Source organism: Thermochromatium tepidum ATCC 43061 (assembly GCF_009664085.1).
In the GTDB taxonomy this organism is placed as follows: Bacteria; Pseudomonadota; Gammaproteobacteria; order Chromatiales; family Chromatiaceae; genus Thermochromatium; species Thermochromatium tepidum.
In genome coordinates, this window is sequence record NZ_CP039268.1 from 2,728,632 (window position 1) to 2,786,302 (window position 57,671).

Here is a 57,671-nt window from a genome sequence, read left to right on the forward strand (position 1 = left end):
CGCCGGTCGTTTCGATGCCATCTTTTTCTAGTCTAAAGCCTCTTTACATGCTCCGAGGCCCGAAATCGCTCAAGCGCGATAGGGTTCAAAGAGAAACACCCAGGTGAGCCCGAGCAGGCCGACGAGGGTTACCCACAGGGCAAGCCTGTGGGTCAGGCGCCAGCCGGCATTGGCCTTGCGCACGATCTGGAAGTCCTCGACATGGATGGTCTCACAGGCGCCGTTCCCCCGGTCGTCGCGGGTGATGCTGGTGTCGCGCCGAAAGCCGCCAGCGTGTGAATAAGCGGCCAACTGACCACGCAGATAGATCTGGTCGCCGACCTCGGCCGATTTGATCGCCTTTTGCACGAGGCCGACATGACTGAGCAAATGATTGTTGGAGAGTTGATTCCAAGCAAAATCCCGCGCCGCTTGCGGATCCTCGGTCGAGACCCAACAGGTCCAGGTGCTGTTTTTGTAGTGCATGGCGCGAAAGACACCGCGGGCGACATTCTCGCCCCAGACCACGCACAGGTCGCGGATGTTGATGAAGTCCTGCCAGTCCTTGGTGTGGTAGATGTCCCAGAAGACGTCGCTGTCGTGCAGACTGACCACCACGCCGTCGAGTTCGTAGTCGAACTGCGGCTCGATGCGATAACGAATGCCCTCGGCCTCGATCTCGAACGGCTCGGTGAGGGTGCGCGTCTGACGCGGCTCGACCAGCCGTTCGAGGGCATAGAACGCAGGCGGCGGGAATTGATCCTTTTTCCAATGGCTCCAGATCGCCAGACCCAGACTGGCCAGGAAGAACAGCAGAAAGAACTGCTTGATCAGCCGCCAGGGAGGCCCTGGTTCATCGAGCGAGACCGAACGCATCGAGATACCCCCGTGCACTGACATCGAGCCGATAGTCGCTCACCGCCTCACGCAAGATCTCCGGTGCCAGGGGCTCGCGCAGGGTCTGCACCATGGCCCGCGCCAGCGCCTCGACGTCGCCGACCGGAACCAATGGACCATAGCGCCCGCCCTGGAGGATCTCGCGCGGACCGCTGCGACAGTCGGTCGCGACCACGGGCACGCCGAGTGCCAGTGCCTCGGTCAGGGCGTTGGGCGAGCCTTCCCAGCGCGAGGACAGCACGAACAGCCCCGCACGCCCCAGGAAGCGATACGGATTGGGATCGAACCCATGCAGATCGACCCCCCCGCTGACACCCAATTCTTTCGCCAGCCGCTCAAGCCGCGCACGCTGGCGTCCCTGGCCGAGGATGAGCAGCCGGCATGGACGTTGCCGCTGCACCAGGGCGAAGGCACGGATGAGCGTCGTGAAATCCTTCTGGAGCCTTAGCCCCCCGATCCCCATGATCACCGGCGGCTCACCGGGCGCGAACCAGGGATGATCGAGCGGCGCGCGTGCGCTCTGCTCCAGCTCCGGGGTGATGTTGGGATTGCGCACGACCCGGATGCGATCGAGCGGCAGACCGGTGATCGCGGCGATATCCTCGGCCACGCCGCGCGAAACGGCGATGACGCCGTCGGCACGCTGGTAGAGCGCACTCAACTGACGCCGCTCCCACCAGCGCTTGAGCGGATTGCGCCTGCGCGCGTTCCAGCGCTCGGACTGGGTGGTGCCCGGACGCAGGAAATAGCGCGTGTCGCCGGACTGAGCGGCCTTGACGGCGAGCGCGACCCGATCGTCGTCGGTCTTGGCCGTGAGCACGATCGCCGGGCGCTCACGTTCGACATAGTCGTGCAGGAAACGACGACGCGCGCGCCGGTCGCGCTCGGTCAGAGGATGCAGACGCACGCTCGCCGGCAGCGTATCCAGATAGGGCGCGTCGGGCGGACCGACCACGAAGTCGACCGCAAAACCCTGTTCGGCGAGGCCGCGGGCGATGTTGGCCATCATGCGTTCCACGCCGCCATCGCCAAAGCTCGGCAGAAACAGACAGATGGGACGTGAACGCCCAAACACGGCGGCGGGCGCGGATTCGGCTGACACGGCGACGGATCTCCATCCACAGGCGGCGCGGGCCGCGTTGAGCCTGAAGGGCTGACGGCCTGGCGTCCACAAACCAGGCGAGGCGCACTATTATAGCGGCTCCAGCGCCCTCCCCATCCGCCATCCCGCGAGAATCCCTGCATGTCATCGACACTCGACCGCTCGCTTCCGTTCGCGACCCAAGATGGCGTGGAGCGTCTCGGTCTGTTCGGACTCTATCTATTCGCGGCCTTCGCCTGGCTTGGGACCACACCCGCCACGCTTGGCCTGGCGCTCCTGACCCTGGCCTTCGTCCTGAATCGTCCGGATTGGCCTGTGCTTGGACGCGATCCAGTCGTGCGGCTGAGCCTGATCCTGATCGTCTTTCTGGTCGTCCACAGCCTCGCTCTGGCCTGGATGGCGCCCAGTGCGGAACGGGCAGCGACCATCCTCGACGGCGGCGGAAACTGGCTCAAGCTGATGCTCTTCATCCCGCTCGCCCACTGGTGCACCGGACAGCCCGAGCGGGTGCGCGGACTGCTGCTGCTCGCCGCGCTGGGGTTTACGCTCGCGGTGCTGCGCAAGATCGACTGGGCGAACTTCGGCCCCGCGTTCTTCTCGACCCGGTTCGAATCCTATCTGCCGGCGATCGCCTTCGGCATGTTCACCGGGCTTGGCGCGCTCGGACTCATCGTCCTGCGTCAGGCGTTCTGGAGACGCTTCGCGTCGGGCTGGGCGCGTTGGCTGGGCGTGATACTCTGGTCATTGTGGCTGCTATTCATGCTGGAGGGGCTGTTGCTATCGCAGTCGCGCGGCTCCTGGTTCGCCTTTCTTGGCGCCCTGACGCTGTTGGTCATCCTCGAATGGCGCGGGTACGCGCACCCTGCGGGCGATACCATGCGCGCGCGACGACGTCGCTATGGGCCGGCAGCCTTGGTCATTGTCATTGGACTGGCGCTGATCAGCGGACTGCTGGTGCAGACCGAGACCCTTCACAAGCGCCTCAGCGAACACAGGGGCACACTGATCGACATCGCGCGCGGCGAGACATCTGCCCTGGAGTCCGATCCCGTGGGACTGCGCTTCAAGGCCCTGCTGTTTGCGCGCGAGACCTGGAGCGCGCGACCCTGGTTCGGCTGGGGCGCGGGCACCAGTCGCGAGCTGATCGCCGCCAGCGGACGTCCCGAGGCGCTGTTCGACCACGACCACTGGCTGCCACATCTGCACAACACCTATGCCGAGATCCTGGTCCAGTTCGGCCTCGTCGGTCTGATCCTGATCGCGGCCCTGATCTGGGGGCTCGCGCGCTCTGGTCTCAGGTCTGGTCGTGCCGGACACCTGCCCGCTGATCTCGGACGCTTCTATCTGGTCGCCTTTGTCTTCATGCTGATCTGGTGTCTGTTCAACTATCGTGTCGTGCACACCGACTGGATCTTCTTTTGGATCCTGGTCGCCGGTACCCTGCATGGACTCAGTCGCGGCACAGGCACGTCTCGCTCTGGTGCTCAGGCCCAGGCCGGCAATCCCATGGCCTCGAGATAGGCGCTGGTCGCAGACTCGATCTCGAAACGCCGCGCCGCCTGCTGGAGTTCCTCACGCGGCAGCGGGGCATCAAGGGTGGCAGCCATGGCCTCGGCCAGCGCCGCATCGTCGCCGACCGGCACCAGGCGGCCATAGCGCCCGTCATCGAGGATCTCGCGCGGACCGCTCGGACAGTCGGTCGAGACCACGGGTGTCCCGACCGCCAGCGCCTCGACTGGGGCGAAGGGCAGCCCTTCCCAGCGCGAGGAGAAGGCAAAGAGCGCAGCATGGGCCATATAGGCATAGGGTTGGGGCACGAAACCGGGCAGCGCGAAATCTTCTCCGACCCCAAGGCTCGCCGCTAAAGCGAGCAGAGGTGCGCGATGGCGCCCCTCGCCAAGGATCATCAGTCGGGCCGGGCGGCGGGCGCGCAGCCGGGCGAAGGCGCGCAGGAGCGTGGCGAAGTCCTTGCGCGCGCAAAGTTCACCGACGCTCAGGATCAGCGGCGGCTGTCCGGGCGCAAACCAGGGATGATCCGGTACCGGCAGCTGTCCCTCGAACAGATGCGCTGGCACCACCGGCGAGGGCACGACCTGGATGAAGACAGGCGGAAGCCCGGTATAGTCTGTCATGTCGGCGGCGGCACCGAGACTGGGTACCAGCACCCGATCGGCGTAGCGATAGAGCCAGCCCATCGATCGGCGCTGGATCCAGCGGTCGAGCACGCCGCGCGCGGCCAGATCCACCGAGATGGTGATCCCGGAACGCAGGATCAGCCGTGTCGGCGTCCCGGCCAGGGCGCGTGCCGCCAGTGCCAACCGATTGACGCGATCCTTGTCCGAGAGCATGACGGCTGGGCGCTCAAGGCGTAGATAGCGCACCAGGGCCGGCAGGGTCAGCAGGGTATGCGCCGTCCCGAGATCGACGATGCGCGGCGCCGGGTCAGAGTGTTCGAGATGCGGTCCATGCTCGCGGACCTTGAGCAGATCGACCCGGTAACCGCGCCGAACCAGTGTCGGCAATAGATGGCGCGCAAGCCGATCGACACCGCTATGACCGGAAGTTGAGAAAAAACAGGCGATGCGAGTGGGATAAGACATGTGGCAGCGATTTTATTGGCTCGGACATTCAGTGACCCGGTGCGCACCACACCACGCCATTCAGGACCGGGAGGGTGTCAACTCGACGCCGGCCCGGGCCAGGCTCAGCGGCGCCCAAATCTGTTTGGAGCGGTCAATAGTATGCCGTTAAGGTCGCAGTCGCTGTCGGACTGGCCGACCGGTTTCATGTTGATTCAGGGCAACCGGCTCGAAGATCTGTGCGCGCTCCTGGTTGCCTGGCTGCGCCGTCACCCACTGGCGCCGCTCGAGCCCGAAACCATCCTGGTCCAGAGCAACGGGATGGCGCAGTGGCTCAAACTCGCCCTGGCCGCAACGCCCACAGACGACGCGACCGCGGGCGGGCTTGGCATCGCCGCTGCGCTCGATCTGATCCTGCCGGCCCGTTTCGTCTGGCGCGTCTACCGCGCCATACTCGGCGAGCTGCCCGAGACCTCCCCCTTCGACAAGGCGCCCCTGACCTGGCGGCTGTATCGCCTGCTCGAACGCCTTCTGGAGTCGATACCGCACCAGACGAGCGAGGATGCCCTCGAGGCGCTTGCCCCGCTGCGCAGTTTTCTGGCGGTCGATGAAGCGGAGATGCCACGCCGGCGCTATCAACTCGCCGAACGGCTCGCCGATCTCTTCGATCAGTATCAGGTCTATCGTGCCGATTGGCTGGAGGACTGGGGTCAGGGTCGCGATCATCTGACCGGTCCCAGGGGCGAGCGCCACCCGATCCCAGCCGGTCAGTCCTGGCAGCCGGTCCTGTGGCGTGCCGTGCAGGCGGACGTCCGCGATGCGTATGGCCTGAACGCGCCGCCGCTTTCATATGCCAGCCGGGCCGAGATCCACCGATCCTTTCTGAAACGGATCGATCAGGGCAAAGACCTCAGCCCGGAGCGCCTCACCGAGCGGCGATCGGCTGGACTGCCGCGGCGGGTGATCGTCTTCGGTGTATCCTCGCTGCCGTGCCAGATGCTGGAGGTCCTGGAGGCGATCGCCCCCCTGTGTCAGGTGATGGTGTTTGCGCTCAACCCCTGCCGACACTATTGGGGCGATCTCATCGAGGGTCGCGACCTGTTTCGCCGTCCCTATCGGCGCCAGACGGCGCGCAAGGTGCCGGATCTGCCCGACGAACGCGAGCTCCATCTCTATGGTCACCCACTGCTCGCGGCCTGGGGCAAACAGGGGCGCGACTATCTCCGGCTGCTCGATGAGTACGACGATCGCCACCGTTACGAACCCTATTTTCAGTCGCACAGTCTCAAGATCGACCTCTTCGCCTCGCCCGGCAGCGACTCCTTGCTGCATCAGTTGCAGGACGACATCCTGGAGCTGCGTCCGCTCCACGAGCGTCAGCAAAGAGAAACCATCATCGACCCCGAGCGCGACCGCAGTTTGGAGTTCATCGTCGCCCATAGTCCACAGCGCGAGATCGAGATCCTGCACGATCGTCTGCTCGACGCCTTCGAACGTTCGGCGGGCACCGATCGCCCACTTCAGCCACGCGAGGTCTTGGTGATGGTGCCCGACATCGCCGTCCATGCCCCGCACATCCAGGCCGTCTTCGGGCGTTTCGATCCGGACGACCGGCGCTACATCCCGTACCAAATCGCCGATCAGGGCCAGCGTCATCGCCATCCACTGGTGATCGGGTTGGAACATCTGCTGAATCTACCCCAGAGGCGTTTCCTGGTCAGCGAGCTGCTCGATCTGCTCGACATCCCGGCACTCCAGGCGCGATTCGGGCTTGCTGAGACCGATCTGCCACAGCTGCGCGCCTGGATCCTGGGGGCCAATATACGTTGGGGTCTGAATGGCGAACAGCGCGCCAGCCTCGGACTGCCGGAAGGGTTGGAGCACAATACCTGGCGCTTCGGACTGCATCGGCTGCTGCTCGGGTTCGCCAGTGGTGGGGCCGGCCCCTGGCGCGGGGTCGAGCCACACGACGAGGTCGGGGGTCTGGAGGCGGTGTTGCTGGGCCCCTTGGTGCAGCTGCTCGATCGTCTGGAGAAGACCTGGCGAGCTCTCACCCAACCGCGTTCGCCATCTGACTGGGTCGCCCTGGTCGGTGGGCTGATGGACGACTTCTTCGCCGAGTCGAACGAATCCGATGGCTCCACACTCACCCGCATCCTGCACGCGCTCGCTGACTGGGAGGCAGACTGTCTTCAGGGGGGGCTGGCTGAAGAGCCCATCGCGCTCGAGGTCTTCCGCGATGCCTTCCTCGCCCGGCTCGATCAGACGAGCCTCAGTCAGCGCTTCCTGGGTGGGGCGGTCAGTTTCGCCACCCTGATGCCGATGCGGGCCATTCCGTTTCGTCAGATCTGGTTGTTGGGGATGAATGAGCCCGATTATCCGCGCCGGCGCGTGCCGTTCGATTTCGATCTCATGGCGAACGACTATCGTCCCGGTGATCGCTCGCGGCGCGAGGACGATCGCTATCTGTTTCTGGAGGCATTGCTCTCGGCGCGCGAGAAGCTGGTCATCGGCTGGGTTGGGCGTAGTATCCGCGACAACAGCGAGCGCCCGCCCTCGGTGTTGGTTGGACAGTTGCGCGACCATCTGGCCGCTGGCTGGCGCTCGCCCAGCGGCGACGGTAGCCAGTTGGTCGCGGATTTGACGAGCGTGCATCCGCTCCAACCGTTCGGGCGCCGCTATTTCGAGCCCGATCGCCCGCCACTGCTCTTTACCTATGCGCGCGAGTGGCGTGCGGTGCACGATCCCGTGGGAATGAGCGAGGTCGGCGCTGAACGGCTCGCGCCCTGGTGCCCCGAGACGTCGCTGGATCTCGATCAGCTCCAGCGCTTTCTGCGCGATCCGGTCACGGCCTTGTTCGAGCAGCGGCTGCGGATCAAGGCGCCGGACGAGGTCGTGGCCCCGCCCGAGGTCGAGACCTTCAGTCTCAAGGGTCTCGATGACTGGCGGATCAAGGATGCCCTGATCGAGCGCACCTTCGAGCCTGGGCTGGATGTGTCGACGCTCAAACAGCGTCTGCACGCCGGCATCGCGCGCCTCCAGGCCCAGGGACGCTTGCCGGGCGGAAGCCTGGGCGAACACCTGGGGCAGAGGGTCAGCGCCGATCTACCCACACTGTACACCGCCTGGGATGAGGCCCTGGCCGAATGGCCCCAACCGCTTGCTCGTCCGGTCCCGATCGCCGTGGAGGTCATCACAGCTTCCGGGCGGCTGGGACTGGAAGACATGTTGGACGGGCTGCGCGCGGGTGATGGCGGTCGCGGTCAGATCATCTTGCAGGCCAGCGGTCTGACCAAGGACAACCACTATCAGTGGCGCAATACAGTGCGCGCCTGGGTCTGGCATCTCGCCGCCCAGCTCGGCGGCGAGCCGGTCACGACCCGGCTGCTGACACCCACGGGCAAGGCACGTCTGGATCCCGTGCCTGCCGATGAGGCGCGCGCTCGGCTTGAGGACCTTCTCCTCGCCTGGTGGGAGGGGATGCAGCGACCGCTGCCGGTTGCGCTCAACGCCGGCATGGCCTGGCTCGACCAGGGCGGACCCGAGACACTCGAGGATGACGCGCGGCCTGAGTCACTCAGGGCCTGGAGCGCGTCCGCCCAAGCCCTCAAACAGGACCTCGAATACAACGCCTATCTCGGTCGCTGGTACGACGGCTTCGCGGCGCTCTGGTCTGGGGGCGAGTTTGCGCGCTGGGCACATCGGCTCTATGCCGACCTGCACACGGCCTTTTCCGCATCGGGAGGAAAAGACGCGTAAACAACCCTCGACTGAAGTCGAAGGCTTTATTGTAAGACGCAGCAAACATGGTTGACCACATCCCCAACATTTCCTCCCGCGACTCAAGTCGCGGGTTTCCTTGTGGAGGGTCTATGAAGGCCGCCATCCAGTCACTCAACCCGCTCGAAGTCCCCCTGTACGGCTCGCGTCTGATCGAGGCCAGTGCCGGTACCGGCAAGACCTTCACCCTGGCCATGCTCTATCTGCGTCTGGTCCTAGGACACGGCGGCGAGACGGCCTTCCCGCGTCCGCTCATGCCGCCTGAGATCCTGGTCGTGACCTTCACCAATGCCGCAACCGAAGAGCTGCGCGAGCGTATCCGGCGCCGGTTGGTGGAGGCGTCCGCCGTCTTTCGCGCTCAGACACCGCGCGATCCAAACGATCCATGGCTGCTCGGCCTGCGGGATCAATTGGCCGACAGCGATCTCGCCGACCACGCCCGCCGCCTGGAACTGGCCGCCGACTGGATGGACGAGGCGGCCATCTCGACCATCCATGCCTGGTGCTACCGGATGCTGCGCGAACATGCCTTCGACGCGGCCTCTGCCTTCGAGCAGACCCTGGAGAACGACGACGCCGAACGTCTGCAACGGGCGGCTGAGGACTACTGGCGAACCTTCGTTCTGGGGTTAAGCGCACTGCATCTGGAGCCGGTTCTGGAGCAGTGGTCGCAGCCATCGGATCTGGCCAAGGCGGTCTGCGGTCTGCTGCCCCTGGCCGAATCTCTGCCGCCGGTCGCCGACCCGCCGGACGAGAGCGTCGGACGCTGTCTCAAGACCCGCCGAGACAGGATCGCGACGCTCAAGACCGACTGGCGCACCCAGGATCATATCGGCGCCCTGGAGCGACTCTTCGAGCAGGCCGTCAAGGACAAGGCCTTCAAGCAAACCGCGCTCAACAAAAACCACCGCGCCAAGGTGCTGGATGGATTGCGGGCCTGGCTGGGGACGCCGGATCAGACCGAACTCGACATCTTCGGCGGCCAGTCCTGGAAGCGGATGTCCTCGCTGGCCATCGGCGAGATCTGGAACGATCCGGACAAGGCCCCGGTCGACCATCCAGCCTGCCGCGCGCTGGCCGAGCTGCATGAAACATTCATCAGCCTGCCCGATCCCACCGAGGATCTGCTGACTCACGCCGTCCACTGGATCAAAAGCCGCGTCGAGCGCGAAAAGCATCAGGGCGCGATCCTGACCCAGAACGACCTGCTGATCCGGTTCGATCAGGCACTCCAGGGCGAGGGCCGCGAACGCCTGGCCGCCGCCATCCGCCGACAGTTCCCGGTCGCCCTGGTCGACGAGTTCCAAGACACCGACCCGCTCCAGTACCGCATCTTTTCATCCATCTACGAGATCCAGGCCAATCAGGCCGCGACCGGATTCTTCATGATTGGCGACCCCAAGCAGGCGATCTATGCCTTTCGTGGCGCCGACATCCACACCTATCTGATCGCGCGTGCCGCCACCCAGGGCCGTCACTACACCCTGGATGTCAACTATCGCGCCTCGACCGACCTGATCGCGGCGATCAACGCACTCTTCGAGCACGGCGAGCGCACCACCACGCACGGCGCCTTCCTGTTTCGCGAACCGAACGGTCAGGGCAACCCGGTCCCCTTCCATCCGGCCCAAGCCCGCCCACAGTCCGAACGGACCCTGACCATCGACGGCCGTCCCTGTCCGCCGCTTCAGGCCTGGATCATCCCGCCCGGCCCCAGCGGCACCCTGAACAAAGAGGCCTATCGCGCAGGCACCGCCAAGGCCGCCGCCCGCACCATCGCCGAGCTGTTGCGGCTCGGACAGGAGGGACGCGCCCTGTTGCCGCTGGATCCGGATGGCGAACGTCCACTCCAACCCAGCGATCTGGCCGTCCTGGTCAACAATCGCACCGAGGCCGAGGCCATCCGCGCCGAACTGCGCCGGCTCGGCGTGGCCAGCGTCTATCTCTCCGAGCGCGGCAATGTCTTCGACACCCAGATCGCGCGTGATCTGGCGGTGTTGCTGCGCGCCATCGCCGATCCCTTCGACGACCGGCTGATGCGTCAGGCATTGGCCACCCGCCTGCTCGCCCAGGGCCTGACGGATCTGGACCGGCTCAACAACGACGATCTGTATTGGGAGACACTGGGCGAGCGCCTGAGCGCCCTCAATGGGCGCTGGCGTCGTCAGGGATTCCTCCCCATGCTCTACCGTCTGATCGGCGAGTTCCAGATTGCCGAGCGTCTGCTCGCCACCACGGACGGCGAGCGCACAATGACTGATCTATTGCATCTAGGCGAACTGCTCCAGCGCGCCAGCGAGGCGCTCGACGGTGAACAGGCCCTGGTGCGTTTTCTGGAAGAGGCCATCGCCGACAGCCGCATGGCCACGGGAGAGGCCCCGGAGGCGCGCCAACTGAGACTCGAAAGCGACGCGCGCCTGGTGCGGGTCGTCACCATCCACAAATCCAAGGGGCTCGAATATCCCTTGGTGTTCCTGCCATTCATCGCCGACTGTCGGCGCGTCAGCGACAAGGATCGTCCACTCACGACCCACGACGCCGAGCATCGGCTCCAGGTGCATCTGAGTGCAGACCCGGCGCGCGTCGCCCAGGCCGACCGCGAGCGTCTGGGCGAGGACCTGCGCAAGCTCTACGTGGGGCTGACGCGCGCACGCTATGCCAATTGGTTGGGGTTGGGGGCGATCTCAGACCTCAGGCACTCGGCGCTCGGCTATCTGCTCGGCCTCAACGACCTGGGTGAGAGGCCGGCAGGTGGGTCTGTCGCGACCGCTCGCGACGATCTCGCCGAGCGACTGCGGCCACTGACCTGGCTGACCTTGATCGAGCTGCCCTCCGGCGATCCACCCCGTCTGCGGGCCGAGATGCCGCTTAAACTCGAGGGCGCTCGCCCCGCACCCGAGTGGTACCCGCGCCCCTGGTGGATCAGTAGTTACTCGGCGCTGAGTCGGGGCGCGCGGTTGGCCGAGACGCTCGACCCATCCGAGACCCTAGGATCTGAACGGCTCGAAGACAGGGTGGAAACGGCAAGCGACGAGACAGCGCTCGAGGAGGCATCGCACCCAGACAACCCACTGGAGAGGCACTCGCCCGCAGGTAGCCTGCATGCCTTCCCGAGTGGCGCGCGCTACGGCACCTTTCTACATGGACTGCTGGAATGGGCCGGACGTGCGAGCAGTCAGGCTCGACACGGCTTTGACTGCGCCCTCGCCATGACCGGGTCAAGGCGCCAGATGCTCGAAAGGAGCTGCACACGGCGCGGACTGGGCGATTGGATCGAACCGCTCGACACCTGGCTGACCACACTGATTGACCGCACCTGGCACCTCGATGCGCTCGCCCTGCCCGATGGCAGGATTCCACAGCTGCGACTGGCTGACCTGGATCCAGACAGCTATCAGGTCGAGCTTGAATTTTGGATCGAGTGCTGCACGATCGATCTGGGTCGACTCGACCAGCTCATCACCCAGCACACGCTCGCCGGTCGCAAACGGCCCAGGCTCGTCGCCTCCAGACTCAACGGGATGCTCAAGGGCTTCATCGATCTGGTGTTCGAGCACGAAGGGCGCTATTACGTGCTGGACTGGAAATCAAACCAGCTCGGCCAGGACGACAGCGCCTATACCCAGGAGGCCATGTGCGCGGCCATCACCGAACGGCGCTATGATCTGCAATACGTCCTTTATCTGCTGGCACTGCACCGTCAGCTCCGGGCGCGTCTGCCGGACTACGACTATGACCGCCATCTCGGCGGGGCCATCTATGTCTTTCTGCGCGGCACTAGCTCGGCAAGCCAGGGCCTGTTCATGGAGCGCCCGCCGCGCGCTTTGATCGAGTCGCTCGATCGACTCTTTGCTGGAGCTTTTATTAACCAGGCCCTTAAATAGACTGGTGATGGTTAGGGTATCCGGGCAGCCTGAGCAGGCCCGTCTCCCGCCCGCGGGAGCATAGGTATCTACACAATTTCATCTTCCCTTTGGCGCGCACCAGCCACAACTGGCCGTCGCGCGTCCAGCGGCGCAGATGGCCGACCGAATCCGCTTCGCGATCAATCACATGTACCAACCGGGGGCCGAATTTCTGCTGCTCCAGCCAACTCAGCCGCTCGCTCAATTCGTCCAGAGGCGAAGACACCTTGGGGCTGATCGTGTCGGCACACGAGCTCCAGACGCCTTGGGCCGTCACCAGATCCTGCACCGGCACCCCCAAGGGCGCGCCATCCTCGGCACTGACCAGGAGGCTGCTTTGCAGTTCGTCGCCCACATCCGTGGCATGGGTCATTTGCAGGCGATCCCGTTTCGAGGCGTGCCCTCCATCGTTCACTCTCGACCAGTCCGCCACCGCCAACACATACTCACCGCCATTTTGTACCTTATCTTCCCCGCGAGAAATCCCCCGAATAGAGCCGGGTTTGTGTAGATACCCATGCCGCGGGAGAGGGGGACATAGGCGAGCGTGTTGCCGCCCCAGACACCGAATGGATTTAAGGGCCTATTTAATAAAAGACTTGATTTAAGCGCCAAGTTCGATATTATCGAGCGCGGCTGACACGGCCACTCTGACCCCGAAATCTGTTGTATTTTTGGTCAAAACTTGACCTAACTTTTTTGCCGACTCTCTGTGTATGCTTGAGCTTGTCTATCAGATTGATTTTTCAAGCAAAAGTTATCCACAAGGGGTTCGCATCGAGACCCGCTTTTGAGGGGATTAAGACTCCGACCGGGCCAGCGCGATTCCGTATTAGTTAGGTTCGCATCGAGACCCGCTTTTGAGGGGATTAAGACTCGTCTGTTTCGCGGCAGACGACAAATTTGTTTAGTTCGCATCGAGACCCGCTTTTGAGGGGATTAAGACGCCATAGGCGCTCTGACACAAGGGCCGCGCGGAGTTCGCATCGAGACCCGCTTTTGAGGGGATTAAGACCCCAGTTTCGAGGCGCGGATGACATCGAAACGGCGTTCGCATCGAGACCCGCTTTTGAGGGGATTAAGACCACAGGCCGAACGCATACTTGAAAAACATTTTGTAGTTCGCATCGAGACCCGCTTTTGAGGGGATTAAGACCGCTCAAGATCTAAAGCTTCCGCCCGCTCTTGCGTTCGCATCGAGACCCGCTTTTGAGGGGATTAAGACCGCTCAAGATCTAAAGCTTCCGCCCGCTCTTGCGTTCGCATCGAGACCCGCTTTTGAGGGGATTAAGACTTGCCCCCCTGTCGTCCCCCCGCACGCGGGGGGACGAACTATCTGTAACTGAACTTGTCGACCGTCACGCTGTCGTCCCCCCGCACGCGGGGGACGTTCGCATTGAGAACCGTTTCTGAGGGGATTATTAACCCAGCCGCAAATAAAGACGTGGATCACTCCTGAAGACCTCCCCCGCCAACGCCTCCGGTAGGAGCGGCTTTAGCCGCGATTTTGGCGGTTGAGGCGGGAGAGGCGCATGAATCGCACCTTACGGCGCTCCTCCATCGTGCTTTGATCAAGGTGCCTTTTGAGCCTTCTTCCCAAAGATATTTATGGGCCACCTTAATAAGGTGACCGATCAAGACCCTCGGGCCAAAAGGCTAAAACACGCCGTAGGAGCGCCGTAAGGCGCGATCCACATCTAATGGCTCAGGCCACAAGGCTTAAACCAGCGTCGGGTCGAGCGCATCACGTAACAGCTCGGGGTCCATGCGAATCGACATCGGTATGTTGGTAGGCAACATGATCGCGCACGACGGGGAGGGACAAAGGGCCTTGCAGCTAGAGGACTGGGATAGGCTTGGCGCCCTACGCCCGCTCGATCTGGCCCTGACCCGATTCATCCGGGCGCATGGACCGGAAACGGATCCCTGGGTCCTGTTGGCGATCGCCCTGACCAGCGCGCGCACCGGTCAGGGTCACATCTGTCTAGACCTGAAGGCCGCGCTCGAATCGCCGCACACCCTATTGACCGCAGGCGACGCGGATCTGCCCGCGTCGCCAGGACCTGGTGCCGAGCTGGCTGCATGGCTCGCGACCCTGACGCTGGACGACTGGGTGGCGCGTCTGACGCAGTCCAGCGTGATCGAGAAGGCCTGGGCGTCGCGCCCGCCATCCGACACCACTGCGGCCAAGATAGCCGCGCCCCAGTCCGAGCCGGCGCCCCTGGTCCTCGGCGGGACGCCTGAACGCCCGTTGCTCTATCTACGCCGCTACTGGACCTATGAGCAACGCATCCAGGCAGGCCTCTCAGCGCGTCTTCACCGGACGCTCGACCAGCCTGAGGACAGGATGCGCGCCTTGCTCGAGGTGCTCTTTGAGGCCGAGGAGTCCGGCACACTCCCCTGGCAACGCATCGCCTGTGCGCTGGCCGCGTGCCGTGCCTTCGCCATCATCACCGGCGGTCCGGGCACAGGCAAGACCACCACGGTCGTGCGTCTGCTCGCCTTGCTGCAAAGCCTTGCGCTGGAGGCCGGCGCATCGCCGCTGCGTATCCGGCTTGCTGCCCCGACCGGAAAGGCGGCGGCACGGCTCAACGAATCCATTGCCGGACAGGTTGAACGCCTGCCTTTCGACCGACTCCCCGACATTCGCCCAGCGATCCCGATCCAGGCCGTCACCCTGCATCGTCTGCTCGGTCCGCTCCCAGACAGCCGCGGCTTCCGCTATCGCGCCGGGCATCCGCTGCCGGCTGATCTGGTGGTCGTCGATGAGGCCTCGATGCTTGATGTCGAGCTGATGGCGGCGCTCCTCGATGCGCTGCGACCCGAGGCGCGCCTGATCCTACTCGGCGACCAGGATCAACTCGCCTCGGTCGAGGCCGGTGCCGTGCTGGGCGACCTGTGTCGGCGCGCCCGCGCGGCGCATTACACCCCCAAGACGCGCGACTGGTTGGAGCGGGTGACAGGCGCGCGCTTGCCTGAAGCGCTGATCGATCCGGCGGGCCGACCGCTGGATCAAGCCATCGTCATGCTGCGTCACAGCTATCGCTTTCGCGCCGAGGGCGGGATCGGCGCCCTGGCCGAGCTGGTCAACACCGGGCGGCTGGACGGCGCACCGGTCAGCGCACCCTGCACCGCCTTGGATACCCTCTTTGCTCGCCGCTCCGACCCAAGTCTCGGACAGATCCGGCGGATTCGTCTGAGCGACGAACGCGACCCCCGCTTCGACCAACTGGTGTTCACGGCCTACTGGGGACGCTCGGGCTATCTCGCACTGCTGCACGAACAGCGCCCACCGGACGATGCCCCTCCCGAAGCCTTCGACGCCTGGGCGCGCGCCGTGCTCAGGGCCCAGGCGGGATTCCAGCTGCTCACCGCCTTGCGCCAAGGACCCTGGGGGGCCGAGGGACTGAATCGGCGCATCCAGCATCGATTGAGCCAGGGCCCAGATGCATCCAGCCTCGGCGCAAGGACATCAACTCAGATCCAGATCCAAGGCGGCCAACCTTGGTTCGAGGGACGCCCGGTGCTCGTGACCTGCAACGACTATCGTCTGGGCCTGATGAACGGCGATATCGGGATCACCCTGCGCGTGCCGGTCAAATCCACTCCCCCCCAAAGGTGGGAGAGAGGACAGGGTGAGGGGGCGCAGCCATCCAGCGTGCTGCGCGTCGCCTTCCCGTCCGGTGATGGCAGCGACGCCATTCGCTGGATCCTGCCCAGCCGCTTGCAGAACGTCGAGACCGTGTTTGCCATGACGGTGCACAAGTCGCAGGGTTCAGAGTTCGACCATACCGCCCTGATCCTGCCCCCAGTCTCCAGTCCGGTTCTGACACGCGAGCTGCTCTATACCGCGATTACCCGCGCTAAGTCGGTCTTCACCCTGATCGACACCCAAGAGGAGGTGCTTTGCGGGGCGCTCGGGCGGCGGGTGGAGCGCGCGAGCGGACTGGCGCTGGCGCTCGACTCGGACCAGGACGCCTCTTTGAACGAGGATCAGCCGTCCGCCCGGGGCGGGGCGAGCGACTCATAGAGCGCCGAATAGTCCGCCTCGGCAAAGCCCCTGGCCTCGGCCTCGCGACAGCCGGACTCGATGGCCGCGATCAGCCGGACATCCAATCCAGAGGCTTCGGCCACGCGCCTGAACAGCACGACATCCTTGTGCAGATGTTTGAGCGGAAAGTTGGCCATTCCGTAGTCGTGCGCCAGATACCTGGCGAGCTTCTTGTCGAAGGTCTGGGCATACAGCGCGCTTGCACGCAGGAGTTCCATGAAGGTCTCGACTGCGATCCCCTCGCGCCGCACCAATCCGAGGCTCAGGGCAAAGGTCGCCGTCAGACCGGCGATCAGCTGATTCATGGCCAGCTTCAGGACCGCGCCCTGCCCCACGGGGCCGATCAGGTGCGGATCCCGGCTCAGGGCGCGGAAGACGGGCAGACAGCGCGCATAGAGATCCGGGTCGCCACCCGCCATGAGGATGAGCCTCCCATCGCGCGCCTCGGGCAGACTACCGAGCACCGGGGCCTCCAGATAGGCGCCACCCGCGGTAGACACCCGCTCGGCGATCTCCTGGCTCTCGTCTGGGGCGATGGTCCCCATCTGAATCAGGATGCGCCCGGCCAACGACTGGGTCTCGCCCGGTTTGAACAGGGTCGTATGGATGGCCTGGGCATCGCTCAAGAGGAGCAGGGTCAGATCCGCGGCCTCGATCGCCTCCCAGACATTGCTGGCTAGATTGAGCCCGCGCCGGCGCGCCGACTCGGCCCGCTCGGCACCGCGATTCCAGCCGATGACCTCATAGCCCTGATGCTTGAGCCGTAGCGCGACCTCGGCGCCAAGTAGACCCATCCCCAATACCGCGACCTTCATGGCTGAGACTCCAGGTGACGGAGTGAGGCGATGACGGGCGCGGTGTCCGGACGCACCCCGCGCCAGAGAAAAAACGACTCGGCCGCCTGCTCGACCAACATCCCCAGGCCATCGAGCGCCTGGGCCGCGCCCTGTTCGGCACCCCAGCGACAGAAGGGGGTTGGTTGATCACCGTAGAGCATGTCATAGACCCAAGCACCGGGCGCCAGACAGTCGTTCGGGATCGCCGGCACGGCAGCGTCCAATCCTGCCGAGGTGGCGTTGATGATGAGGTCGAAACGCTCGCCCGCCAACGCGCCGAACCCGCAGCCGGTGACCGGACCCAAAAGTCTGGCGCGACGAGCGAGATCCAGCGCCCTGGACTCGGTGCGATTGGCGATGACCAGGTGTGCGAGCCCGGTTGCAAGCAGCGACTCGAGCACACCGCGCGCCGCCCCACCGGCACCGACCAACAGGACCCGCGCTCCCTGGAAGTCAAAGCCGTGATTGCAAGCCAGATCGCGCACCAACCCCACTCCATCGGTGTTGTCGCCCCTTAGCCGACCGTCCTTGAGCCGGATCAGGGTATTGACCGCACCGGCAAGTTCAGCACGCTCGCTGCGCTCTTCGGCCAGGGCAAAGGCCTGCTCTTTGAACGGCAGGGTCACGTTCAGACCCCGCCCACCCGCAGCCAGGAAGCGACTTACGTCGCCGGCGAAGTCGTCGAGCGCACCGAGCAGCCGCCCATACTCCAGATCCTGACCGGTCTGGCGTGCAAAGGCCGCATGGATCAGGGGCGACTTGCTGTGGGCGATCGGATTGCCGATGACGGCATAGCGGTCGGTCATGATTGTCACCTATCGGGCCCGGGAAACTCGACAAACGGCAGGTGGCGGCTGGTGATAAGACAACAAAAGGAAAGACACTTAAGGATCATATCAGACTTGGCGCCAAGCGGTTCACCGCCCTGCCTTCACTGTCCATCGCGTCTGCGCAACCCTCGAGGGAGGATAGCCAAGGCCACTGCAACCGCTCGGTCAGACTGACTCAATCCGGCTCAACCAGCGGCCTGCGGCGCGCGCAGGCGGATGACGCTCGCGGTAGCGCATTCACCCTCTCGTCCATTCGGAGCAGGATTGACATCCGCTGTCGAGCCGGTGAAAACCTTCAAAAGGTCACAGCAACTAGATAAACACGCAGGAACGAGCAGGTGTCTAAAGAGACTGTTCAAGCCCTGACTGATTCGTCGATAGACGGCCTGGATCGGGCAGCCATATGGCGGGTCGCGGTAGAGGCGCCACTGGCCGACACCCTCGACTATCTGCCACCGCTCGATCCGCCGCCTGCTGGGTCGCGTCCGGGACTGCGTCTGCTGGTACCCTTTGGACGCGGCGCTCGGGTGGGAATCTTGATCGAGGTCGTCGACCAAAGCGCGCATCCAGCCGACAAGCTCAGGCGGGTCGAGCGGGTGCTGGATCCCGAGCCGCTGTTCGACGTCCTGGACCTGAGACTGCTGGCCTGGGCGGCGGCCTACTATCAGCAACCGCTCGGCGCGGCGCTGTTCGCCGCGCTCCCGGCGCGTCTGCGCACTCCCGAGCCACTGTCGGTGGAAACCGCGCCTGGACTCCGGGCGACCGAGTCTGGCCGGGCGGTCGATCTGGAGACACTCAGCCGCGCGCCCAAACAACGCGCGCTCCTCGATGCCCTGCGTTCCGAACCTGAAGGACTGACGCTCGGCGAGCTAACGGCGCGACTCGGCGACAGCCAGAGCGCCATTCGCACGCTCAGGTCCAAGGGATGGATCACCGACGTTCAGCTCGCGCGTGCGCCCGATCCCGTCACCGAAACGCCGCCGCTCGCCGGCCCTGAACTCCATGCCGAACAGCAGGCCGCCGTCGAGGCCGTTCAAGCCGCTTTCGGCGCCTTTGGCGCCTTTCTGCTCGACGGCGTGACCGGCAGCGGCAAGACCGAGGTCTATATCCGGCTGATCGAGTCTGTCATCGCCCAGGGGCGACAGGCACTCGTCGTCGTGCCTGAAATCGGCCTAACGCCCCAGTTGCGTGAGCGCTTCCGCACCCGACTGCCCGGCCCCATTGCCGTGCTGCATTCGGCACTCAAGGCCAGCGAGCGCGAGCGCAACTGGCTGCGCGCGGCGCGCGGTGAGGCCAATCTGATCCTCGGCACCCGCTCGGCGGTGCTGGCGCCGATCCCGCGTCTGGGACTGATCGTGGTCGACGAGGAGCACGATGACTCATTCAAGCAACAGGATGGACTGCGCTACTCGGGACGCGATCTGGCGGTACGCCGTGCCCAGCTCGCTGGCTGTCCGGTGGTGCTGGGTTCGGCCACGCCCTCGCTGGAGACACTGCGCAATGCCAAGCTCGGACGCTACGGTTGGCTGCGTCTGACTAAGCGCGCCGGCGGTGCGCGTGCGCCGACGATCTCGATCCTCGATATCCGTAATCAGCCACTGCGCGCCGGACTCTCGCCAGTGTTGCGCGCGCACATGCACGCCGAGCTCGCGGCGGGCAACCAGATCCTGCTCTTTCTCAACCGACGGGGCTATGCGCCCGTACTCACCTGTCATGCCTGCGGCTGGGTCGGCGAGTGTCCGCACTGCGACGCGCGTCTGACCCTGCATCTGAGCGAGCGCCGGCTGTGGTGTCACCATTGCGGCTGGTCCTGTCCCCAACCTGATCTCTGTCCCGCGTGCCGGCGTCCGGAGTTGCAGATGCTCGGACGCGGCACCGAACGGCTGGAGGAGGAACTGGTCGCGCTCTTCCCCGAGACGCGCATCGCCCGGCTCGATCGCGACAGCACGCGCCGCCGGGGCGAACTCGGGCGGGTGCTGGACGCGGTCCACAGAGGCGAGATCCAGATCCTGCTCGGTACCCAGATGCTGGCCAAGGGCCATGACTTTCCGGGTGTGACCCTGGTCGGCGTCCTGGAGCTCGACCAGGCGCTCTATGCCAGTGATTTCCGCGCCGCCGAGCGCATCGCCCAGCTCATCGTCCAGGTCGCCGGACGGGCCGGGCGCGCCGAGCGTCCAGGGCGGGTCGTGCTTCAGACCCGTCATCCCGAGCATCCGTTGTTGCAATCACTGTTGCGCGAGGGCTATTCGGGCTTCGCGGAGGCCGCGTTGCGCGAGCGCGCCGAGGCCGAGCTACCGCCCTACAGTCATCTGGCGCTGGCACGCGCCGAGTCACCCAACCCCGAGGATGCCCTGGCCTTTTTGCGCCAGGCGCACGAACTGGGCGAACGGCTCGCCGCTGACTCGGGCGCGATCCAGCTGCTGGGGCCGATCCCGGCACCGATGGAGCGACGCGCTGGACGCCATCGCGCCCAGCTCCTGATCCAGTGTGCCGAGCGTCCGCGCCTGCAAGGCTTCCTCACCCGCTGGGTGAACGAGGTCCGCACCCTGCCAAGACGCAAGGGACTGCGCTGGTCGCTCGATGTCGATCCACGCGATCTGCTGTAAATCCCTTGTGCCGCCGATTCAGGTATGCTTAGCGCCTCGGATCAGCCCCGCCCAGGGCCCTCTCTTCTCGCGAGAGAGGGGTGGGAGAGAGGGGCAACCGCCCGATCATGTCATTCACCCCAGCAGACCGCCTCGCCCGACGCCTGGCATCCGCTCGAGCCGTCCCGGCGCGCGGTGGTCGAGCCCTTATCCACAATGAAGTCAGACATCAAAGCCCTGCTCTCCGCTGCGCTCGACACCCTGATCGGTGAGGGCCGACTCCCTCTCGCCGAACCACCCGAGATCCAGGTCGAGCGCGCCAAGGACAGCGCGCACGGTGATTTTGCCTCTAACCTGGCCTTGCTGCTGGCCCCATCACTCGGCACCAGACCGCGCGACCTTGCACACCAGCTCGTCGCCGCCCTGCCCGACTCGCCGCTGGTGGCACGGGTCGAGATCGCCGGCCCCGGATTCATCAATTTCTTCCTGGCCGAGGACGCCTATCTGGCCCTGGTGCCGCGCATCCTCGCGTCCGGTCACGACTATGGTCGGAGTCGTCTCGGTGCCGGGCGGCGGGTCCAGGTCGAGTTCGTCTCGGCCAATCCGACCGGGCCGCTTCATGTCGGCCACGGTCGGGGGGCGGCCTATGGCGCCGTGGTCGCCGATCTGCTCGAGGCCGTCGGTTTCGAGGTGCACCGCGAATACTATGTCAACGACGCCGGGCGCCAGATGGACATCCTGGCCACCTCGGTCTGGTTGCGCTATCTGGAACTGTGCGGCGAGGAGCTACGCTTCCCGAGCAATGGCTACCGCGGCGACTATGTCTGGGACATCGCCGCCACCCTCCATCGCGAGCACGGCGACGCCTATCGGGTCGAGGCCGAGCAGGTCTTCGCTGGGCTCCCCGCCGATGCCCCGGTCGAGGGCGAACCGCAGGATCAGCCGGGCGACAAGGAGGCCCATATCGACGGACTGATCGCGGCGGCCAAGCGGTTGTTGGGCGATAACCGCTATCGCTATGTCTTTGAGCTGGGCTTAAACACCATCCTCGACGACATCCGCGAGGATCTGGCGCAGTTTGGCGTGACCTATCAAGAATGGTATTCGGAGCGCTCGCTGGCCGAGCGCGGCGCGGTCAATCGCGCCATCGAGCGGTTGCGCGAATCCGGGCACATCTATGAGCAAAACGGCGCGCTTTGGTTTCGCTCGACCGCCTTCGGCGACGAAAAGGACCGGGTGGTGGTGCGCGAGAACGGACAGACGACCTATTTCGCCTCCGATATCGCCTATCACCTAGACAAGCTCGAACGCGGTTTCGACCGGGTCATCGACATCTGGGGGGCCGACCATCACGGCTACATCCCGCGCGTCAAGGCGGCACTCCAGGCGCTCGGCGAGGACCCCGACCGGCTCGAGGTGCGGCTGGTGCAGTTTGCCATCCTCTATCGCGGCGGCGAGAAGGTACAGATGTCGACCCGCTCGGGCGAGTTCGTCACCCTGCGCGAGCTGCGCCGGGAGGTCGGACGTGACGCCGCGCGCTTTTTCTATGTGATGCGCCGTTGCGAGCAACACCTGGATTTCGACCTGGATCTGGCCAAGTCCGAGTCCTCCGACAACCCGGTCTATTATGTGCAGTATGCCCATGCGCGCCTCTGTGCCGTATTGCGTCAGGCCGCCGAGCGCGGACTGGTGATCGAACCGAGCCCAGGGATGCACAACCTGGAGCGCCTCACCGAGCCCCAAGAACAGGCCCTGCTGCGCACCCTGAGCCGCTATCCCGAGGTCGTCGAGCAGGCCGCGCTCAAGGCCGAACCGCATCAGCTCACCCACTATCTGCGCGAGCTGGCCAACGATCTGCACACTTATTACAACGCCCATCCATTCCTGGTCGAGGACCCAGATCTGCGCGACGCCCGGATCAAGCTGATCCTGGCCACCCGCCAGGTGCTGCGCAATGGACTAGGACTGATCGGTGTCTCGGCACCGGAGACGATGTGACATGCCCAAGGACTACTATCGCGGCAAACCCCCACCACCTTCCCCGCCCTCCACCCCACCCATCCGGCGCAAGCCAAACCGCTCCTGTATCGGCTGGCTGGTCGGAGGGATGGCGCTGGGCGTGGTCAGCTCCAATGTCCTCGCACCCAAGGCCAAATTGCCTGCGGACACACTGAGCGCGGCACGGGCCGGTCAGTCTGTGTCCAAACCGACCTTTACCTACGAGAAGATCCTGAGAGAGGCCGAGGTGGACATCAGTAAGGGACCGCCGCCGCCACCACCAGCCCCGCGACCCCAGCCACAACCGCCACAAGCCAGTATCGGGTCCCTGGACACATCCGAGCCGATTTCGCCAGTGGCGTCGGAGGATCAGCTCCCGCCACCGACAACACCGAGCCCCGGGACCTATGTGGTACAGGTGGCCTCCTTCAGTCGTCAGGCCGACGCCGAACGGCTCAGGGAACGACTAGCTCAACTCGGTCTGGCGACCAGTATCCAAACGGCCACGCTCGAGAATGGCAAGATGGCCTATCGGGTACGGACCGGCGGCTATGCCGACCGGGCGCAGGCCGAGCAGGTACGTGCCCTGCTCAAGCGCCATGGGCAGGACGGCATGACGATCCCGATCAAGTGAGGTTGGAGCGCCGCGCCAGACGATAGGCCAACCAGCCGACCCCGACGGTCGCGGCGCCAACAACGACCACCAACGGGCGCTCCTGGATGGCATGGAGCACCATCCAGACCATGAGTGTGATGAAGGCAAGTGAGGTGACCGGATGTCCCCAAGTGCGATAGGGCCGGATCAGTTCCGGCTCGCGCACTCGCAAGACGAAGACGCCCGCGACCGTGAGCGCCGCAAACACCGAGAGCGTGAAACCAGCATAGCTGATCAGGGCCTCGAAGCTTGCTGTGATCAGCATCAGCTGCGCCAAACCCGTTTGAAACCAAATCGCAATCAGCGGTCCACCACCCTTGACACGGCGCGCAAGCAGCCGCATCGCCGGATAATCGCGCCCCATGGCTTCATAGATGCGTGGCCCGGTCATGACCAGGGCGCCCACGGTCGAGATCAGTCCTAGGGCGATCAGACTGCTCAACAGACGTCCGCCCGACGCGCCGAAGACATGGCTGGCCGCCACATGGCCGACACGCTCGTTGGCTGCCGCCAGCTCCTCGGTGGGTACGGCACCGAGGAAGACTGCATTCACGCCTAGATAGAGCAACGTGACTGTCAGGGTCCCCAGGATCAGCGCGATCGGCAGCCGGCGCCCCGGGTCTCGTACCTCGCCTGCCACATAGGCAGCGGCATTCCAACCCGCATAGGCATAAGAGATATAGATCAAGCCGACCGCGAAGGCCGGCGAGAACAGGGCGTCAAGCACGGGCGGTCCCTCGTCGCCGAGCAGATGCTCGGGGATGACGACAAAGATGCCGCCCAGGATGAAGATCAGGATCAGGAGCGCCTTGAGCAGGGTGAACAGATCCTGAACGCGGCTGCCGGTACTGAGTCGGATCGAGTGCAGCGCCGAGGCCCCGATCACCAGCGCCGTCGCGGAGACGAGCGGCGGGATGCGTTCCGAGCCGAGCGCTAGATTCAGATACTCGCCGAAGGCGATCGCGCTTGCGGCGATCGGCGCGGCAAAGCCCACCACCAGTGACACAAACCCGGCGATGAAGCCCAGCGCCGGGTGATAGATCCGTCCAAGCAGCTGATATTCCCCGCCATTGTGCGGCAGGGCCGCGACCAGCTCGGCATAGGCCAGCGAGCCGCAGGCCGCCGCCAGCCCGCCCAGCAGCCAGGCCATCAGCACTGCCGGTTGAGATCCCAGGTCGCGCAGCAGAAAGCCCGTGGTCGTAAAGACCCCGGTGCCGATCATGGTCGCGATCACGAGCAGGGTCGCGGTGCGCAGGCCGAAAGGCGGATGGGGGTCGCTGGGCATGGAAGGCGCGTCGAGGGAAGGGTCGAGTCGATGATTTGAACCCTAAAGGCGTTCCGGATGCAAAGGGTTTCACCGATTTGGTTCAGCGCACGATGGGCCAAGTCTGCGCAACAGATCAGGTTCAGGTTATGCTTCAGCTTCTCATTCAATTCAATGCCGTGCCCGATGGTTCCGAGCCGTACCGAGCTATGTCCCAGACCTCAGATCCGCTTCGCCTCACCGATCTTCCGGACGACACCCCGGCGCGACTCGCCGAGGTCCGGGGCGGACATCAGCTCAGGCGCCGGCTGCTGGCGCTGGGGTTACGTCAGGGCAGCCCGCTTCGCATCCTCCAGCGACGCGGCAGGGGATTGGTGCTGGCCAGCGGTGAACTGCGCATCGCCATCGGTGCCGGGATCGCCGAAAAACTCTGGGTGACGCCGGAGAGCGATCAGGCCATGTTCGCGATGCAAGGGCAGTCTGGAGACGAGATGGCGTGAACGGAACCGATCGTACCGCCGCCGAGGTCGTCAAGCTACGCCCACCGCTGACGATCGCGCTAGCCGGCAATCCCAACTGTGGTAAGTCGGCCCTTTTCAACGCCCTGACCGGCATTCGCCAGACCACAGGCAACTGGCCGGGTGTGACGGTCGAACGCAAGGAGGGCTCACTGGAACTGGACGGACGCCGGGTGCGGGTGATCGACCTGCCCGGGATCTACTCGCTCGACGCCAGCTCGCTCGACGAGAGGGTCACGCGCGACTATCTGCTCAGTCACGAGGCCGATCTCATCGTCAACGTGATCGATGCCAGCAACCTGGAGCGTCATCTTTATCTGACGGTACAGCTCTTAGAGATGGGCGTGCCGGTCCTGATCGCGCTCAACATGATGGACATCGCGCGCAAACGCGGTATCCGGATCGACACCGGGGGGCTGGCCGAGGCGCTTGGCTGTCCAGTGGTGCCCCTGGTGGCGGTCAGCAAAGAGGGTCTGACCGAGTTGCAGGCGCGACTGCTGGCCGTGGCTGAGGGACGCGAGCCGTCCGGCAGGGCGCTCACGCATGGCGAATGCGTCGAGGCGGCGGTGCTGGAGTTACTGCCCCGGCTTGACTTGATCGGTGGCGCCGACGTTGGACGCGCCAACGCGCGCTGGCTGGCGCTCAAGCTCCTGGAGTCAGACCCCATCGCCGAGCACGCCGTCGGTCCTGAGACACTGAAGCTCGCCGAGTCACTGCGCCGGCGGATCGCCGAGCGCACCGGTGAAGACACAGATCTACACATCGCTGACACCCGCTTCGGTCATGCCCATGCACTCGCCCGGCGCGTGCTGCGCGAGGAGCGGCGGGTCGAGCGCACGGTCTCGGACCGCATCGATCAGGTGGTGCTCAGCCGGGTGTTCGGCATCCCGCTGTTTCTGCTGATGATCTATCTGATGTTCATGTTTACCATGAACATCGGCGGGGCCTTCATCGACTTCTTCGATCAGGTCGGACAGGCGCTGTTCGTCGACGGGCTCGGCGAGCTGCTGGGGCGTCTTGGCGCGCCCGACTGGCTGACCCTGGTGTTGGCCACGGGCATCGGCGGCGGTCTCCAGGTGGTCGGGACCTTCATCCCCATCATCGCCAGTCTCTACATCGTGCTCGCGATCCTGGAAGACTCGGGTTACATGGCGCGCGCGGCCTTCGTCATGGACCGTTTCATGCGCTCCATCGGGCTACCGGGCAAGGCGTTCGTGCCCCTGATCGTGGGTTTCGGCTGCAATGTGCCAGCGGTGATGGCCACGCGTACCCTGGAGAGCGAGCGCGAGCGCAAACTGACCATCCTGATGAACCCCTTCATGTCCTGTGGGGCGCGGCTTCCGGTCTATGCGCTATTTGCCGCCGCCTTCTTTCCGCATTCGGGTCAGAATCTAGTGTTCGTGCTCTATCTGACCGGGATCGCGGTGGCCATCCTCTCGGGGCTGGTGATGAACCATACCCTACTCAAGGGCGAGAGCTCAGGTCTGCTGATGGAACTGCCGCCCTATCACCTGCCGACCGTCAAGGGCGTACTGCTGCGTACCTGGGACCGGGTCAAGCTGTTTCTGCGCGAGGCCGGTCGGGTGATCGTGCTCATGGTCCTGGCGATCAACCTGTTGGCGACCATCGGCAGTGACGGGAGTCTGGGCAATACCGACAGCGAGCGCTCGCTTCTGGCCGAGATCAGCCGGGGCGCTACACCACTCTTTGCGCCCATGGGGATCCGCGAGGACAACTGGCCGGCGGTGCTCGGGATCTTTTCCGGCGTGCTGGCCAAGGAGGTGATCGTTGGGACGCTCGACTCGCTCTATGGCCGGTTGGCGGTCGAGTCACACCCGATCGAGGAACCAGAACCCTTCGATCTGTGGTATGCGCTGGGCGCGGCAGCCGGCTCGATCGGCGAGAATCTCGGACAGCTCGGCGAACGCCTGCTCGATCCGCTCGGGCTCGACATCGGTGAGGCGAGCGACCGTGAGACGGCCGCCGCCGAGCAGGGCGTCCAGACTGACACCTTCGGTACCATGGCCGAACGTTTCGACGGACAGGCCGGGGCCTTTGCCTATCTGCTGTTCGTGCTGCTCTATTTCCCCTGTGTGGCCACCATCGGCGCCATCGTGCGCGAGGCGGGTGCTGTCTGGGCGACCTTCGTCGGCGTCTGGACCACGGGTATCGCCTTCCTGACGGCGACCCTCTTTTATCAAATCGCCTCCTTCGAACGCGACCCGCTCACATCCGGACTCTGGATCGGCGGCGGATTGGGATCCTTTTTCGTGGTGCTGATCGGCCTGCGGCTATGGGCGGCACGCACGCCCTGACTCTAGGCCGACAGCCGCGCGTTGTCCTTGGCCCTCGACTCCTCCATGAACACACGCTTACCTCCGACAGGGCACACGGGCGTCGCGCTGAGGGTATCGGCCCGTTTCAGGCGGTCGTGGAACGAGGGATTGGCCGGCGGCAGCCGTTGGCTTGTGAGCAACTGGTCATTCATTGGGCACAGCGTTCCTAATATGAGGAAAGTCAGAGGAACAGCGATGGGAACGCGGCTTTAACGGATGACTGCAGAACAGGTAAGCCATCCTCGAAACAAAAAGCCCGCATTTAAGCGGGCTTACGGGGTTTTTGTGGAAGACTTCGGACGACGCAGGAAGGCTTATTATTTTCCGATACAGAAGCTGGAAAAGATCCGATTCAATAGATCCTCTGAGGTGAACTCGCCCGTGATCTCGCCGAGCGCGCGTTGCGCCAGATGCAGTTCCTCGGCAACCAGCTCGGCACCGAGTCTAAGCTCTAGGTTGGCTGCCGCCGCTTGCAAGGTACTGCGCGCGCGTTCGAGCGCTTCGAGATGACGGCGCCGCGCGATGAAGGCACCCTCGGGATGGGCACTCAGACCGGCGTGTGCCTTGATCTGTCCCCTGAGCAGCTCCAGGCCTGCGCCGGTCACCGCCGAGAGCGCGATCTCAACCTCGCCGTCCCGCTCGACGAGACGCGCCGGCTCGCCGACTAGATCGATCTTATTGCGGATCAGGATAACGGGACAGTCGGTAGGGAAACTCGAACGGATCGATGCATCTGGTTCCTGATCGACCGACCGGACCCAGAGCACCAGGTCGGCGTCGTTCAGGGCCGCCTGGGCGCGCCGCACGCCCTCCCGCTCGACCGGATCCTGGCTGTGGCGCAGCCCGGCGGTGTCGATGATGCGGATCGGCAGCCCATCGACCTGGATGTCGAATTTAAGCAGATCGCGCGTCGTGCCCGGGATGGCGGTGACGATGGCGGCCTCCGTGCCGCAGAGTGCATTGAGCAGGCTCGACTTGCCGACATTAGGCGCCCCGGCGATCACCACCGCCAGGCCCTCACGGATGATCTGGCCCTGATGGGCATCAGTGAGGAGCTGCTCGACATCCGCTACGAGTCTATGCAGATCGGCGGCGAGCCGGGTGTCCTCGGCGAGATCGAGCTCTTCGTCTGGGAAATCGAGCCCAGCCTCGACCTGGAGCCTCAGTTGGATCAGGCGCTCGAGGAGTGCTGCGATCCGCTGCGAAAAAACCCCTTGCAGACTGCGCCCGGCCAGCCGCGCGGCGAGGCTGGTCGAGCTTTCGATGAGATCGGCGACCGCCTCGGCCTGGACGAGATCGAGCTTGCCGTTTAAGAAGGCGCGCTCGCTGAATTCGCCTGGACGCGCCAGGCGCGCGCCCAGCTCCAGACAGCGGCGCAACAGCAGATCCATGACGACGGGTCCGCCATGGCCCTGGAGCTCGAGCACATCTTCGCCAGTGAAGGAGTGCGGGGCCTGAAAATAGAGCGCCAGACCCATGTCGATGAAGGTCCCATCGGACTCGTGAAAGACGCCGAGGACCGCGCGTCGCGGTTCGGGGATCCGCCCCAGGATGGCCGCGGCGATCGCCGGTGCCTGTGGACCGCTGACCCGCACAATCCCCACCCCACCCATCCCGGGCGGGGTGGCGATGGCGGCGATGGTGTCAGGGGTCGTCATCGCAGCGACGTCGCCTGGCTCAGTGGCGACGCTTGGCCATCTCCCGTTCCAGGTCGCGCGTGATCTTCCATTGCTGGGCGATCGATAGCAGGTTGTTGACCGTCCAGTAGAGCACCAGACCCGAGGGGAAGAAGGCGAAGAACACAGTGAACACGAACGGCAGGCTCATCATGATCTTGGCCTGGAGCGGGTCCGGGGGGGCGGGATTGAGCTTCTGCTGCACGAACATGGAGACACCCATGATCAGCGGCAGGATGAAATAGGGATCCGGCGCCGAGAGGTTGTTGAGCCAGAGCACGAAGGGCGCCTGACGCAGCTCGACGCTCTCCAACAGCACCCAGTAGAGGGCGATGAACACCGGGATCTGGATCAGGACCGGCAGACAGCCACCGAGTGGATTGATCTTTTCGGTCTTATAGAGCTCCATCATCGCCTGATTCAGACGTTGCTTGTCGTCGCCATAGCGGTCCTTGAGCGCCTGAAGCCGAGGCGTGATCTGACGCATGTGCGCCATGGAGCGATAGCTGGCCTCCGAGAGCTTGTAGAAGGCAAGCTTGATCAGGATGGTCAGTACGATGATCGCCCAGCCCCAGTTTCCGACCACGGCATGGATCCAGCTCAGCATCCAGAAGATCGGCTTGGCGATGACGGTCAGCCAGCCATAGTCGACCGCCAATTCGAGCCCTGGGGCGACGTCCTCCAGCTTATTCAGGAGCTTGGGACCGACGAAGAGCCGATCATCGAACACATGCACTGTACCAGGCGCGATGCTGACCGGTGTCGAGTATTTACCGATGATATAGCGCGGCTCGTTCGGGCCCGACAGCGCCTTGGTATAGAGGGTCTGGGGTATACCCTGGGGCGGGATCCAGGCTGCAAGGAAGTAGTGCTGCATCATGGCGATCCAGCCATCGGTCACGGTGCGGTCGAGCTTGCCCTTGGCCATGTCTTCCAGCGAGACCTTTTTGTATTTCTCCTCCGGGCTGTAATAGACACCGCCGGTAAAGGTGCTGATGAAGCGGGTCTCGTTGGGGTCGTGCAGTGCGGTGCGTTGGAGCTGGTTGTAGGCGCGCGCGATCACGGGGGTAGGGCTGTGATTCTCGACCACCTGGCGCGATTCGATCAGATAGCTGCCGCGGGTGAAGGTGTAGATCTTCTTGACTCGGAGCCTGGCGTCTTCATTGGTCCATTCGAGGACCACCTCGAGCCGGTCGGCCCCAGGCTGGAGATCATATCGTGTCTGGGCGCTGCTAAAGAGCGCTTCGTGGGTCGGCAGGAGCTCCAGGCGGTCGCCGAGCAGTCCCGACTGGACGATGAACATGTTCGGCGGCGTCTGCTTCAACAGCTGGAACTTGTCGTCCGGGCGCTCGGGGACGACCGCATAGTCGAGCAACCAGGCATTCAGGAGTGTCCCGCCGCGCGGCGAGATCTCGAGACGCAGCACATCGGTCTCGACCCGGATCGGCGTCTCTTCGGGAGCCAGGGTGTTTGTCACGAGGCCAGGGGCAGTCGAGATGGTCGGGATCTCATTGGCGGTGGGCACGGTAACGCCGGCGGCGTCCTGGATCTGCTCCTGGGCAACTTGGGCAGGACGGCCATAGTCCTGCATCCAGGACTCATAGATCAGAAATAGCACCGCGGCCAGTGCCAGAAAAAGGAACAAGCGCTGGTTATCCATGAATCGTGGTCTGCCTTTTCTCAGGGACAGGATCGATGCCGCCTGGATGCCAGGGGTGACAGCGCAACAGGCGACGCAGGGCCAGATAGCCCCCGTATAAGAAACCGTGGACCTCGATGGCCTCCACGGCATAATGGGAACAGCTGGGGTAGAAACGACAACGCGGACCGAGTAGAGGGCTGATCAGGTATTGATAGGCCCGAATCGCCCCGATCAAGATTCGACGCATGATGAACTCTCGAGATGGATCCACACCTGTTCTAGGGCATCGAACAGACGTTGGTTCGACTCGGCAGTAGCTCTCGGTGTACACATCACCACGATATCAACCCCTGGAAGACGCCGATAGGCACGGCGAAAGCTCTCACGCGCCAGTCGCTTGAGCCTATTGCGGTCGATGGCGCGGCGGGCACATTTCTTGGAGATGGCCAAGCCTAGCCGGGGCCGGTCGAGTCCATTGGATCGATAGAGCACAACAAAACCACCGAGGACTACGCGACGCGGCTCGACGAAGACACGACGGAATTGACCGGCACTCGTTAGCCGCCGCTCGCGCCCGAAGCCCTGGCCAGGGTCGCTGCTTTGCGCGTTGGCGCTCAGGGGATGAGGTGCGCACGGCCCTTGGCACGCCGCGCACTCAGAACCTTGCGGCCATTGCGGGTGGCGCTACGGGCACGGAAACCATGGGCGCGAGCACGCTTGAGGCGGCTGGGCTGAAAGGTGCGCTTCATGTTAACGATACTCCAGAGAAATCTGTGGTGGGACGCAGGGGTCTGATGACCCAGCTAAAAAAGACGTGGAAGCCTAGGTAATTTTTTGCCAGAAGTCAATCAAAAGACGTGCCCAATCGGTTCGGGCTGTGGATAAGTCGACGCAAGGGCGCTAGACTTGGCCGGTGGTTCAGGCCAGGAGGCCACGTCCGGCTGCTGTGCGCACCGGCTTCATCATCAAATCCACTCCTTATGCAATCATCCGGGTGGCGCCATCGCGCGCGCTGCCGTATCCAAACCGAGACGACGCATGTCGGGAAACGACTTAGCCCTATGGGAGCACTGCATCAATCAATTGAAGGCCGAGTTGACATCCGCCGAGTTCAACACCTGGATCCTGCCCCTGCAAGCGCGCGTGGATGGCTCATTGCTCAGGTTGTTAGCGCCGAATCGGTTCGTGCTCGACTGGATCCGCAAGCATTATGCCGATCGTCTGCGCGAACTCTGTACGCGCCACAGTCAAGGCGAGGTCTCTGAACTTTATTTCGAGGTTGGCGAGTTTGGTGCAGAGAAAGGACAGGGTGCCCGCTCGAAGTCCAGTGTGATCGGCTCGGATCTGGCCGATCGGCGCGCGACGGCCAATCTGAACGCCGACTTCAATTTTGAGACCTTCGTCGAGGGCAAGTCCAACCAGTTGGCACGCGCGGCTTCGATCCAAATCGCGCGTAACCCGGGCGGAACCTACAATCCGCTGTTCATCTATGGTGGGGTCGGGCTGGGCAAGACGCATCTGATGCACGCGGTCGGCAATGGCATCCTCACCTCCAATCCAAGTGCGCGAGTCGTCTATCTGCACTCCGAGCGTTTCGTCGCCGAGATGATCAAGGCCCTGCAGCACAACCGCATCGAGGAGTTCAAGAAGACCTATCGCTCGGTCAACGCGCTCCTGATCGACGATGTACAGTTCTTCGCCGGCAAGGAACGCTCACAAGAGGAATTCTTTCATACCTTTAATGCGCTCCTGGAGTCACGCCAACAGATCGTGCTGTCTAGTGACCGTTTTCCCAAGGAGGTGACTGGACTGGAGGAGCGTCTGCGCTCGCGTTTCGGCTGGGGTTTGACGGTGGCCATAGATCCGCCCGACCTGGAGACCAGAGTGGCCATCTTGCACTGTAAGGCCAGTCAGCTCGGCGTCGAACTGCCTGAGGACGTGGCCTTTTTCGTCGGGCGGTGTATCCGTTCCAACATCCGCGAACTCGAGGGGGCGCTCAGACGTCTGGTGGCTAATGCCCACTTCACCGGCAAACCCATTACCTTGGAGTTTGCGAAGCAGGCGCTGCGTGATGTGCTCATCGCTCAGGACAGGCAGGTCAGTCTGGAGAACATTCAGCGCACGGTCGCCGACTACTACAAGTTGCGCACCTCCGATCTGCTCTCAACCAAGCGTAGTCGCTCGCTGGCACGTCCGCGCCAAATGGCCATGGCGCTCGCCAAGGAGCTCACCAAGCATAGTCTGCCCGAGATCGGTCAGGCATTCGGAGGCCGCGATCACACTACGGTTCTGCATGCCACCCGCAAGATCAAGAGCCTGCGTGAAAGCGATGCGACGATCGAGGAAGACTACCGCAGCCTATTAAGAATGCTGACGTTGTAGAACACTCCAGCCAACCAAATCCGATGCACCCCCATCCCTCTGAGTCGATGACTAGCTTACCAAGCCAGCGCTAGTCATCTCGGCGAGAATCATGGAGCCCCTGATGGAATTCATTGTCAACCGAGAAACCGTCCTGCCTGCGCTCAATAAGGTGACCGGCGTCGTTGATCGGCGCCAGACCCTGCCGATCCTAGGTCATTTGCTCGTCGTGGCCCGCGACGGGCGCGTCAGCCTCACAGGGACAGATTTGGAGGTCGAGGTCAAGACCAGCTTCGAGGCCGAGATCTTGCAAGAGGGCGAGACCACGATCCCAGCCCGCAAGCTGTTCGACATCTGTCGCCAGCTGAGCGAGGGCGCCGAGATCCGGTTTCGCCTCAGGGATGAGCGCTGTGTCATCACCGCAGGGCGCGGACGCTTTACGCTTGGACAGCTACCGGCGACCGACTTCCCGATCATGGATCTCCCGGCAGACGGTTTCGACTTTCAGATCCAGGAAGGCCAGCTCAAGCACGTGCTCGACAAGACGGCCTTTGCCATGGCGCAACAGGATGTCCGTTACTATCTGAATGGTCTGCTGCTGGAACTAAAGGCAGACGCCCTGATCGCGGTGGCGACGGATGGACACCGGCTGGCCAAGTTCGTTACGCCGCTCGATCTGGCGCTGGACACTGAGCGTCAGGGGATCGTGCCCAGCAAGACCGTGATGGAGCTTAAGCGTCAGCTGGGCGGATCGGATGCCCCGGTCGCACTCCGTCTCAGCGAGCGCAGTCTGCGCGTGGTGGTCGGCACCATGACCCTGACCTCCAAACTCATCGATGGTCGCTACCCTGACTATGAGCGCGTGATTCCAGGCCGTGATGGGGGTATGGCCATCGTCGAGAAGGATGCCTTAAGACGCGCGCTCTCACGCGTCTCGATCTTCTCGAACGAAAAATATCGCGCCGTGCGTCTGGACTTCGAACCAGGCAGGCTCAAACTGCTGGCGCACAATCCCGAGCAGGAAGAGGCCGAGGAAGAGATCGAGCTCGATTACGCGGGCGAGCCAATCTCGATTGGTTTCAATGTCGCCTATCTCATGGACGTGCTTGGCGCCATCGATGCGCCAGCGGTCAGCCTCTATTTTCAGGATGCCAACAGTAGCTCGCTCTGGCGCGGCGCAGACAGCGAGAGCGAGACCTTTGTCGTCATGCCGATGCGACTGTGATCCGCATACATGCACGGACGCGAATATCCTGATCCAGTCGATCTGAAGTCAGGTTCCGACATGGAACACTTCAACATCGTTGCAGAGTCGCCCAGTCCAGCGTTTCAGGGGTCAGGCCCGATGTTTCACGTGGAACATTCGGGCCTGACCCCTGACCCTGGTCTGCGCTCACTTCGGATCAAGTCGCTACGCAACATCCGACAGCTCGATCTCGCCATCGATACGCGGACACTGCTGCTGACAGGGGCCAATGGTGCCGGCAAGACCAGTGTCCTGGAAGCCATCTATCTACTGGCGCGCGGGCGGACCTTCCGTGGAACCAAGTCCGGGCCGCTTACTACTCAAGGCGAGCCATATACCCGTGTTGAGGGTGTCTATCAGGCGTCTGGCTATGACAGGATTCGCCTCCGCTATGTCAAGGAAGGCGCCACGGCTGCACGTGACATCCATCCGCCGCTATGGATGGAGACCGGGGACGCCGATTGGCGTTCACCCTTGCAGGTCAAGCTGATCGGCGAAAACGCGCAGATCCTGCTCGAGGGCGACCCAAGTCTGAGACGTCGTTTCCTGGACTGGAATGTGTTCCACGTGGAACACCGTTTCGCTCAGATCCACAGGGATTTCACGCGCGTCTTGATGCAGCGCAATGCGGCCATTCGGTCTGGTGGCGGCCAACAGGGGCTCTGGGATCGCAGTTTCATCGCACTGGCCGAATCCATAGATCGCCGACGTGCCGCATTCCATGCCGAATGGCGTGCGTACTTTCGGGCGCTGTGTGATGACTATCCGTTTTTGCAAGGGGCCGATCTGCGCTATCGACGCGGTTGGCCAGATGGCTGGGAGCTCGGCGAGACCCTAGCATCACTGGCCGATCAGGAGTTGGCGCGCGGCTATACCCTGGCCGGTCCGTCACGTGCCGACTTTTGTGTCGACTGGGGGGAGGGTAGACGCGGCTTTTCGCGCGGACAGGCCAAGATTGTGGTCGCGCTACTGCAGCTCGCGGCTGAACGTGTCCATCGTGCGCATGGGCGTGAGCCGGTCATCTGGCTGCTCGATGACCTCGAAGCCGAGCTGGACCGCACCATGGCTGAGCGCTTGTGGAGCGCCTTTGGTTCCACGGGCAATCAGGTCATCGCCACGCGCGTGGCGAACGATGGCGATCCTGGAATCTTTGGTGGTACGGAGTCGCTGACGATGTTCCACGTGGAACATTCCGGCTGAGACGACTTGAGTCCGGAAACACGCCTGGCTTTGCGATCTGACGACGTTCCACGTGGAACATTTTCAGTGAAACCTCGAGTCAAGAACGCTCAACCCACCCGGATCCGGTCTCCATAGCCGGTCATTTCCAGATAGCCGCGCCCGATCTCGCGTTCGTCCTCGAACCCACGTACCGCGCCCTCCCAATAAATGGTTCCCGTCGAGCGACGGCTGTCGAGTTCCTGGTCGTCCATCAGCGGCTGGAGGCGGTAGCGACGCTCACCGATACCCAGATCCCATTCGATCGGGTATTCGATCCCAGTGCGTGGCGACCGCCAGCGCCGCCGCGGGAACCAGGTGACCTGCTTAGGTCCGAGCGACTGGGTTCGACCATCGCTCAAGCGTCGGGTAGCGCTCGCCCAGAGCGCCGTGCCGTCGGGACGGCGCATCCGAAAGGCCATGAGGGCGTCACCATCGTCCAGGTTCAGACCGACCCAGTCCCAACCCTCGGCCTCTTCGGGGCTGTAGGCACTCGACCATTCATGATCCATCCAGGCGCGCCCGCTGACCGTCCGACGCTGACCCTCCAACGTCACCTGGCCATCGACCCGCAACTGAGGCCGGCTGTAGTAATAGCTGGAATGCAGCGGGTCCGGCGCCTTGCGACTAAAGCCCTGGTCGCCGTTGAGCATGGGGGGTCCAGTGAAGACGAGTCTGAGGTCATAGTCAAAGTCCTCGGCGTTCACGCGGGCAGCATAGTGGTCCTCCATCTGCTCGAACGACCAGTCATGGATCCAGACGTGCGCCCGATCCGTGCTGTATCCGGCGCGCTCGAAGCCTGTACGGGCGGCACGCTGAGCGTGACGCAAGCGACCCAATCGCGGATCGGCGATGGCGGCATGCGCCAGCAGCAGCTGGCGTGGGGCAAAGGCGCTCGGGTTGTCCTCACCGATGCCAGTGCGCACGCGAAAGAAGGTGATCTGAAAGCCGAACGGATCGCCGTCCGCCTCGATCCAACCGGTCACATACCACCATTCGGTGCGAAATCCCGGGTGGCCTCCCTCGTCGTTCGGGAAGCGAAGGACGCGACCGGGGAGCACGGCGTCGAAATTGACCTCCGGTTTAGTCTCTGCGCCGACGTTTTTAGCGGTCGGCTCAGTCGCCGCCAGGAGGGGGGTCAGGGGTAGGCTGGCCAGGGCCAGCAGAGAGGTCCGTCGCTGCATCACCAATCCTCACGCACCGCCAGCACGGCGTCCTGGCGCATCGCCTGCCGGCCTGCGAGCACGGCGGACAGACTGGCCAAGACGGCAAGCGTGCCCGCAAATACCAGGAGTGAGCGCCAGGGGATGCTCAGATCCATGCTCCAGTGAAAGCTTTGACGATTCACGACCTGGATCAGAATCCAGGCGATGGCGCCGCCAACCGCCAGCCCGCCGAGTATGCCGACACCAGCCACCAGGCTGCCTTCGAGGGCGAGTAGACCCCCGATCTGGCCGCGCGTCAGCCCCAGGTGGCGCAGTAGACCGAACTCCCGGCGGCGCGCGGCCGCGAGCGCCGCAAAGCTGGCCGCCACACCCGCCAGCCCGATGACGACGGCCGCCGCCTCCAGGACATAGGTCACGGCGAAGGTGCGATCGAAGATCCGCAGACTGATGGCGCGAATCTCGCCCGGGGCCGTGACCTCCAGCGCCCCCGAACCAGCCGCTGCCTTGAGCGCCTTGGCCAGGCTGAACGCATCGGTGCCCGGCGCCAGCCAGATGGCGGCATCCTGTACTGAGCGATCGCCGGTCAGACGGCGGTAATCGGTAAGATCCAGCATGAGACTGCCGGTCTGGCGCGCATAGTCACGCCAGACCCCGGCGACCCTGACCGGCACCTCGGATCCGGACAGCGGAAGACGAACACGATCACCCGGACGCCAACCCTGGAGGTCATGCAGTGCCTCGGAGATCCAGATCGCCGTCTCGCCTTCGGCCACCGCTTGGGCCGAACCGACCAGCGGGAGTTCGTGTCCATCGGGTGACACGGGCCGAGCCAGCAGGGCGACCGGCGGTCGGCCGGGGACCAATCGCAGGCTGTCATGGCGGGTGAACTCGATATGGGCCACGCCAGGCACATCCGCAAGTCGCCGCTGGAGCGCCTCGTCCAGGACACCGCCGCTCTGAGTGCGCCCGGCGCGCAGATAGAGGTCAGCCGACAGGATCTGGTCGAGCCAGACCTCGACCGAGTCGCGCAGTGAGTTGACCATGATCGCCATAGCGACCACCAGGGCCACGCCGGCGAGAACGCCCGCGGCGGCGACCGCCCCCATCCCCGGGACGGCCCGCAACCGGGCGACGGCCAGCCGTACCGGGACAGGTCCCCACAGCGGCAAGACTCGACCGAGTCCGGAGGCGAGCAGCGGCAGCCACAGGAGGCTTCCTACCAGGAGACCGAAGATAGCCAGATAGCCCCCGATCGGCAGCCCCAGGAACGGCGGCAGGGTGCAGAGTGGCAGACTGGCAATCATCAAGGCGAGTCCGAGCCTGGGGTGTCCGCGTCGCGGCGACAGGGCCGAATCGCCACCAGACTTAAGTGCCTGGGCCGGCGCGATCCTGGAGGCTTCACGTGCCGGTAGCCAGGCCCCGGCCACACCGGCCCCCACGCCGAGCAGGATATACAACCCACTGGTCCAGGGATCGAAGCTCAGGGTCGGCGACAGGCCGGCAAAGAATCCGGCACCCAGATCGCCACCGAGGAGTTCGAGCAGGGCGAAGGCGACCCCATGCCCGAGCGCTACACCGACCACGCCCCCCAGGAGTCCCACGAGCGCCCCTTCCGCCAGCAGCCAGACAAAGAGCTGACGGCGCCTCAGCCCGATGGCGCGCAGGAACGCCAGTTCGGTATGCCGGCGAACGACCGACAGCGCCTGCGCCGAGAAGACCAAGAACGCCCCCGTCACCAAGCCCATGACCGCCAGAAGACCGAGATTGACCCGATAGGCGCGCGAGAGATTCGCCGCCTGACCCTCGGCCGTCTCTGGGACCTCCAGCCACACACCCGCCGGCAGGAGCGGTGCCAGTGCGGCACGGGCCGTCTGGACGTCGAGTCCCTCGACCAGCTTCAAATCGATGCGCGTCAGCCGCCCGAACTGAGCGAAGTGCCTCTGAACCGCCGCGATATCCATGACCGCGAGCTGGCGATCTTCGGCAGCTCCCGGCATATCGCCGGCCACCCGGAGCTCCAATGGCTGGGAACCGGCATAGACGCGCAGCCGCTCGCCGGGTCTGACGGCGAGGGCCGTCTGAGCGGCGGCACTGAGAAAGAGGCTGTCCTCGGCCAGCACAGCGCGACGCGACTCGGACTCGGCTCGATCCGCAGACCTCGCCGGACGCGCCAGGAGCGCGGGCGTGACGGCGGCGGCCGCGAACGGATCCAAACCCAGGATATGGAGCCTATCCGTGGTGCCGAGACGCTCGGTCCAGACCTCCAGAACCGGACTGGCCTGTGCGACCTCGGGGCGTGTCGCCAGGTGCGCATAGAGCGCCTCGTCGAAGCCGGTGCGCGGACCCAAGACCTGGAGGTCGGCGGCGCCGGCCAGGGTGCGCAGACCGCGACCGAACTCAGCGAGTGCAGCCTGATTGACGGCGTGCACGGCCATACCGAGCGCCACACCCAGCACAATGGCGGCGAAAGACAGGAGGGTCGCGGCGCGCCGCCGCCCCAGCGAGCCGAGAAATACCGGTGCCAGTCTCATGCGTGCAAGCCCTCGGGCGTGAGCTGCAACACGCGATCGGTACCCTTGGCCGCCTCTGGCGAGTGCGTGACCAGGATCCCCATCGCCCCTGAGTCCCGAATGCGCTCACCCAGCAGCTTCAGCACGCGGGCGGCATTGGCCGGATCCAGGTTGCCCGTGGGCTCATCGGCCAAGATCAGGCGCGGGCGGTGCACCAGGGCGCGGGCGATGGCGACGCGCTGCATCTCGCCTCCAGACAGCTCGTGTGGCCAGCTCTCGGCGCGATCGCCCAAGCCCACGGCCTCCAGGAGTGAATCGGCCTGACGCTCCGCGCGCCGACCGCCCTGACCCTTGAGCCAGAGCGGCAAGGCGACATTCTGACGCAGGGTGAGATGGGGCAGGATATGGAACGCCTGAAACACAAAGCCGAGTTTGTCGCGCCTCAGCCGGGTCAGGGCGTCCTCGTCGAGCCTCGCATAGTCCTCGCCGTCGAGCACCAGACGTCCGCGATCAGGTCGGTCCAGGCCAGCGATCAGATTCAGCAGCGTCGACTTGCCGACGCCGGACTCACCGACGATGGCGACATATTCGCCCGGTTCTAGACACAGTGAGATGGACTGAAGGACCAAGCGACCGTCGAACCGGCGACACAGGTTGGAGATTTCGAGCATGGAGGCCAGGAAACCAAGGCGATTGGAGGCACTGGGCCATATGTCGCCTAGGGTGGTATCACAATAAGGCAACAACAAGACCACCAGGATTTGCCGCTGCCCTTTTAGCAGCGTGCTAACCTGTTGCTCGTTACATAACGCAAGCGGTCGCCCGCAGCGCCATGGAACCCGAGATCCCGCGCAGCGGGTATGGTGAGTCCGGTCATCGAGCATGCAGCGACTGAACGCCCGAAAGCCGCCTGAGGTCTGCGCACCTGACAGGTCGACTCATTCAGGCCGGAGTAGCCCAGCTTGTTCACGTTTAGGTGTCAAGATGTTCAGCGGAAATTCAGCTTGCCGGATCAGACTACGCATCGCTTGGTCAAGCATCTGGTCAACGAGACCCGGGTCATCACCATGACGCCTATCACTCATCTGTCATGCATCCTCATCAGTGTGCTGGCCTTCAATGCCTCGGTTCTGGGCGATCACCTGGATCACGACAGCGTCAAACGCCTATGTGATGAGGGCCGTATCCTATCGATGTCTGAGCTGATGAGACGGACCGCACGGATTCAGCCGGGTCAGTGGCTTGAGGCTGAGCTGGATCGAGTGCATGGGCGCTATGTCTACGAGATTCGCATCCTCGAACCATCCGGTCGAATCCACAAACTCGAACTCGATGCCGTCAGCGGCGCCCTGATCAAATTGGGGCACGACAACTGAGTGGGAGAGACATCCGTATGCGTTTGTTACTGGTCGAAGACGATCCCGCACAGATCACGGCCTTGTTTCCGGCCCTGAACGCCGCCGGCTTCGCGGTCGATCAGGCCCAGGACGGTGTGATCGGCGAGCGCCTGGGCGAGACCGAACCCTATGACGTCGTCGTTCTCGATCTCGGTTTGCCCAAACGCCCTGGCCTGGAGGTGCTAAGACACTGGCGCGCCGGTGGTCTGGCCATGCCGGTGCTGATCCTGACCGCGCGCGATGCCTGGCATGAGCGTGTCGATGGACTTAAGGCCGGCGCCGACGACTACCTGGGAAAACCGTTCTATGTCGAGGAACTGATCGCGCGTCTCAACGCCCTGACGCGGCGTGCGGCGGGCAACCTGCGCCCAGCGCTTGCCGTCGGCGGTCTGTCGCTCGACGAGGAGAGACAACAGGTCATTCGCCCCGACGGCGAGAGGCGTGAACTGACCGGAATCGAGTTTCGTTTGTTGCGCTATCTGATGCTCAATCCAGGGCGTATCCTGTCGAAGGCTCAGCTCCTGGAGCATGTCTATGAGCTGGAGGCCGAACGCAGCGACAATCTAATCGAGGTCTACATCCGGCGCCTGCGCGCGAAGATCGGCCGCGATCACATCCAGACCCTGCGTGGCCAGGGCTATCTACTAAAACGATGACATCGCTCGAAGGCCGACTCAGCCTGGGGCTGGCGCTCAGTCTGGCGCTGCTGATCGGGGGCGCCTGGTGGCTCGGGCATGCTGCCCTGCACCATACCGCCAATGCCTTTGTGCTCTCGCGTCTGGAACACGACGCCGAGGGACTGCTCGGCGCGCTCAGCTTCGATGCACAGGGTACCCCGCGTCTGGAATCACCGCGCCTGACGCCCGTCTATGAACAACCCTATTCGGGACGTAACTGTTCAGGTTCCCCATAAAAGAGTCTCTGATCGTCACTGTTTAGCCCGCCTGAACCGCGATACCAAACCGGTATGCGAGCGGATCGAGGCGCCCGAGCCGGTCCGCAGCTGCTAGCCCGAGTCTGAGATCGCCGCCAATGCAACGTCAACCCCGAGGAACTCGGCAAACTGGGACTGAGCGCCGACTGACCAAGCGCGGCCAGCGCCTGCGCCTTGCCATGCCCGAAACGATGTTCGGCGTCGGCTGGACTCAGTGACCAGCGCACGGCGAGCAGCGTCAGCAGGGAGGTCATGGCATCCATGGCTGAGTCCATCAGGACGCCAGGACTGTGATGGACCCCGTCATCCCCCAGGCAATGAGCTTGACCAGGATCAGCAGGCCGGCCGTGAACACCGAGGCGTGGGTCGCCAAACGCAACAGCCTGGCGGTTTCGACGGACGTCGCTGGTTCGCATGGTTCAATGGACATACTCAATCCTTCCAACGTCCGAATCCAGGGATCTCGACCAGACGCTCGTCGAAGATCCCGGCCTCGGCGCCGATGTGACAATGGTTGCACTGACTGAAGCTGCCGACCTCGGGGTTGTCCGTGACCAATGACCCCGGGATCCGGTGGTGCTTGCGGATGAAATAGGGCGTCGCGGTGATACGCGGCAGCTCGGTGTCAGAACCCGCTGGATCGGGTACGGCAAAGGCCCGCTCGCGGATTCTGGCCGATCGGTCGGCGGCATTGGTCATCAGATAGGTCCGCAACTCGGCGACCAGGTCATCCGGCAGCGAGGTGTCATCGCCATAGTGATCGGCGAGTGACTCGGGCGCCAGGATCCGGTCCCAGGACGCCGCCGGCAGGACCCCGGGCGGATAGGCCAGGTGGCAGGAACCACACTCCTCAAGATAGGCCGGCTGAGTGGCTGGAGCGATGTTTGGAAACAGCCGTAGCAGCCAGGGGCGCCCATCCTGGGGCGCGTCCTCTGTGGCTGCCAAGGCGGCGCCGGTCGCGACGAGCAGCAGCCCCGCCAGTACAGGTCGCGGAATGGAAGGGCGGATAGGCATGGTGTCTGTTCTCCGGGTCGCCTGAGGCATTCATTCCAGTCCTTGCCGCTTGTAGCCGCTGATCATGGCCGCGATCAGGTTCTCGCGATGTAACCAGCTCGAGACCAACACCCCGGCCACATGGATCAGGATCAGGCCGAGCGTGAGATTGGCGAGCACCTCATGGGTCTCTTCTAGGACCTCGCCCCAGAATGCCGGCACTCCCCGCATCACCCCGGCCAGCGGACCGGCGAACTCCTCAGCACCATAGAGCGCCAGACCGCTGATGCCGGTCGCAGCGAGTGCAATCAGGAGCAGCAGGATCATGGCCCCGCCGGCCGGGTTGTGCCCCAGATAACGCGGCGCGCGCCGACTCAGGACAGCGCGCAGATAGGCCAGCACTGCCCGCGGACCGCGCACGAAGTCGCTGAAGCGGGCATGGCGCGTGCCGATCAGACCCCACACCAGACGCACAGCGACGAGGGCGAGCACCAGATAACCGGCCCAGACATGGACGCCGAGCAGGTCATCCTCGAGGATGAAGGCGGTGGCGAAGGCGCCCACCAGCGACCAGTGGAACACACGCACCAACGGATCCCAGACGCGAATCCGCTCGGGTGTCTCCAGTCCGGGACGATTGGGTTGGGTGGCGGTGTCGTTCGGATAGTCGTTCGGCATGGTTCGATTCTCCGTGGAGAATTAAGTTGGTTTGTCGGTTCGGACGTATCGAGGCGCCCTAAAGCGGCAGATTAACCACGGACACCTGACCAAAGGCTGGCAACCGCTGTCAGCCTCTTGTCAGGCAGCCCTCCGTAAGCTGTCGGCACGGCCTGACCCAGCCGGCGGAAACCCCGACCAGCACCAGGCTGAGCGATCACCCACGGAGAACCGACCGATGAAACGACACCTCGCCACAGTCCTGCTCAGTGCCAGCGCCCTGATCCTGCCGGCCAGGCTCTGGGCCGCCGATCCAGCCGCCGGTGCGGCGGCCTGGATCAAGGAATATCCCCAAGCCGATGGCTCTGCAGCGCGTAGCTGTGCCACCTGTCATGGTCGCGACCTGACCCAGCCCGGACGCCAGGTCAACACCGGCAAGGTCATCGAACCCATGGCGCCCTCAGTCAATCCGCAGCGCCTCAGCGATCCGGCCAAGGTCGAGAAATGGTTGACCCGCAACTGTCGCTGGACCCTGGGGCGCGAGTGCAGCGTCGATGAAAAGGCCGATTTCATCGCCTACATCAAGACTCAATGACATCGAGCCCAATGTGCTGGAGAATCGATCCATGAACCCGTTTCCATTGAAATCCGTCCTGACCCTTCTGCTCACCGGGGCGCTGGTCATGGGCACGGCCCATCTGGCACTTGCCGATAACGATGACGGTGATGAAGAGGATGAACGCGAAGAAGGCCGCTGGTTCGAGTCGCACCGAGCACTGGGGCCGGTCGACAATGCCACCTATACCCAGGAGTGCGGCTCCTGCCACCTGGCCTACCCGCCGGGCCTGCTCCCGGCACAAGACTGGGCGCAGATCATGACGCCGGAGGCGTTGGCCAATCATTATGGTGACGATGCCAGTCTGTCCGAGGCCGTGCGTTCTGAGATCAGCGCCTTCCTGGCGGCCAACGCCGGCGATGGGGCTTGGCAGAGGGACGCAACAAGCGGCCTCAGCCACGGGGACGCGCCCCCTGGCGACCTACCTCGCATCACGGCAACCGTCCAGTTTAGACGTGAGCACAAAGAGATCCCGGCCCGTCTGGTGACGGGTAACCCCGGGGTCAAGAGTTTCAGCCAGTGCAACGCCTGTCATCGCAAGGCCACCGAGGGCCAGTACGACGAACGCTGGATCGACATCCCGGGCTATGGCCCCTGGAGTGATTGAGCCTAGACCCCAGGCACCACACCATGACACCGACCGCCACACCGCGCGCTGTCCTCCTCATCGCCCTTCTGGGCCTGGTCAGCCTTCAGGTGACGGCCGACCCGGAGGCGGATCACGAGCGCGCGCGCGCGGCGCGTCTGCGCGGCGAGGTTCGACCGATCGCTGAGATCCTGCGCCAGATCGGCGCCCAGGTACCCGGCGAGGTGATCGGGATCGAACTTGAACGCGGGAGGCGCGCCGGCCAGCCGGTCTGGATCTATGAACTCAAGATCCTGACCGCCGACGGGCGGCGGTTGGAAGTCGAGGTCGATGCCCAGGATGGACGTATCCTGGAACTGGAGGACGATGACTGATGCGGCTACTGTTGGTGGAAGACGACGACCAGGTCGCCGAGACAGTGACGGCCGGTTTCACCGCCGCCGGTTTCCTGGTCGAGCGCGCACGCGACGGGCGCGAGGCCTGGTTCATGGGCGACACTGAACCCTATGCCGCCGCCATCCTGGATCTCGGGCTACCGGGACTCGATGGGCTCTCGGTCCTGCGCCAGTGGCGCGCCGCCGATCAGCGGCTGCCGGTCTTGATCCTGAGCGCGCGCGGCGACTGGACCGAGCGCGTCGAGGGGATCGAGGCCGGCGCCGACGACTATCTGCCCAAGCCTTTCCAGTTCGAGGAACTGCTTGCGCGCGTGCGGGCGCTGATCCGTCGCGCCGCCGGCCAGCCGGCGCCCGTGCTCGTCCATGGCCCCTTTAGGCTCGACACCCGGCGCCAGACCCTGAGCCGCGATGGGGTCCCCATCCATCTCTCGCCCCAGGAATACCGCCTGGTCAGCTATCTGATGCAGCAGGCCGGACGCGTCGTCTCGCAACAGGAGCTGACCGAGCAGCTCTATGCCCAGGACTTCGAGCGCGAGTCCAACGCGATCGAGGTCCTGGTCGGGCGGGTACGGCGCAAGCTGGGGGCCGAACTGATCCGGACCCGGCGCGGATTCGGCTATCTGGTTGAGACGGATGACGCCTCGTCGTCTTCATGATCGCGGGCCTTGGGGCCGGCATTGCATGAGACCCTGCTCGCTGCGGACACGGCTCTGGCTCGGCGCCCTGATCTCGATCACGCTGGCCATATTGATCGCCTGGATAGGTCTGGCCAATCTCTTCGAGCGCCATGTCGAGCGTCATCTCGGCTTTGAACTGGAGGTGCGGCTCAATCAGCTCGCCGCCGCCGTGGCGATCGCGCCCGATGGCGCGATCCGTCTCACCCAGGAGCCCCGGGATCCGAGCTTCGCTCAGCCCCTGAGCGGTCACTACTGGCAGATCGACCGTCCTGGTCGGCCCGGGGTCCTGCGTTCACGTTCGCTGTGGGACGAGGTGCTGGTCCTCCCCGATGACGGGCTCGCCCTAGGCCAGATCCACGCCCATCGCCTGCCCGGCCCGGGTGGACAGTCGCTCCTCGTACGCGAGCGGCGCATCCGGGTCGAGGCACGGCCCGAGCCGGTCGCGCTGCGCCTGATCCTGGCCCAGGACCGCGCCGAGCTGCGCGCCGCGCGCGCCAATTTCGCCGCCGATATGCGCCCCTATCTAGGTCTGATCGCGCTCCTGCTCCTGCTGGCCACACTGATCCAGATCCAGACCGGGCTTGCCCCCCTGGAGGCGCTGCGCCATGAGATCGGCGCCATCCGTACCGGTCGTGCCGCCCGGCTCACCGTCACGGATCCCGCCGAGGTCCGCCCGCTGATCGCCGAGATCAATGCCCTGCTGGAGGCGCGTGACCGCTCGGTCGAACGGGCGCGGGCCTGGATCGCCGACCTCGCCCATGGACTCAAGACCCCGCTTGGTGTGCTCGCCGCCGATGCCGAGCGGTTGCGCCAGGCCGGTCATCCCGACCTGGCCGCTGACCTGGACCAACTGGCCCTGACCATGCGTCGGCGCCTCGAACGCGAGCTGATCCGCGCCCGGGTGCGCGCTGGCCATCCGCCGCATGCCGCACGCGCCGAGGTCGTCGCAAGCCTCGAACGCCTGAGGCGCACCCTGGGGCGTACCCCCGCCGGCGAAGGGCTCGACTGGCGGATCCTCGCCCCCGAGGAGGTCGCCGTGGCCCTGATGGCGGAGGATCTGCTCGAACTGCTCGGTAATCTGCTGGAGAACGCGACCAAGTGGGCGCGCGAACGGGTCGAGATCCAGGTGTCGAGGCCGCTTGGGACCAGGCGACAGGTCGAGATCCGGATCGCCGACGATGGCCCCGGGGTGCCCCCGGAACACTGGCCAAGGCTTGGGGAGCGCGGTCTGCGGCTCGATGAGCGCGCGGCTGGAACTGGGCTCGGCTTGGCGATCGTGCGCGACCTGGTCGAGGCCTATGGGGGTACACTCGGCTTTGGACGCGCCGAGTTGGGCGGCCTGCTGGTGTGGGTCAGGTTGCCGGAGGCGACGGTCTGAGCAGGCGCTGCTTGAGCCCTAGTGCCCCAGCACGGCATCCACCTGCCTAGCGTCTCCACCCCTCGGACGCCTCATCGCCAAAGCCCCTGACAAGAGGCGCCACGCACCGACCCGGATCGACTGCCCCCCAACGCCGAGGATGAACGCCTGGGGCTCGCGCCAAAGGGATTGGACTCATACAACGACGAACACGGCCGAATATAATCGGACATCGATCCCGCATTGACCCTGGATGGCCCCTGATCCGTGACCACAGCAGGCAGCAACGGCTTGAGACCTCGCCTGTACCCCCTGGGTGATCGTGCCCTGCGGATTGTCTTCGGCGATCGGATTGATCCGGCGCTGAATCGACGGGTGTTGGCCTTGGCCACGGCGGTGGCGGACCTGCCCGGCATCAGCGATCGGGTGCCGGCCTATGCCAGCCTGACCCTGCATTATGATCCGGCTTACTGGACCCTTAAGGCGCTGGAAGAGGCCCTAGGACCCGCCCTGGCCGCGAGCGACGAGGCCCTAGCCTTGGAACCAGAACCGCGCCTGGTCACCCTCCCGGTGTGCTATGGCGGTGTGCATGGGCCGGATCTGGAGCAGGTCGCCCAGCATTGCCAACTCGACCCGGCCCAGGTGATCGCCTATCACACCGCGCCTGACTATTGGGTGTATTTCCTGGGGTTCATGCCCGGTTTCGCCTATCTGGGCGGCCTGGATCCGCGCCTGGCCACACCCCGGCTGGAGACACCCCGTCCCCAGGTACCGCCAGGGGCGGTAGGGATCGCGGGGCTCCAGACCGGGGTCTATCCCTTGGCCAGCCCGGGTGGCTGGCGACTCATCGGGCAGACCCCCCGGGTCCTATTCGATCCTCGGCGCCCGACCCCCTGTACCTTGATGCCGGGCGATCAGGTCCGCTTCGTGGCGATCGACGCCGACACCTTCGACCAGCTCAAACGGCAGAGCGACCCATGATCGTCGTGGAACAGCCTGGGCTTTACACCACCCTACAGGATCAGGGGCGCCCGGGGCTCCAGCACCTGGGGATCACCCCAGGTGGGGCGATGGATGGCTATGCGGCCTGGGTCGCCAATCGTCTGGTCGGGAATCCGGCCACGGCGGCGGTATTGGAGATCACCCTGATGGGCCCGAGGCTCGTCGTTGAACGGGGGAGCTGGATGGCGCTCACCGGTGCGGACCTCTCCGCCACACTCGATGGGGAGGAGCTGCCGACCTGGTGTCCGGTCTGGGTACCCGCAGGGGCGAGGCTCAATTTCGGAGAGGCGCGGCGCGGTTGCCGCGCCTATCTGGCGCTCGGCGGTGGTTTTATGGTCGATGCGATCCTCGGCAGTCGTGCTACAGATGTCCGTGCTGGCTTCGGCGGTTTGGATGGTCGACCAGTGCGGCGCGGTGACCATCTGCCCCTGGGGCCGAGCCCCTGGCCGGCACCGCGGATGCCTGCCCGGCCCTATGCGCCATCCTGGCGCGTGAACTGGATCCATGGCCTGGCGCTTGAGCCCCCCATCCGTCTGCGTCTGGTGCCAGACCATGACTGGTGGGCGCTGCCAAGCCAGGGGCGCGCTGACTTGGAGTCTGGGGTCTATCGCATAGATCCGGCGGCCGATCGCATGGGGTTGCGTCTCCAGGGGCCGGCACTGACCCTCCCTGAGGCCGGCGCACGGGTGTCGGCCGGTGTCACCCATGGCACCCTACAGTTACCGCCCGATGGACAGCCGATCCTGTTGGGGGTTGACCGCCAGACCGTGGGCGGTTATCCCGTCCTGGGGACGGTGGCGAGTGTCGATCATCCCTATTTGGCCCATCTGAAACCCGGCGATACCGTGCGGTTCGAGCCGATCACGGTGGCGCGCGCTCAGGCCCTGTATCGGCGCTCGCTCGCCGCGCTCCAACGTTTAGAGCTGGCCCTGGAGTCGTATCTACCGCCCACCTAGACCTAAAACGCATCGCCGTCATGCCGACCGACACCGACTACTGCATCGATCTCAATGTCGATATCGGCGAGGGGTTTGGCCCCTGGCGCCTGGGGCAGGACGCCGCGGTGCTCGAGTGGGTCACCTCGGCCAACATCGCCTGCGGCTGTCATGCTGGGGATCCGGATGTGATGGCAGAGACGGTCCAACTCGCCCTGGCGCATGGTGTGGCCCTGGGGGCCCATCCCTCGCTCCCGGATCGCCAAGGATTCGGGCGTCGGACCATGGGCTTGGCCCCCAAGGAGCTGGAGCATCTGGTGCTCTACCAGCTCGGTGCATTGGAGGCCTTTGTCCGTACCGCCGGGGGGCACCTGGCGCACGTCAAGCCCCACGGGGCCCTTTACCATCAGGCCGCAGCCGACCCCGAGCAGGCCCAGGCCATCGCCACGGCGGTGCGCGCCTTCGATCCATCCCTGATCCTGATTGGGCCACCTGGCTCGGCGCTCCTCCATGCCGCCGCCGCCGCCGGACTCGGATACGCATGCGAGGGCTTCGCCGATCGTCGTTACGAGCCCGATGGGACCCTGACCCCCCGCCGGCATCCCCAGTCCCTGATCCAGGATCCAGCCGAGGCGCTGTCCCAGGCGCTCCGGCTCATCGTGCACGGCGAGGTCATCGCCCGCGATGGGACCCTGGTCAAGCTACACGTCGATACCCTCTGCATTCACGGCGACAGCCCCCAGGCGCCTGCATACGCGCGTGCCCTGCGTCAGGGACTGGGCGCCCAGGGGATCGGGTTCCGTCCGGTCGCAGGACCCAGGGCGCGGCGACCCTGATCGATCCGGGATGGGCGCCCCCTGTTGGTGGGAGATCCCAGACCGGATGGGCCCTGGGCGGTCGGATCGGTGGCCCGCACCAAGACTGGGCTATATAGCATCGAGCACCCAGGGTGCGGGACGTTGATTCCAATCCGAGCGGTCGCATATGCGAGGCCTAGAACATCACTCAAGAACGCGGAGCCAGGAGTCATGAGCGGAGCCCCAGCTGTTGCAGAGATCGTCAAGTCGGAATACGCGCATGGTTTTACGACCGAGATCGAGTCCGACACCCTACCGCCGGGGTTGGACGAGGGGGTGGTGCGGGCCATCTCCATGCGCAAGGGCGAGCCTGAGTTCATGACCGAGCAGCGTCTGAGGGCCTACAGGCACTGGCTGACCTTGGACGAGCCCCACTGGGCGAAGGTCCGGTATCCCCAGATCGACTTTCAGTCCATCTCCTATTACTCGGCGCCCAAGCGACCCAAGGACGGTCCCAAGAGCCTTGATGAGATCGACCCGGCGCTGCTTGAGACCTACAACAAGCTCGGCATCCCGCTTGAGGAACAGAAGGCGCTGGCTGGGATTGCCGTGGATGCGGTGTTTGACAGCGTCTCGGTGGCGACCACCTTTCGCGCGACCCTGGCCGAGGCTGGGGTGATCTTCTGTTCCATGTCCGAGGCGTTGCAGCAGTATCCTGAGTTGGTCCGGCGTTATTTCGGCACGGTTGTGCCCTATACCGACAATTTTTATGCCTGTCTCAATGCGGCGGTGTTTAGCGATGGCACCTTTGTCTATGTGCCTGAGGGGGTACGCTGTCCGATGGAGCTTTCGACCTATTTCCGGATCAATGCCCGCAACACGGGCCAGTTTGAGCGCACCCTGATCGTGGCCGAGGCCGGGAGCTCTGTCAGCTATCTAGAAGGGTGTACGGCGCCTCAGCGCGACGAGAACCAGCTCCATGCTGCTGTGGTTGAGCTGATCGCGATGGAAGACGCCGAGATCAAATACTCGACGGTGCAGAACTGGTATCCGGGCGATGCCGAGGGGCGCGGCGGCATCTACAACTTTGTCACCAAGCGCGGCGACTGTCGGGGCGCGCGTTCCAAGATCTCCTGGACCCAGGTCGAGACCGGCTCGGCCATCACCTGGAAGTATCCGAGCTGCATCCTGCGCGGTGACGGCTCGATCGGCGAGTTCTACTCGGTGGCGGTCACCAAGGGGCGTCAGCAGGCCGACACCGGCACCAAGATGATCCATCTCGGCAAGAACACCCGCTCGACCATCGTCTCCAAGGGCATTGCGGCGGGCGAGGGGGTCCAGACCTATCGCGGGCTGGTACGCATCGGCCAGCGCGCCGAGGGGGCGCGCAACCACACCCAGTGCGACTCGCTCCTGATTGGCGACCGTTGCAGCGCCAACACCCTGCCTGCTATCGAGGTCAAGAACCCCACGGCCAAGATGGAGCACGAGGCCACCACCTCCAAGATCAGCGAGGATCAGCTCTTTTACTGTCGCGCGCGCGGTCTGAGCGCAGAGGACGCGGTGTCGATGATCGTCAATGGCTTCTGCAAGGAGGTCTTCAACGAGCTCCCGATGGAGTTTGCGGTCGAGGCCCAGAAGCTCCTGAGCCTCAGCCTGGAGGGTGCGGTCGGCTGAGCACGGTGTTGAACCGCACCGGGTGCAAAGGATCGAGACGCCGTGTGCTGGGCGTCCTTTGCGGTTTGAGCCTCTCATGCCTGGTGCCCGTCGAATTGATTGCTGGAGAAGCTGTGATGCTGTCTGTCAAGGGCCTGCGGGCCAACGTGGGTGATCAAGAGATCCTCAAGGGGCTGGATCTAGAGGTCGGGTCGGGCGAGGTCCATGCCATCATGGGGCCGAACGGCTCGGGCAAGAGCACCCTGTCCCACGTCTTGGCGGGACGCGAGGGCTATCGGGTCACCGCCGGATCCGTGACCTTCGTGGGACAGGACCTGCTCGCGCTCGAACCCGAGGAGCGGGCCCGGCTCGGACTCTTTCTGGCCTTTCAGTACCCGGTCGAGCTGCCGGGCGTCAACAACACCGCCTTCCTCAAGGCCGCGCTCAACAGCCTGCGCAAGGCGCGCGGCGAGCCCGAACTCGACGCCGTTGCCTTTTTGCGTCTGATCAAGGACAAGCTCAGGGTCCTGCATCTCGACGAATCCCTGCTCAAACGCCCGGTCAATGTCGGTTTTTCGGGGGGCGAAAAGAAGCGCAACGAGATCTTCCAGATGGCGCTCTTGGAACCCAGGCTTGCCATCCTCGACGAGACCGACTCGGGGCTCGACATCGACGCCCTGCGCGGGGTGGCCGAGGGCATCAATGCCCTGCGCTCGCCCGAGCGCTCCATGATCCTGGTCACCCACTATCAGCGTCTGCTCGACTACATCCAGCCGGACTATGTGCACGTCCTGGCGCAGGGTCGCATCATCCGCTCGGGTGGCAAGGAACTGGCGCTGGAGCTGGAAGAGAAGGGCTACGGCTGGATCGACGCGGAGCTGGCCGCATGAACGCCCCCTTGGCTCAGGGTCTCGAACACTGGTTGCCGGCGCCGGATGCAGGCCCGGACTGGCTCAAGGAGCGTCGCCAGCAGGCGCGTGCCTGCTTGAGTGCCCAGGCGCTGCCGCATTCCAAACAGGAGGCCTGGCGCTACACCAGCCTCAAGGGTCTGCTCGAACAGCGGTTCCGGGCCATCGACGCGCCGCCGAGCGCGGTTCGGCCCGAGGACCTCGCGGCGGTGTTGATCCCGGGCCTCGACGCCCATCGCGTCGTGCTGGTCAATGGCCGTTTCGCCCCCGAGCTCTCGGCCCTGGATGAGCTTCCGGACGGGGCGCGGGTTGGCGGACTGCGCGACTGGCTCGGGCGCGATCCCGAATCCCTGCGCGATCGGCTCGATGCGGTGCGCGGTGAATCCAACGCCTACTTCGCCCTGCTCAATACCGCCGGACTCGACGATGGTCTGGTGGTATGGCTGGGTGCCGGGGTGCGGCTTGAGCGCCCGCTCGAACTCATCCAGCTCTCGGTCGGGCTGGATGAGCCGCGCGTCGCCCAGCCGCGCCATCTGGTGCAGCTCGAGGCCGGTGCCCAGGCGACCCTGATCGAACGCTATGTCGGCCTGGGCGCCTCACCCTACTGCACCAATGCGGTCATAGAGGTCGCGCTCGGGCGCGCGGCCCGACTCAGACACGAACGGTTACAGATGGAGGGGCACAACGCCTTCCATCTCGCTGGTGTTTATGTGGTCCAGGACGCCGACAGCCACTACGCGGGTCTCCACATCGGTCTGGGCGCCCGCTGGGCGCGCACCGAGCTTAACACCCGTTTTCGGGGCGAGCATGCTGAGGCCGTGTTGCAGGGGCTCTATCTGGCCGGCGATGGTCAGTTGCTCGACTACCACCTCGACATCGAGCACGCCGTCCCACACTGTCGCAGCGCGGAGGGCTTCAAGGGGCTGCTCATCGGGCAGGGGCGGGCGGTGTTCGATGGACGGGTGCTGGTCGCCAAGGGCGCCCAAGGGAGCGATGCGGCCATGTCCAACCGCAATCTGATACTCTCCGAGCAGGCCGAGATCGACACCAAACCCCAGCTCGAGATCCAGGCCGATGACGTCAGGTGCAGTCATGGCACCACGGTCGGCCAGCTCGAGCCCGAGCTGCTGTTTTATCTGCGCTCGCGCGGCATCGACGCGGCCCAGGCGCAGCGGATGCTATGTCTCGGCTTTGCGGGTGAGATCATCGACCAGTTGGGGAGCGAGGCCGTGCGTGGGCAGGTGGCCGCGGTGATCGAACAACGGCTGGATGAGGGGAGTGGCTCAGGCGCATCCGACGATGGGGCCTTTGAGCCTGCGCCTGATGTTTCGCGGAGGACGTGATGAACAGACTGGCCCGCTTTGCCGGTTTCGGCCGAGATCAACAAAGACCGGACGCCGCGGAGAGAGAAGAACGGGCGGCACTGGAGGCCGGAGACCAGGAGGTCCCAGTGGCGCGCCTGGACCCCGAGGAACTGCGCGAGCCGATCATCGCCGCGCTGCGCCGCGTCCATGACCCCGAGATCCCGATCAATCTCTATGACCTGGGCCTGATCTATCGCATCGACATCGACAACAAGGGCGATGTGGCGATCGAGATGACCCTGACCGCCCCCGGCTGTCCAGTCGCCGGGATGATGCCATTGATGGTCAAGCGCGCCGTGGAACAGGTCGAGGGTGTCGGGCAGGTCAGGGTTGAACTGGTCTGGGATCCACCCTGGAGCGCCGACAACATGAGCGACGAGGCGCGCTTGCAGCTTGGGTTGATGTAAGTCGCCTCAGACACCCGCCAAATAGATTAATCCGGCCCTTTAAGATGTGGATCGCGCCTTACGGCGCCCCTACAGAGCCGCCGACCCGTTTTGCCGAGACCCACCTTGACAGGGCCAGGGCTTGAAATCGCCCTAGCGTTCACGGACCGCTCAAGGCGTGTGGCAGCCTTTTGGCCCGGTAACTATTCAGGTTCTCGGTCCAACCAAGGTGAGTGCTGGCTATTGTAGATACCGTCTTCCCGTCCTCCTCTCTTCTTGTCCCTCAGCCCACCTTCCAGCCCGCCTTGATCTTGCCCAGGATGCCATTGACCCGTTCGATGACTTCCTGCTCGACTTTGCCCGCTTCGCCGATCTCCACCGTCACCCGGATGCGCAGAGGATGGCCCGCAGTGGCCTCGCGCAGCGCGTCAATGTGGTCGGCAAGGTCCTGAACCTCGTGCGTCTGGAGATCCGCGCTGGCCGCCTTCGATCCGTAGTGCTTGGGCGGAGGCGGATCTTTGTCCTCGCTCTTGCGCGCCACGATCTTGACCGCCGCCGCACCGCCCAGATCACAGGGCCAGGGGCCCGAGTCGAGGGTCCGTTCGATCAGCCCCAGCCGGAAGGCCTCATCGAGTGCCGCGGCGACACGCGTCCAAGGCAGCACTTTGTCCCCCTTCGACGAGAGCGCTGCATGAATGAGATGCGCGTTGGTCGCATCGTTTTGCCACGCTGATGGCAGCTGCGCCGGCAACACATCAACGCTCGCGAGCGGAAGTGGCGGCGCGAAAAGCTGTGCCGAGTCGTTCACGAATCCCGCGGGCACGTCTTCGGCCAGCACGCTCACCGTCCCGTTCACCAACCAGACGCGGCCGCTCTTGACGGCGGCCGCCACTGCGTCGGTGATCGCCTGCGCCGTGGCCTCGGGAATCAACAGGTTCTCGGTATAGCCACCCTTGTCGACCTCGACGAAGTGCTTGCCTGAGAAGTAGGCCGAAAGATCGGCCAGGGTGAGAGGCTCCTTGTCCCAAAGACACGGCAGCCGCCCAGGGGCCAGCAGTTGCGGATCCAGTTCGGACAGTACGGCCGCATCAGACAGCACCACTTCAAGGCTCAGGTCGTTGACGGCGTTGTCGTCCGGACGGGACATCCAGAACGTGCGCGTCGGTTTGTCGGCACGCGTCACCCGCAGCACGAACTCGCCCGCCTCGCAGCCCTGCAACAGCGTCTCCAGGATCGCCGCCCGGTTCAGCATCTTGGGCAACTTGGCCGTCGCCGCAAAAGCGCCGACCAGATCCTTCACGAAGCGCGCCTTGTCCCCATCCGCCCACAAATCGAACGGCCCGCCAGGCAGCAGCGCCTCGGCGTTGACCGCGGTGCTCTCGATCCGCAGTCGCTTGTCCGCGACCATCTTGGGGAAGAGCGGGTCGTTGTCGACGTTGATCCGGTATGCGGCCACTTCGTTGCTGTCGTTGACCGTGACGGCGATGCAGTAGGCCATGATGACCTGCGACCCCATCTCCCCACGGGCTGCGCGAATATTGGCTTCCAGGCGCGCGGTGGTTGCGGTGTCGATGTCGCTGCGCTCCTTGAGCATCTCGCGTACCTTCTCCCAGCCCAACAGGTCACGCACCTTCTCGCGGGCGACGTCGATGCCGTCCTTGGACGGTACCGCCAGCACGACGGCGTTACGGTTCTTCGCACGCGGCCTGTCCGGGCCCGTCGTCTCGTCAATGAAGCGCCTGGCCTCGGCGCCCGGCTTGCCATTGCACGCAGCCTTGGGGCCGAGCACGGCGTAGTGGAAGTCTTCGTCGTCCTCGATGTCAGCTGGACGCGCCGGCAGCACGTGGACTTTGGCACCCAGCGTGCGAGCGCCTTCAGCGAGCTGTTTCGCCTTGGCGATTTCGGCCTCCAGAACTTCTTCCACGGCCGTCGAGCTCACGTTCTGGCGCGCGTCGTGGTGCATCTGCTTCAGGTTCGGCTTGGACCCGAGGCGCCATACCTTGGGCAGTCCACCTTCACGGTCGCCGGTGAACGTGTCATCGAGATACCAAGAGGCATCTGACCAACGCGAAAGCCCCTTGTCCAACTCGATGCGGTCCGGGGATCCGACGCCAATCAATACCTTCAGCTCGCGCGTGGTCACGCGCTGACCAATGGGCTGCGAGTGGAGGAACGTTGCCATCACCGCTTGCTCGATCTCACGGTGCTGGACACCCAGCAGACCGTCCTGTGCCTTGCGTGCATGGGCAAGTTCGGCCTCCAGGATGGCCGTCCAGTTCTGCCGGCGGCCTTCGTACTGCTCCAGCTGCGCCACGTTGGCCAGCTCGCGCGCGGCCACACTGAGCCCTTCCGACTTCGGTTCCACCAGGAAGATCTGGGCGCCGATCAGCGGTTGCTGGTCCCACTTCACCGCGTCGCGCAGTGCAGAAGCCAGGGTCTTGATGATGCCTCGCGTCTGCTGGAACCCTTCGAGCTGCGTCCACTTCTGGTACAGGGTCTCGATCAAGGCCGGGTGGAAGGGGTAGGCGTCGGTGTATCGCTTCTCCTCAGCCGCGCGGTTCTTCGCCGTGTACTCGTCGATGCTCTGAACGCCATTGAGTGCGCCAAAGACCTGGCTGGGCCACTGCGTGCGGTCGGTGTAGCTCTCCAGCTTGAGCAGCCGGCGCCGAAGGATCTCGGGCACGTCCTGGCTTTCGACGGGCTGGATGCCTTCATCGGCCACGCGTTTGAACTCGTCGTAGAGTTCCTTGCTGATCTGTTTGCCGAGCTCGTCCATCTTGCCGGGGTCCGATGCCAGCAACGAGGCCACTAGGCAGCACTGCGGTACCTTGGCGACGGCCTGGGTCAGGCTGTGCATGAACTCGCGCACGCGGCCAATCCACGCGGGATCGGTATCTGCCATCACACGGACGAACCACAGCACCTCGTCGAACAGGATCAGCACGCCGGCCCCATCCTTGCGCGCGAGCTTGAGCAGATCCTCCATCACCCCGGTGGCCGGCGGAGTCGCGCGTTCTGTGCCGTCATCCTTCAGCAACTTCATGCCCGCAGTGCCGGCCAGCTGCCAGGCAATCGCACTCCACGGCATCTTGACCGTCGCCACGCTGCCATCGGGCGCAGTCACTTCCATGCCCTTCTCGGCATCCAGGCGGTCGAACACCACGGCGGCCACGCGCGCCTTGGGCAGCCCGCCTTCGAGTGCGCAGTGCGCCTTGAATTGCTGCACCGCCGGGATGTCAGGCAGGCTCGCGGGATCGCGCACCAAGTGCACCAGCGTGATCAAGGAGTGGGTCTTGCCGCCGCCGAAGGTCATGTGCAACTGGCGCACGGCCTTCTCGGACTTGCCCGAAAGGCGCCAGGTGACATCGCGCGCCAGATCGCGCAGCTTGACTGTGGGGTACGTGAGCGCGAAGAACTCCTTCGCATCGTGATAGACGCCGGGGTTGCGCCCCATCACCACGTCGTACAAATCCGCCGCAAACTGCTTCTGCGACAGTTCTTGATTGGTGATGTCGTCGCGCAGCTGCACGACCTGGTGCCAGGGTTTGGTGGTGGTCTTGGCCATCGTTGTTCTCCGGATCCTGCTTCTCTTTACTCAAGCCCGAGCGGCGCTTGTGCGGTGCTACCCACAGAGCGCAGGTAGTTCTGCAAGCGCTCCAGGATCGAGCACTCGTCTGTGCGGCCTTCAGCGCGACTCTTCTCGATCAAGGCCTGAATCAACTGCGCGAACACCTGGCTGCGGCGCAGCGCGCGGCTGTCGAGGTAGTCGTTGACCTTGACGACATCGCCGGCCACCCACAGCTGCATCAGCTTGTGCACCTGGTCGATCAGCGGAATCGCGCGTCCACTCGCGGTCTCCACACCCAGCGAGCGGTGC

Annotated in this window: 49 protein-coding genes and 1 CRISPR repeat array (2 of these 50 cut by a window edge); of the genes, 28 read left to right on the forward strand and 21 right to left on the reverse strand. The window is 64.5% G+C overall.

What is annotated here, in order from left to right; all coding sequences use genetic code 11:
• Positions 1-31: the end of a hypothetical protein gene (locus E6P07_RS12635; protein ID WP_153975935.1), read on the forward strand. Its footprint begins 128 nt before the window's first position; only the last 31 of its 159 coding nucleotides appear in the window; the start codon falls outside the window, past its left edge; its stop codon occupies positions 29-31.
• Positions 32-69: 38 nt separating this feature from the next.
• Here E6P07_RS12635 and E6P07_RS12640 read toward each other — a convergent pair whose 3' ends face one another.
• Together E6P07_RS12640 and E6P07_RS12645 are read right to left on the reverse strand one after the other, a co-directional pair.
• Positions 70-855 carry a hypothetical protein gene (locus E6P07_RS12640; protein ID WP_211363125.1) on the reverse strand — a complete coding sequence of 262 codons (786 nt, stop codon included), beginning with the start codon at positions 853-855 and terminating at the stop codon, positions 70-72.
• A complete protein-coding gene (locus E6P07_RS12645; RefSeq protein ID WP_153975936.1) occupies positions 833-1,978 on the reverse strand; it encodes a glycosyltransferase in 1,146 nt (381 codons plus the stop codon). The genes E6P07_RS12640 and E6P07_RS12645 overlap by 23 nt, the downstream gene beginning before the upstream one ends.
• A 141-nt stretch (positions 1,979-2,119) precedes the next feature.
• Between E6P07_RS12645 and E6P07_RS12650 the strand changes: the two genes are divergently transcribed.
• Positions 2,120-3,499, forward strand: coding sequence for an O-antigen ligase family protein (locus E6P07_RS12650; RefSeq protein ID WP_153975937.1), 1,380 nt, complete (start codon positions 2,120-2,122; stop codon positions 3,497-3,499).
• Here the strand turns inward: E6P07_RS12650 and E6P07_RS12655 are convergent.
• Positions 3,463-4,578 (reverse strand): glycosyltransferase, encoded by a 1,116-nt coding sequence (locus E6P07_RS12655; protein WP_153975938.1) that lies wholly within the window; start codon positions 4,576-4,578, stop codon positions 3,463-3,465. The two genes, E6P07_RS12650 and E6P07_RS12655, sit on opposite strands and share 37 nt — an antisense overlap.
• A 141-nt stretch (positions 4,579-4,719) precedes the next feature.
• Here E6P07_RS12655 and recC point away from each other — a divergent pair, with 141 nt between their 5' ends.
• Positions 4,720-8,316: an exodeoxyribonuclease V subunit gamma gene (gene recC / locus E6P07_RS12660; RefSeq protein WP_211363126.1), complete on the forward strand. Its 3,597-nt coding sequence runs from the start codon at positions 4,720-4,722 to the stop codon at positions 8,314-8,316.
• A gap of 113 nt (positions 8,317-8,429) precedes the next feature.
• Positions 8,430-12,221, forward strand: coding sequence for an exodeoxyribonuclease V subunit beta (recB, locus tag E6P07_RS12665; RefSeq protein ID WP_153975939.1), 3,792 nt, complete (start codon positions 8,430-8,432; stop codon positions 12,219-12,221).
• On the opposite strand, the gene E6P07_RS12670 is transcribed toward recB, so the two are convergent.
• Complete coding sequence (locus E6P07_RS12670; RefSeq protein ID WP_153975940.1) at positions 12,214-12,615, reverse strand: hypothetical protein; 402 nt, start codon at positions 12,613-12,615, stop codon at positions 12,214-12,216. The genes recB and E6P07_RS12670 overlap by 8 nt on opposite strands.
• Positions 12,616-13,012: 397 nt before the next feature.
• Positions 13,013-13,536: direct repeats of the CRISPR family, unit length 36 nt; unit sequence GTTCGCATCGAGACCCGCTTTTGAGGGGATTAAGAC.
• A gap of 471 nt (positions 13,537-14,007) precedes the next feature.
• Between E6P07_RS12670 and recD the strand changes: the two genes are divergently transcribed.
• Positions 14,008-16,272: an exodeoxyribonuclease V subunit alpha gene (gene recD, locus E6P07_RS12675; protein ID WP_246172855.1), complete on the forward strand. Its 2,265-nt coding sequence runs from the start codon at positions 14,008-14,010 to the stop codon at positions 16,270-16,272.
• On the opposite strand, the gene E6P07_RS12680 is transcribed toward recD, so the two are convergent.
• The gene (locus tag E6P07_RS12680; protein ID WP_153975941.1) at positions 16,236-17,108 is read right to left on the reverse strand and encodes an NAD(P)-dependent oxidoreductase; all 873 of its coding nucleotides are present in this window, start codon (positions 17,106-17,108) and stop codon (positions 16,236-16,238) included. The genes recD and E6P07_RS12680 overlap by 37 nt on opposite strands.
• Complete coding sequence (gene aroE, locus E6P07_RS12685; RefSeq protein ID WP_153975942.1) at positions 17,105-17,935, reverse strand: shikimate dehydrogenase; 831 nt, start codon at positions 17,933-17,935, stop codon at positions 17,105-17,107. The genes E6P07_RS12680 and aroE overlap by 4 nt, the downstream gene beginning before the upstream one ends.
• A 410-nt stretch (positions 17,936-18,345) precedes the next feature.
• On the opposite strand from aroE, the gene E6P07_RS12690 reads away from it, so the two are divergent.
• The 3 genes from E6P07_RS12690 (at position 18,346) to E6P07_RS12700 (ending at position 23,176) form a co-directional block, all read left to right on the forward strand.
• Positions 18,346-20,565 (forward strand): primosomal protein N', encoded by a 2,220-nt coding sequence (locus E6P07_RS12690; protein ID WP_153976238.1) that lies wholly within the window; start codon positions 18,346-18,348, stop codon positions 20,563-20,565.
• A 195-nt stretch (positions 20,566-20,760) separates the two neighbouring features.
• Positions 20,761-22,542: an arginine--tRNA ligase gene (gene argS, locus E6P07_RS12695; RefSeq protein WP_153975943.1), complete on the forward strand. Its 1,782-nt coding sequence runs from the start codon at positions 20,761-20,763 to the stop codon at positions 22,540-22,542.
• Position 22,543: 1 nt separating this feature from the next.
• Entirely contained in the window at positions 22,544-23,176 is a 633-nt protein-coding gene (locus E6P07_RS12700; RefSeq protein WP_153975944.1) for an SPOR domain-containing protein, read from the forward strand.
• Here E6P07_RS12700 and E6P07_RS12705 read toward each other — a convergent pair.
• Positions 23,169-24,482 (reverse strand): APC family permease, encoded by a 1,314-nt coding sequence (locus E6P07_RS12705; protein ID WP_153975945.1) that lies wholly within the window; start codon positions 24,480-24,482, stop codon positions 23,169-23,171. The genes E6P07_RS12700 and E6P07_RS12705 overlap by 8 nt on opposite strands.
• Before the next feature lie 188 nt (positions 24,483-24,670).
• Here E6P07_RS12705 and E6P07_RS12710 point away from each other — a divergent pair, with 188 nt between their 5' ends.
• Entirely contained in the window at positions 24,671-24,961 is a 291-nt protein-coding gene (locus tag E6P07_RS12710; protein ID WP_153975946.1) for a FeoA domain-containing protein, read from the forward strand.
• Positions 24,958-27,294, forward strand: coding sequence for a Fe(2+) transporter permease subunit FeoB (gene feoB / locus E6P07_RS12715; protein WP_153975947.1), 2,337 nt, complete (start codon positions 24,958-24,960; stop codon positions 27,292-27,294). The genes E6P07_RS12710 and feoB overlap by 4 nt, the downstream gene beginning before the upstream one ends.
• Positions 27,295-27,632: 338 nt before the next feature.
• Here the strand turns inward: feoB and mnmE are convergent, their stop codons facing one another.
• Genes mnmE through rpmH form a run of 5 tightly spaced genes read right to left on the reverse strand, consistent with a single transcriptional unit; the run spans position 27,633 to position 31,382 of the window.
• Entirely contained in the window at positions 27,633-28,973 is a 1,341-nt protein-coding gene (mnmE, locus tag E6P07_RS12720) for a tRNA uridine-5-carboxymethylaminomethyl(34) synthesis GTPase MnmE (RefSeq protein WP_153975948.1), read from the reverse strand.
• Positions 28,974-28,992: 19 nt separating this feature from the next.
• Positions 28,993-30,651, reverse strand: coding sequence for a membrane protein insertase YidC (yidC, locus tag E6P07_RS12725; protein ID WP_153975949.1), 1,659 nt, complete (start codon positions 30,649-30,651; stop codon positions 28,993-28,995).
• Positions 30,644-30,880 (reverse strand): membrane protein insertion efficiency factor YidD, encoded by a 237-nt coding sequence (yidD, locus tag E6P07_RS12730; RefSeq protein ID WP_153975950.1) that lies wholly within the window; start codon positions 30,878-30,880, stop codon positions 30,644-30,646. Before yidD ends, yidC begins: the two co-directional genes overlap by 8 nt.
• Positions 30,865-31,251, reverse strand: coding sequence for a ribonuclease P protein component (gene rnpA / locus E6P07_RS12735; RefSeq protein WP_153976239.1), 387 nt, complete (start codon positions 31,249-31,251; stop codon positions 30,865-30,867). Before rnpA ends, yidD begins: the two co-directional genes overlap by 16 nt.
• Complete coding sequence (gene rpmH, locus E6P07_RS12740) at positions 31,248-31,382, reverse strand: 50S ribosomal protein L34 (RefSeq protein ID WP_153975951.1); 135 nt, start codon at positions 31,380-31,382, stop codon at positions 31,248-31,250. The genes rnpA and rpmH overlap by 4 nt, the downstream gene beginning before the upstream one ends.
• Before the next feature lie 289 nt (positions 31,383-31,671).
• On the opposite strand from rpmH, the gene dnaA reads away from it, so the two are divergent.
• The 3 genes from dnaA (at position 31,672) to recF (ending at position 35,440) form a co-directional block, all read left to right on the forward strand.
• The gene (gene dnaA, locus E6P07_RS12745; protein ID WP_153975952.1) at positions 31,672-33,015 is read left to right on the forward strand and encodes a chromosomal replication initiator protein DnaA; all 1,344 of its coding nucleotides are present in this window, start codon (positions 31,672-31,674) and stop codon (positions 33,013-33,015) included.
• A 103-nt stretch (positions 33,016-33,118) separates the two neighbouring features.
• A complete protein-coding gene (gene dnaN, locus E6P07_RS12750) occupies positions 33,119-34,219 on the forward strand; it encodes a DNA polymerase III subunit beta (protein WP_153975953.1) in 1,101 nt (366 codons plus the stop codon).
• A 129-nt stretch (positions 34,220-34,348) separates the two neighbouring features.
• Entirely contained in the window at positions 34,349-35,440 is a 1,092-nt protein-coding gene (recF, locus tag E6P07_RS12755; protein ID WP_211363127.1) for a DNA replication/repair protein RecF, read from the forward strand.
• Positions 35,441-35,529: 89 nt separating this feature from the next.
• On the opposite strand, the gene E6P07_RS12760 is transcribed toward recF, so the two are convergent.
• The 3 genes from E6P07_RS12760 to E6P07_RS12770 are packed head-to-tail and all read right to left on the reverse strand — an operon-like array spanning position 35,530 to position 39,805.
• Complete coding sequence (locus E6P07_RS12760) at positions 35,530-36,642, reverse strand: lipocalin-like domain-containing protein (RefSeq protein WP_153975955.1); 1,113 nt, start codon at positions 36,640-36,642, stop codon at positions 35,530-35,532.
• Positions 36,642-39,155: an ABC transporter permease gene (locus tag E6P07_RS12765; protein WP_153975956.1), complete on the reverse strand. Its 2,514-nt coding sequence runs from the start codon at positions 39,153-39,155 to the stop codon at positions 36,642-36,644. The genes E6P07_RS12760 and E6P07_RS12765 overlap by 1 nt, the downstream gene beginning before the upstream one ends.
• Positions 39,152-39,805, reverse strand: coding sequence for an ABC transporter ATP-binding protein (locus E6P07_RS12770; protein WP_153975957.1), 654 nt, complete (start codon positions 39,803-39,805; stop codon positions 39,152-39,154). The genes E6P07_RS12765 and E6P07_RS12770 overlap by 4 nt, the downstream gene beginning before the upstream one ends.
• Before the next feature lie 333 nt (positions 39,806-40,138).
• On the opposite strand from E6P07_RS12770, the gene E6P07_RS12775 reads away from it, so the two are divergent.
• The 3 genes from E6P07_RS12775 to E6P07_RS12785 are packed head-to-tail and all read left to right on the forward strand — an operon-like array spanning position 40,139 to position 41,444.
• The gene (locus E6P07_RS12775) at positions 40,139-40,510 is read left to right on the forward strand and encodes a PepSY domain-containing protein (RefSeq protein ID WP_153975958.1); all 372 of its coding nucleotides are present in this window, start codon (positions 40,139-40,141) and stop codon (positions 40,508-40,510) included.
• Positions 40,511-40,527: 17 nt separating this feature from the next.
• The gene (locus E6P07_RS12780; RefSeq protein WP_153975959.1) at positions 40,528-41,187 is read left to right on the forward strand and encodes a response regulator transcription factor; all 660 of its coding nucleotides are present in this window, start codon (positions 40,528-40,530) and stop codon (positions 41,185-41,187) included.
• Complete coding sequence (locus tag E6P07_RS12785) at positions 41,184-41,444, forward strand: hypothetical protein (RefSeq protein WP_246172856.1); 261 nt, start codon at positions 41,184-41,186, stop codon at positions 41,442-41,444. Before E6P07_RS12780 ends, E6P07_RS12785 begins: the two co-directional genes overlap by 4 nt.
• Here the strand turns inward: E6P07_RS12785 and E6P07_RS14090 are convergent.
• Genes E6P07_RS14090 through E6P07_RS12800 form a run of 4 tightly spaced genes read right to left on the reverse strand, consistent with a single transcriptional unit; the run spans position 41,411 to position 43,136 of the window.
• Positions 41,411-41,740: a cation efflux transmembrane domain-containing protein gene (locus E6P07_RS14090; RefSeq protein ID WP_343031234.1), complete on the reverse strand. Its 330-nt coding sequence runs from the start codon at positions 41,738-41,740 to the stop codon at positions 41,411-41,413. The genes E6P07_RS12785 and E6P07_RS14090 overlap by 34 nt on opposite strands.
• Positions 41,740-41,895 carry a hypothetical protein gene (locus E6P07_RS14095; RefSeq protein ID WP_246172857.1) on the reverse strand — a complete coding sequence of 52 codons (156 nt, stop codon included), beginning with the start codon at positions 41,893-41,895 and terminating at the stop codon, positions 41,740-41,742. The genes E6P07_RS14090 and E6P07_RS14095 overlap by 1 nt, the downstream gene beginning before the upstream one ends.
• A gap of 2 nt (positions 41,896-41,897) precedes the next feature.
• Positions 41,898-42,479 (reverse strand): cytochrome C, encoded by a 582-nt coding sequence (locus tag E6P07_RS12795; RefSeq protein ID WP_153975960.1) that lies wholly within the window; start codon positions 42,477-42,479, stop codon positions 41,898-41,900.
• 30 nt (positions 42,480-42,509) lie between these two features.
• Positions 42,510-43,136, reverse strand: coding sequence for a cytochrome b/b6 domain-containing protein (locus E6P07_RS12800; RefSeq protein WP_153975961.1), 627 nt, complete (start codon positions 43,134-43,136; stop codon positions 42,510-42,512).
• 217 nt (positions 43,137-43,353) lie between these two features.
• Here E6P07_RS12800 and E6P07_RS12805 point away from each other — a divergent pair, with 217 nt between their 5' ends.
• The 12 genes from E6P07_RS12805 (at position 43,354) to E6P07_RS12860 (ending at position 53,815) form a co-directional block, all read left to right on the forward strand.
• Positions 43,354-43,710 carry a DUF1924 domain-containing protein gene (locus E6P07_RS12805; protein ID WP_153975962.1) on the forward strand — a complete coding sequence of 119 codons (357 nt, stop codon included), beginning with the start codon at positions 43,354-43,356 and terminating at the stop codon, positions 43,708-43,710.
• Positions 43,711-43,741: 31 nt separating this feature from the next.
• Positions 43,742-44,338 (forward strand): cytochrome C, encoded by a 597-nt coding sequence (locus tag E6P07_RS12810; protein ID WP_153975963.1) that lies wholly within the window; start codon positions 43,742-43,744, stop codon positions 44,336-44,338.
• A gap of 23 nt (positions 44,339-44,361) precedes the next feature.
• Positions 44,362-44,691 (forward strand): PepSY domain-containing protein, encoded by a 330-nt coding sequence (locus E6P07_RS12815; protein ID WP_153975964.1) that lies wholly within the window; start codon positions 44,362-44,364, stop codon positions 44,689-44,691.
• Entirely contained in the window at positions 44,691-45,368 is a 678-nt protein-coding gene (locus E6P07_RS12820; RefSeq protein ID WP_153975965.1) for a response regulator transcription factor, read from the forward strand. The genes E6P07_RS12815 and E6P07_RS12820 overlap by 1 nt, the downstream gene beginning before the upstream one ends.
• 25 nt (positions 45,369-45,393) lie before the next feature.
• On the forward strand, positions 45,394-46,767 hold the full coding sequence (locus E6P07_RS12825) for a sensor histidine kinase (RefSeq protein WP_153975966.1): 1,374 nt from the start codon (positions 45,394-45,396) through the stop codon (positions 46,765-46,767).
• A gap of 270 nt (positions 46,768-47,037) precedes the next feature.
• Entirely contained in the window at positions 47,038-47,727 is a 690-nt protein-coding gene (pxpB, locus tag E6P07_RS12830; protein ID WP_153975967.1) for a 5-oxoprolinase subunit PxpB, read from the forward strand.
• Positions 47,724-48,704, forward strand: a complete 981-nt coding sequence (locus E6P07_RS12835; protein WP_153975968.1) for a 5-oxoprolinase subunit C family protein — start codon at positions 47,724-47,726, stop codon at positions 48,702-48,704. The genes pxpB and E6P07_RS12835 overlap by 4 nt, the downstream gene beginning before the upstream one ends.
• A gap of 20 nt (positions 48,705-48,724) precedes the next feature.
• Positions 48,725-49,519 (forward strand): LamB/YcsF family protein, encoded by a 795-nt coding sequence (locus E6P07_RS12840; RefSeq protein ID WP_153975969.1) that lies wholly within the window; start codon positions 48,725-48,727, stop codon positions 49,517-49,519.
• 192 nt (positions 49,520-49,711) lie between these two features.
• On the forward strand, positions 49,712-51,157 hold the full coding sequence (gene sufB, locus E6P07_RS12845; protein ID WP_153974114.1) for a Fe-S cluster assembly protein SufB: 1,446 nt from the start codon (positions 49,712-49,714) through the stop codon (positions 51,155-51,157).
• Between the two features lie 116 nt (positions 51,158-51,273).
• Entirely contained in the window at positions 51,274-52,026 is a 753-nt protein-coding gene (gene sufC, locus E6P07_RS12850) for a Fe-S cluster assembly ATPase SufC (protein ID WP_153974115.1), read from the forward strand.
• Complete coding sequence (sufD, locus tag E6P07_RS12855) at positions 52,023-53,387, forward strand: Fe-S cluster assembly protein SufD (RefSeq protein WP_153974116.1); 1,365 nt, start codon at positions 52,023-52,025, stop codon at positions 53,385-53,387. The genes sufC and sufD overlap by 4 nt, the downstream gene beginning before the upstream one ends.
• Complete coding sequence (locus tag E6P07_RS12860) at positions 53,387-53,815, forward strand: SUF system Fe-S cluster assembly protein (protein ID WP_153974117.1); 429 nt, start codon at positions 53,387-53,389, stop codon at positions 53,813-53,815. The genes sufD and E6P07_RS12860 overlap by 1 nt, the downstream gene beginning before the upstream one ends.
• A gap of 262 nt (positions 53,816-54,077) precedes the next feature.
• Here the strand turns inward: E6P07_RS12860 and E6P07_RS12865 are convergent, their stop codons facing one another.
• Both E6P07_RS12865 and E6P07_RS12870 read right to left on the reverse strand, forming a co-directional pair.
• The gene (locus E6P07_RS12865; protein WP_153975970.1) at positions 54,078-57,359 is read right to left on the reverse strand and encodes a DUF499 domain-containing protein; all 3,282 of its coding nucleotides are present in this window, start codon (positions 57,357-57,359) and stop codon (positions 54,078-54,080) included.
• 26 nt (positions 57,360-57,385) lie between these two features.
• A protein-coding gene (locus E6P07_RS12870; protein ID WP_153975971.1) for a DUF1156 domain-containing protein crosses the window boundary here: on the reverse strand, positions 57,386-57,671 show its end. It continues 2,975 nt past the right edge of the window; 286 of the gene's 3,261 nt are visible here — the last part of the coding sequence; its start codon lies off the right edge, out of view — the gene reads right to left on this strand; the stop codon is at positions 57,386-57,388.

What these genes read in the sequence shown, in the direction of transcription:
- E6P07_RS12640 (WP_211363125.1), bottom strand. Translation starts at nt 855, where the DNA reads ATGCGTTCGGTCTCGCTCGATGAACCAGGGCCTCCCTGGCGGCTGATC.
- E6P07_RS12650 (WP_153975937.1), top strand. Translation starts at nt 2,120, where the DNA reads ATGTCATCGACACTCGACCGCTCGCTTCCGTTCGCGACCCAAGATGGC.
- E6P07_RS12655 (WP_153975938.1), bottom strand. Translation starts at nt 4,578, where the DNA reads ATGTCTTATCCCACTCGCATCGCCTGTTTTTTCTCAACTTCCGGTCAT.
- recC (WP_211363126.1), top strand. Translation starts at nt 4,720, where the DNA reads ATGCCGTTAAGGTCGCAGTCGCTGTCGGACTGGCCGACCGGTTTCATG.
- recB (WP_153975939.1), top strand. Translation starts at nt 8,430, where the DNA reads ATGAAGGCCGCCATCCAGTCACTCAACCCGCTCGAAGTCCCCCTGTAC.
- E6P07_RS12670 (WP_153975940.1), bottom strand. Translation starts at nt 12,615, where the DNA reads ATGACCCATGCCACGGATGTGGGCGACGAACTGCAAAGCAGCCTCCTG.
- recD (WP_246172855.1), top strand. Translation starts at nt 14,008, where the DNA reads ATGCGAATCGACATCGGTATGTTGGTAGGCAACATGATCGCGCACGAC.
- E6P07_RS12680 (WP_153975941.1), bottom strand. Translation starts at nt 17,108, where the DNA reads ATGAAGGTCGCGGTATTGGGGATGGGTCTACTTGGCGCCGAGGTCGCG.
- aroE (WP_153975942.1), bottom strand. Translation starts at nt 17,935, where the DNA reads ATGACCGACCGCTATGCCGTCATCGGCAATCCGATCGCCCACAGCAAG.
- argS (WP_153975943.1), top strand. Translation starts at nt 20,761, where the DNA reads ATGAAGTCAGACATCAAAGCCCTGCTCTCCGCTGCGCTCGACACCCTG.
- E6P07_RS12700 (WP_153975944.1), top strand. Translation starts at nt 22,544, where the DNA reads ATGCCCAAGGACTACTATCGCGGCAAACCCCCACCACCTTCCCCGCCC.
- E6P07_RS12705 (WP_153975945.1), bottom strand. Translation starts at nt 24,482, where the DNA reads ATGCCCAGCGACCCCCATCCGCCTTTCGGCCTGCGCACCGCGACCCTG.
- E6P07_RS12710 (WP_153975946.1), top strand. Translation starts at nt 24,671, where the DNA reads ATGTCCCAGACCTCAGATCCGCTTCGCCTCACCGATCTTCCGGACGAC.
- mnmE (WP_153975948.1), bottom strand. Translation starts at nt 28,973, where the DNA reads ATGACGACCCCTGACACCATCGCCGCCATCGCCACCCCGCCCGGGATG.
- yidC (WP_153975949.1), bottom strand. Translation starts at nt 30,651, where the DNA reads ATGGATAACCAGCGCTTGTTCCTTTTTCTGGCACTGGCCGCGGTGCTA.
- yidD (WP_153975950.1), bottom strand. Translation starts at nt 30,880, where the DNA reads ATGCGTCGAATCTTGATCGGGGCGATTCGGGCCTATCAATACCTGATC.
- rpmH (WP_153975951.1), bottom strand. Translation starts at nt 31,382, where the DNA reads ATGAAGCGCACCTTTCAGCCCAGCCGCCTCAAGCGTGCTCGCGCCCAT.
- dnaA (WP_153975952.1), top strand. Translation starts at nt 31,672, where the DNA reads ATGTCGGGAAACGACTTAGCCCTATGGGAGCACTGCATCAATCAATTG.
- dnaN (WP_153975953.1), top strand. Translation starts at nt 33,119, where the DNA reads ATGGAATTCATTGTCAACCGAGAAACCGTCCTGCCTGCGCTCAATAAG.
- E6P07_RS12760 (WP_153975955.1), bottom strand. Translation starts at nt 36,642, where the DNA reads ATGCAGCGACGGACCTCTCTGCTGGCCCTGGCCAGCCTACCCCTGACC.
- E6P07_RS12765 (WP_153975956.1), bottom strand. Translation starts at nt 39,155, where the DNA reads ATGAGACTGGCACCGGTATTTCTCGGCTCGCTGGGGCGGCGGCGCGCC.
- E6P07_RS12770 (WP_153975957.1), bottom strand. Translation starts at nt 39,805, where the DNA reads ATGCTCGAAATCTCCAACCTGTGTCGCCGGTTCGACGGTCGCTTGGTC.
- E6P07_RS12780 (WP_153975959.1), top strand. Translation starts at nt 40,528, where the DNA reads ATGCGTTTGTTACTGGTCGAAGACGATCCCGCACAGATCACGGCCTTG.
- E6P07_RS12785 (WP_246172856.1), top strand. Translation starts at nt 41,184, where the DNA reads ATGACATCGCTCGAAGGCCGACTCAGCCTGGGGCTGGCGCTCAGTCTG.
- E6P07_RS14090 (WP_343031234.1), bottom strand. Translation starts at nt 41,740, where the DNA reads ATGGACTCAGCCATGGATGCCATGACCTCCCTGCTGACGCTGCTCGCC.
- E6P07_RS14095 (WP_246172857.1), bottom strand. Translation starts at nt 41,895, where the DNA reads ATGTCCATTGAACCATGCGAACCAGCGACGTCCGTCGAAACCGCCAGG.
- E6P07_RS12795 (WP_153975960.1), bottom strand. Translation starts at nt 42,479, where the DNA reads ATGCCTATCCGCCCTTCCATTCCGCGACCTGTACTGGCGGGGCTGCTG.
- E6P07_RS12800 (WP_153975961.1), bottom strand. Translation starts at nt 43,136, where the DNA reads ATGCCGAACGACTATCCGAACGACACCGCCACCCAACCCAATCGTCCC.
- E6P07_RS12805 (WP_153975962.1), top strand. Translation starts at nt 43,354, where the DNA reads ATGAAACGACACCTCGCCACAGTCCTGCTCAGTGCCAGCGCCCTGATC.
- E6P07_RS12810 (WP_153975963.1), top strand. Translation starts at nt 43,742, where the DNA reads ATGAACCCGTTTCCATTGAAATCCGTCCTGACCCTTCTGCTCACCGGG.
- E6P07_RS12815 (WP_153975964.1), top strand. Translation starts at nt 44,362, where the DNA reads ATGACACCGACCGCCACACCGCGCGCTGTCCTCCTCATCGCCCTTCTG.
- E6P07_RS12820 (WP_153975965.1), top strand. Translation starts at nt 44,691, where the DNA reads ATGCGGCTACTGTTGGTGGAAGACGACGACCAGGTCGCCGAGACAGTG.
- E6P07_RS12825 (WP_153975966.1), top strand. Translation starts at nt 45,394, where the DNA reads ATGAGACCCTGCTCGCTGCGGACACGGCTCTGGCTCGGCGCCCTGATC.
- E6P07_RS12835 (WP_153975968.1), top strand. Translation starts at nt 47,724, where the DNA reads ATGATCGTCGTGGAACAGCCTGGGCTTTACACCACCCTACAGGATCAG.
- E6P07_RS12840 (WP_153975969.1), top strand. Translation starts at nt 48,725, where the DNA reads ATGCCGACCGACACCGACTACTGCATCGATCTCAATGTCGATATCGGC.
- sufB (WP_153974114.1), top strand. Translation starts at nt 49,712, where the DNA reads ATGAGCGGAGCCCCAGCTGTTGCAGAGATCGTCAAGTCGGAATACGCG.
- sufC (WP_153974115.1), top strand. Translation starts at nt 51,274, where the DNA reads ATGCTGTCTGTCAAGGGCCTGCGGGCCAACGTGGGTGATCAAGAGATC.
- sufD (WP_153974116.1), top strand. Translation starts at nt 52,023, where the DNA reads ATGAACGCCCCCTTGGCTCAGGGTCTCGAACACTGGTTGCCGGCGCCG.
- E6P07_RS12860 (WP_153974117.1), top strand. Translation starts at nt 53,387, where the DNA reads ATGAACAGACTGGCCCGCTTTGCCGGTTTCGGCCGAGATCAACAAAGA.
- E6P07_RS12865 (WP_153975970.1), bottom strand. Translation starts at nt 57,359, where the DNA reads ATGGCCAAGACCACCACCAAACCCTGGCACCAGGTCGTGCAGCTGCGC.